Raw genomic sequence first — 57,251 nt, forward strand, 5'->3', positions numbered from 1 at the left:
GTACGAGGTCACGTAAACCGTTAGCGCTATCGCACCCCACACCATTGGCTTTAGCTGAGAGTTTTTCATGATATGACTACTGGCTCCCTTCCTCAGCGAACCACCGGAATCACAACCTTCTCTGGCACTCGGGACTCCCCGCTTGGTACCGGCAACTTGACCGCCTCTGCGCTCCACACGCCATCTTCATTGCAGCTGAATTCCCGGAAGGTTCCCTCCTTCACCAGTGTGTAGACCGCCCCATTCCCGCTGCTGAAAATGTCCTTCAAATCTGGACATGTCGTCATGGTGCCAAAACCCTTGTAATCGACAATACCTACCAGCACGATCATGATTTCCTTCCCTCCAATATGCAGGGAGGATTCCATGGTATTGGCCACCTCATAATTCTCCGCCAGATGTGCCGTCGCCGTGGGCTTCTCCCGCACTGCCAAAGGAGCCACGCCCTTGGCCCCACGCCAGTCCCGCATGACGGCCTCGCTGGCATCAATGTAGCCGCAATAGCGGCCCCCTCCCTGCTCACTCCAGTCCTCATTGAACTTCAACCCCAGCGCATCCTGATCCACCTTGAAATCCTTGTTGTAGATGAGCGCCACCACCCCGTTGGTCTGCGTCAACTGACCCGCGCCGTCATCCTCGATCAATTGATAGGTGGGTGCAGGATTGGAGGCAAAGCGCCAGTACGCCTCCGTCAACGCCTGGCGCAATTCTCGGGTGATCCCATCCACCACCAACGACGTGTAGCCGATGTTTCCGCAGGCAAAAAAGTCACCATCGAACCGGTCATAGGAAAACTCGAACGCAGCTTCTTCCGATTTCATCCACTTCTCCATCAGCTCCCGGGTCAGGGTGACGGAGAAAAACGCATCTCCCGGCAGGAAGTAGTTGTTGTGAGCCGATACCGGCAACACGACAAGACCGACCATAGCAAGAATCACCAGGATGGGGCGCATAGGGATCGCAGTGGAAAAGTTGAGCAGGAACAAGCTCGACCATCCCTCGTGCTCCTGTCAAACACCTCTTCGAACAACTCACCGGTGGCCCCATTCTCAAAACCTTTGCACTTCGGAATCCGGCAACCCACCTTTTACCGTTCGCCATTCACCACTTACCGATGGCGGGACCGCTCTCTCCCCCGAATGATCTCCGCTTCCTGATGGATGTTCAGCAGCGAAATCGCCGTGGCGCGGAACAAACACGCGCTGCCCCAGATCAACCCGCCAAAGCCTACAAAACCCAACCCCAGGCCCACCAGCACCAAGCCCTTCAACCAAAATCCCTGCTGCAAGGATGCCAGCACCACCCCCAGCAGCGTGATGAAAGTAGCACCGGCAAATGCCGCCAGCGCCAGATAGATGGAAAACAAGGCCCGCATGAGCAGAGCCGCCTGAGCCTCCGCGCGATCCACCTGTTGCAACAGCAACACTCCCGCCTCATCCGACTCTACGCCCTTCTCCGACTTCGCCAGAAACTGCGCCATCCGCTCCCGCGTCCGCAACAGCCGGTTGATCGTGCTCTGCGCCAGCATGCTCGTCGCATTCGTCAGCAACGCTGGTGCCACAATGAACGTCAGCACCGCAAAGGGACTTTGGGTCAAAGGAACGGCAGCAGAGGCGTCCATGAGATAGAGGATGAATTGTTTAACCACGGAGAAAAACCAAACTTCAAATACCAAACCTCAATGCCCCTCTTCCCCATCTTGTTAATCTTTCCAAAATCTTGTTAATCCTGTCTACCCCTCTTCCCCCCGGATCCCAACCTCGTACACATGCTTCAGCAAGTCATCAGGATCCGCATACACCCGGTACGCGCCTGACTTCTCCAGTTCCTCCTGTCCATAGCCACCGGCCAGCAGGCCCACTCCCAACGCTCCCGCACGACGCGCCGCGAGCATGTCCCAGATGCTGTCTCCTACTACGATGCACTTCGTGATGTCCGCGCCCAGTTTGGCTGCCGCGGCGAGAAACAGATCTGGATTCGGTTTCGCATAGGAAACCTGATCACGCGTCACGATCGGCACGTGTTTGGGCACCTCCAGCATCTCCAGCACCGGACCGGCACTCTCGATCTTGCCGCTGGTGGCGATGGCCCAAGGCACGTCCCACTGGGTAAGCGCCTCCAGGAGCTTCTTTGCCCCCGGCAGTGGCTTCACCTGCGAGCGCTGGCGTGCATAGCTCTCTGCATGGCGACGCTGCACGCGCTGCGCCACCTCGGGCAACAATTCCAGCCCTGTCTCCTGTATGAGCGCATTGACAAACAAGCCCCCGCTCATCCCGATGCGCCGGTGAATGCGCCAGACGGAAAGCTCAATCCCCTCCGACTCCAACGCCTCCCGCCAGGCCAGCACGTGCTGATACACACTGTCCACCAGCGTGCCGTCGAGATCGAAGAGAAAGGAAGGAGGGGAAACAGAGAGAGGGGACATGGGGGGGAGAGAGTGAAAAGTTGAGAGTAAAAAGTGATAAGTAATGAGCTTCCCGAAACAGCGGCGAGCCATCTCGGGCGTTCCTAATTCATCATTCCGAATTCCTCATTTCATCAACGGCCGACCATACCCATCCAGGCCTCAGGGTAGCGGGTGCCGGCAGCCGCATTCTGAGGTGCTATTTCATCGATCCGCGCCAGATCCTGTGCGGTGAGCTGCACTTCCAGGGCTTTGAGATTGTCTTCCAGGTAGGTGCGACGTTTGGTGCCGAAGATGGGCACAATGTCTTCACCTTGCGCCAGCACCCAGGCCAGGGCCAGTTGGGAGGGCGTGCAGCCCTTGTCAGCGGCCATCTGCTCGATCTGCGACACGAGGGCCCGGTTGCGCTCAAAGTTCTCTCCCTGAAACCGCGGAGAATGCCGCCGATAGTCATCAGGTTCGAAGTCCTCAAACCGCTTGATCTGCCCGGTCAAAAAGCCGCGCCCCAGCGGGCTGTACGGCACAAAGCCAATGCCCAGATCCCGGCAGACACCCAGCAGTTCATCTTCCGGATCACGTGACCAAAGGGAGTACTCTGTCTGAAGCGCGGCAATGGGATGCACCGACTGCGCACGGCGCACGGTGTCCGGCCCGGCTTCTGACAGGCCCAGATACCGCACCTTGCCCTCTTTTACCAGTTCCGCCATCGCCCCCACCGTATCTTCGATCGGCGTGTCGGGATCCACGCGATGCTGATAGTAGAGGTCGATCACCTCCACCCCCAGGCGAACTAGACTCGCCTCACACGAGGCCTTCACGTACTCCGGCCGGCCATTTACCCCACGCTTGGTGGGATCGTTGGGATCGCGCACGATGCCAAACTTCGTGGCCAGCACCACTTGGTCCCGACGATCCTTGATCGCCTCACCCACCAGTTTTTCATTGGTCCAGGGGCCATACATGTCTGCCGTGTCCAGGAGCGTCACGCCGAGGTCGAGCGCCCGGTGAATCGTGGCGAGGGATTCCGCATCGTCCCGCTGCCCGTAGAAGTCGGACATGCCCATACATCCCAGTCCCAGCGCGGAAACGCGCAGCCCGTTCTTGCCCAGTTCACGTGTGATCATAAGGAGGTCGCTTGCCACTCTGTAGAGTTGATCGTCCAGGCAGGGGCCGGTGTTTCCCGCCCCCTGCAATCTGGCCGGGAAATAGGATACGTTTGCTCCACGGGTTCTGGTTGGCCCATCCTTGGGAAGGATGCATGCCCCGCCAACAATCCGGGCCTCTCGTACCCCGTCTTCTGGGCAGGGCGATCAGGGCATCAGCGGCGCATACGCCCACAGCCTCAGTCCTTTGGGCAGAGCACGCCTTACCGGTGCGGCCCCCTTGGCCTCACCCTCCACCAGCTGCGCCCGTTCCAGGCGCACCTGCTGGCGTTCTTGTTCTGTCATGAGGTTTACTTTTGTCGTCTCTGTCTTCATAATTCGTTCAAAGCTTGTTTCGACACCTCGGCCTATACGCTCAACTGCTGCGACGCCTGGACCTGAGGTGTCATTTCATCGATCCTCCGCGTGCGCAACGCTGCCGCCAACGCCACGGCACACGCGCTGGTGAGCACCACCAGCCCCAGCGCACCGCGCAGGCCGATGCCTTCCGCCACAAATCCAATCAGGGGCGGACCCAACAAAAATCCTCCGTAACCCAGCGTTGTCACCGTCGCCAGCGCCAGCCCCGGGGACATCTCCTTCACCCTCCCGGCAGCGCTAAAGACTTGAGGAATCACGGTGGCAAACCCAGCCCCTACGGCTGCAAAGCCCAGCACCGCGGCGTACGGATGAGCCGTGATGAGCGCCAGCAGCAAGCCGGCTGCGGCCAGGACGCCGCTGCCGCGCACGAGGCGCTCCGGCCCCAGACGCAAGGTCAAAGAGTCTCCGGTGAAGCGCCCCAACATCATCGCCAGGGAGAAAGCCGCGTACCCGGCCGAGGCCAGCCCATCGCCGGCGCCAGTGACCTGCTTGAGGAACAGACCGCTCCAGTCAGCCATCGCCCCCTCCCCCATCATGATGCAAAAGGCCAGCAACCCCAGCGCAACAAGCCTCTGCAGATCCGCAGCGGGGATGGAAGCCAGACCGCTCTTCACGGACACGCTGGCCGGAAGCCTCTCGCCGTTCGAGGAAACTTCATCCATACCCCGGCGCCCCACCGCATCATCTGGCAGCAGGGGGCGAAGCGCAATCAACACGACCATCCCACCCAACAGGGCGGCCACCGTCAGGAAATGCGTCTCCACCGGCACCGCCAGCCAGGCCATCCCGGCACCCAACGCCGCACCCGCCAGACCACCAGCGCTGAACAGTGCGTGGAAGGATGACATGATGGGCCGGCGGTAGCGCCGCTCCACCAGCACGGCCTGGCCGTTCATGGCCACGTCCAGGCCACCATGACCAGCACCAAAAAGAAAGAGGCCCAGCTTCAGCCAGAGAACCCCGGGCGCAAAGGCCAGGCAGGGCAGCATGCCGGCATACACCACCGTCCAGAAGGCTGCCACCCGCCGGCTGCCCAATCGGGCAGAGGCCCAGCCAGACAGTGGCATGGCCACCAGCGCCCCCAGGGCCATGCCCAACAGGGCCACTCCCAGAGCTCCATGCGTCAGTTCATGACGCTCCTGCACCATGGGAATACGGGACACCCAGGTGCCAAACAGCATGCCATTCAGCAGGAAGAGCCATGATACCGCCCGCCGGGCCGCCACGGCAGCGGGAGCTGGGGTTCTTTGTAATAACTCACTCATTGGGGGGCAGTCAGGAGAGAAAAGGAAAAGGGAACGGGGTCAGCCCAACAGCGCGAGATTCGCGGCGTCATGCCGCCCACCCATTGGATGAAAGCTCACCCAGTCCGTGTGGATCTTGTCCCAGTCTTGCAAGGCCATGCCGTGGCTGGCAAAGAGTGCCCGGATCTGCGTGGAGTTCCACAGCAGCACCTCCTCCAGGATCGGCACCAGCACACTCAGGGCATTGTCACTGATCACCGTGCGCTGCGCGATACGCCCCACCGCCTTCGTTTCCGAGACGGCAATCGTATGCCCGTCCCGGCTGTTCACGTGGTGCATCACATAGAGGTCAGAACTGCCGTCACCCATGTAAATGGTACGGTCAGGACTCACGCGCAGGGCGGCCTCGATGCCTTCCAGCACCGTCACTTTGCCGTAACCTGCAGGGGTGCGGGTCACGTTGGCGATCTCTCCGGTGGCGGGGTCAAAGTCGAACTCCGTGCCGAACACCCTCTCCGGAGGCACAATGCCCTCCAAAGCCGAGCGCACCACCTCAGCCGGTCCGGCGGAGATCACGTAGAAGGGGAACTCATAACCCGGCAACCCGAGGGCCAGCACCCTGCTCAACAGATCCACCTGGTGCTTCAGCCGCACTTTCTTGCCCGCAGCCACCAGATGCTCACGCCGCACTCCTCGGAAGGCAGGATCATGCCGCAGCAGATACGCCAGCTCCGCCCCCTGCTGCACGAGGTGGGTCCTCGACAGTCCTGCCACCTTCTCTTCAAAGCCTGGTACGCCCAGCAGTTCTGCCAGCACGTAGCCCGAGTCATTGAAACTCAATGTCTTGTCAAAGTCGCTCGCGACCAGAAAGCGTCGCTCGCTGGAGGTCTCAAATTCATTGGTCCTCATGGTCGTCTCCTTTCGTGTCGTCATAGATTGATATTTGGTTATAACAGCTCTTGCCAAGCTGTCTTAGCTCCTGCTAAAGAAAGCACGCTCCAGACCCTCCGCAACACCACCACGCCTTGCGAAGTCTTTCAAAGAGGCCGAACCTTCTCCCTAGAAGCGGTGTCCCCTTCTCATCTTGACGTTTCCAAGTTGATATAACAACTTTAACTCACCCGATCATCCCGTCACCGAACTCCTGTCCGCCACCCACCGCCCCCGCTCCTTTTGAAAGTCTCCAAACACCGCCAGATCCACGACGCCCTGCGCCAGGAGATTCTGCACGGCAAATACCAGCCGGGTCAGAAGATCCCTAGCGAGGCCGCGCTCGTCACACGATTTGGAGCCTCGCGCATCACCGTGGGCCGGGCGGTGCGCGATTTGAATCGCTCCGGGCTGGTGGAACGTCGCGCTGGCTCTGGCACCTATGTCCGCCGTCTGCCTACCGAAACGGGCGTGCCGGAGCAAGGCCTCACCTTTGGCCTGCTCATTCCGGACCGAGGACGCACAGAGATCTTTGAGCCGATGTGCCAGGGCATGGCAGAGTCACCGCAGGCCCTGGGCCATGCTCTGCTCTGGTCCAGCTCCCTCTCGCGGGATCCCTCGCTCTCCCGCGCCGCTCAAGCATGGGAGATCTGCCAGCGCTACCTCGGCCGCCGGGTGAGCGGCGTCTTCTTCGCCCCGCTGGAAGCCGCCTACGATGAGGACCAAATGAACCACCGCATCGTCACCGCCCTGGATCAGGCTGGCATCCCCGTGGTGCTGCTGGACCGTGACTTTCTGCCCTACCCCAAACGCAGCCGACACGATTTGGTGGGCATCGACAACCGCCGCACCGGGTTCGCCGCCACCCAGCACTTGGTGGAACTTGGCTGCCGCCGCATCGCCTTCGTCACCTACCCGGAACCCGCAGCCACCATTGACGAACGCATCGCTGGCTACAGAGAAGCCCTCTACACGAACAGCCTGCCCGTGGTCCCGGCATACGTGCAACGCCTTGACCCTGCCTCACAGGAACAGGTTCAGGGCCTGCTGCACAGCGCCACGCCCGATGGCATCGTTTGCGCCAATGACCGCACTGCCGGCCAGCTCATGCACAGCCTCATGCAACTCGGCCACCGCGTTCCCCAGGACATTCGCATTGTGGGCATAGATGACATCGCCTACGCCAGTCTCCTGCCCGTCCCCCTCACCACCCTGCATCAACCTGCCCGGGAGATCGGCCAGGCCGCCATGAGCACCATGCTCGAGCGTCTGGCCCGCCCCGAAATGCCTGTGCGGGACATCTTGCTGGAATGTCCGTTGATCGTGCGGAAATCGTGTGGCGGACTTAGTGCTTAGTACGGCGCAGGGCGAAAGTCTTCGAAAGTTGCCCCCCTCGCTCGCTCTCCTGCAAACGATTCCCTTCTGTCCACCGCACTCCTTCCTGCGCCATGATTGAGACACCTTTCAAATCCGACTGGGCCACCCTCAAGCGCCGCCTGCAGGATCTGCATCCCGACCTCAAGGAAGACGACGCCCTGCCGCCTTCCGGCACGCATTCGGAGGAAGTCGTGTGGCACATTCAACGGCGCCTCGGCACCAACATCGAAGAAGCCCAGGCGCTCTTCGATGAAGCCAACCAGACCGACGGCCCCTGCCCCGCGCAGTGAGGCCCGCCCCGAGGGCGTCTCAGCATCTTCGTCGTTGTCGGCCAGTTCTCCGCTTCACCATCCACGTGTGAATGCGATGTGACCCCAGAGAGAGCCATAGCCCGACCCCAAATATGATCGTGGGGGTCAAAAGCGCCGTTCCCACACTCTAAGGCAACACATCCTCACGCTGGACTCCGAACGTCATAGGAGGGCAAAAGATCCGGATGACTTGAGCCACCGCCCAAAGCACGGCAAAAACACCCGCGAGGAAAAGGAAGGTCTCGTTGGCGCTGAGTGGTGCATCATCAGACCCCGGAGCCTGCCGTTTGCCGCACGCATGCGAGGAGATTTTTGGGGCCAGATTCCAAACTAAGATCGTCCCTATCACATACATGACAATTCCAACCAAGATGGCGGCAATCGATCAGACCAAGATTCCTTCGTAAACCTCATCTTCCCAAATCGAAATGGCGAGCGAAAGCCATGGAATACCTCCAAGGTCTCGAATGCCAAACAACAGAAAAACCACCGCGGCAGCTCTCAACAACGCAGTGAGAAAACTCGACGCGGCTTCCCAGTTCCCATCTACATTTTCAGATGAGCATAACGGCTGGGGAGGCAAAGGCGGAGGGTCTTGATTCATCGCAACAAGCCGCCAATATATCATTTACCTAGTGCATGTCAAAACCTCAAAAATTAGCCCCGAAACTTGCACACCTACCCATCTTGTTAATCTTCAAAAATCTTGTTAATCCTGTCTGAATACCGTCTCAATCGCCTGATCCAGCGCCTCCACGCGGACAGGCTTGGTCAGGTGCAAGGAAAAACCTGACTCATGGCTGTGGGCCACATCCTGCTCCATGCCATAGCCGCTGAGCGCGATCCCCCGCAGCTCTGGCTGGAGTGACTTCAGGTGGCGCATCACTTCATAGCCCGAGCCATCCGGCAGACCGATGTCGGAGATCACGAGATCAAAGGCCCCCTCATTCCCCAGGAGACGGGCCTCCTCCACGCTGCACGCAGCGGATACTTCATACCCGCGCCGCCGCAACAACACCCCGAGCGCAGCCCGCGTGGCGTCATGATCTTCCACCAGCAAGATGCGCCGCCATACCGCCGGAGAGATGGGGCCCCCAGTCTGCTTGGCCGCAGCCACCTCACCCTCATCCCCGCCATTGTTTTCGCCGTCAGCAGAGGCCGCCGCCTTCACGAGAGGCAGCGTGATCACAAACGTCGTCCCGTGGCCGCGTCCCTCGCTCATCGCCTGAATGCGCCCCTCATGCAGCTCCACCAGCATGCGCGTGATGGTCAACCCCAACCCCAGTCCGCCATAGCGATGCGAACCGCCCTGCATGGCATGCTCCCCCTGGGCGAAGGCCTCGAACACCCGCTGCTGCTCCTCCAGGGTCATGCCCATGCCATTGTCGCTGACACGGATCATTACCATGCCCGGCTCCGGCCCAAGCGCGGTGGACACCACGATGGCCCCGTACTCCGGCGTGAACTTCACTGCATTTTTGAGCAGGTTCCAGAACACCTGCTGGAGCCGGACCTTGTCGCCCCAAACCAACCGGGAGGTCGCATGGAGAGCCAGCGTCAGCACCAGACTCTTCTCCTCCGCATCCTGGCGCACCGTGTCCAACGCATCACGCAGCACCAGGTGGACATCCACGTTTTGGAGATCCATGGCCAGCTTCCCACGGGTGATGCGCGTCAGGTCCAGGAGATCATCAATGAGACGCGCCTCCAGATCGACGTTCTTGCGGATGGTATCAAAGTCCGCCTGCACCGATTCCGGCACCTCCGGATTGGAAGCCCCCTCACTCGCCAGCAGCAGCACCGGACTGAGGGGTGTACGCAACTCATGCGAGAGGCGGGCGAGGAAATCATCCTTGGCCCGCACCGCTTCCAGTGCCTGATCACGCGCCTGCTCCAGATCCAGCTCGGATTGCTTTCGGTTCGTGACATCCGTCTGCACCAGCACAAAGCCAGTCACATCCCCCTGGTCCGGCAGCCACTCTGGCATGAAGACGGCGTGGATCCATCGGCTGCCCAGTTCATCGTGGGTGGAGGGTGAATGGATCTGCATTTCAAACTCCACCAGCTCTCCTGCCAGCGCGGCTTCGATACAGCCGCGGGCAGCCTCATACGCAGCCTCCCCCATCACCTCACGCATGGGGCGTCCCAACAGTTGCGGCACCTCCAGCTCGTACTGCGCCGCATAGGGCCGGTTGGCAAACTTGTAGCACTGGTGCCGGTCCACCTGCGCCAGATACACTGGGGCATGGTCCGTCACGAGCCGCAACTGCTGCTCGCTCGCCATCAGCGCATCCTCGGCATGGCGGCTCTCCGTGATGTCCTGGGTGATGCTCAGCGTCCCGGAGAGACGCTCCTGGGAGTCCCGCAGCCCCACCACGCTGTTTCGCACCCACACCTCCACTCCGTCCGCCCGCACAAACCGGTTCTCCATGATGAAGGCCGGCCCCTCTCCCGCCAGAGCCCCGTGCGCATCCACATAGTGCAACCGGTCGTCCGGATGGGTGATTTCATGAACCTGCTGCCCCAGCAGCTCTTCCCGGGTGCGCCCCGTGATCTCGCAGTACGCGTCATTCACCATCACATACCGCCCCTCCAGATCGGTCTGGGCAATGCCGGATCCCGCCTGCTGGAACACGGCCGTAAGGTGCGCTTCGCTGCGGCGCAGAGCCTCCTCTGTCTTCTTCAGTTCAGAGATGTCCAGGTTGATCCCCACCCACTGCTGGAGCCGCCCGGCCTCATCTCTCACCGGCACACCGCGTGCCAGCACGGGATGCCAGGCACCATCCAACCCACGGAAGCGTTGCTCACTCTCCCAGAACGTGGTGTCCGGTCCCGCCACACACCGTCGCCAGGCCAGCCGCACCGTCTGGACATCCTCCGGGTGCAAGGCCTTCATCCATCCATCGCCGGCAAACTCCGCCTGCGTCATGCCCACCAGCTTGAGCAGGGAATCACTCGCATACTGGTTGCGCCCCGCTGCATCGCAAATCCAGATGCCAAAGTTCATCGACTCCCCGATCGCCCGGTACAAACGCTCACTGCGGCGCAGCTCCGCCTCATCCAGCTTCTTCTGGGTGATGTCCCGTGCGATCTTGGACGCCCCCACGATCACCCCCTGCTCATTGCGGATGGGCGAGACCGTGAGGGACACATCCACATGCGTGCCGTCCTTCCGCCGTCGCACGGTTTCATAGTGCTCCAGCCGGCTGCCAGCACGCAGCTTGTCGAGGATGACGTGTTCTTCATTGAACCGGTCATCTGGAATCAGCGTCATGATCGGCCGCCCCACGATCTCCCGCGCCTGGTAGCCAAAGAGGCGCTCCGCCCCTTTGTTCCAGCTCAGGATGCGTCCCGCCAGGTCCTTGCTGATGATGGCGTCATCAGAGGACTCCACAATGGCCGCCAGGCGGCTGAGGGCATGCTCTGCGTTTGTGCGCTCCGTCACATCCCGCGCCACACTCAGGAAGCGCGCCGCCCCGCCATCCCGGGCCGGGATCGGGGTCACCATCACGTCCCACCATTTGGGCGTGCCGGCAAAAGTGGGGCAGAAGCCACGGAATCTTCCCACCTGCCCTGCGTTGGCCTGCCGCAGCGCCGCCTGCGCCACCCGTTGAGAGGTCTCATCCTGCCACATGTCCAGCCAGGAGCGCCCGGCGGGAAGACTGGCCTCGTCCATCTCCAGCATGCGGATGCCGTTGGCACTTGTCCACTGAAGTCCTCCTTGCGGATCCATCACCATGATGCAGTCCGCCGTCGATGAAATAACGCTCTGCAGGAAGGCTTCACTCTGTGCCAGCGCCTTTTGCGTCCGCCGCTCGTCGCTCACATCCAGCGCCACATTGATGAGCCCACGGCACCTCCCGCGGGCGTCATGCAGCGGATCGGAAGACAGCGCCACCCAGCGCCGCGTACCATCCGGTCGCTCCACCACCACCTCCGCCCCGCGGGCCGGCCTGGCCTCCCGCAGTGCCGCCACCATGGGGCTCTGGTCATGCGGGATGAACTGCCCGTCCAGCGACCACATGCGGTAGCTCCCGCACCACCGCACCCGGCTCAGGTCTGGAGCCCGGCCCCACAGCTCGCGCGCCGCATCGTTGTAGAAGGTCAGCCAGCCGTCCTCGTTGAGCGTGTAGCACGCAATCGGCAGCAGGGAGAGCAGTTTCCGGTGCCGCTGCTCGCTCCCCTCCAGATCCTCCTCAGCCTGTTTGCGACCCGTGATGTCAATGATCACCCCGGGAAACCGCTCCGGCTTTCCGGTCGAATCCCGCTGCACCCGGCCGCGGGCCGTCACCCACCTTACCTGCCCCTTGGGTGAGACCACGCGGTAGTCCTGTTCAAAGTTCCCGGTCGGATCCGAGATCGCAACGTCCATGGCCCGTCGCACCCTCGCCACATCATCCCGGTGGATCATTTCCATGAACCTCTCCACGGGCGGGCCATCCTTGTCCCGCTCGTCCACGAAGAAAAGCCTCGCCATGTTCTCATCTGCAGTCACCTGGTCATTGCGGATGTCCCAGTTCCACGTCCCAATCTCCGCGGCGAAGAGCGTCGTCTCCAGCCTCAGCCGGGTCTCACGCAACAGTTCCTCCGCCCGTTTGCGTTCGGTGATGTCCAGCACAGTGCCGTGCATGCGCTCCGGCTCCCCTTGCGGGCTGAAAGCGGTCTGCCCATGACACTCAATCCACCGCACCTCTCCGGAGGGGGTCAGCGCGCGCAGTTCACCGTTGAACCTCCCGTCTCCCGCATGCGCCCGGTTCACCTCCGCCGCCACCCGCACCCGGTCCACGGGATGCACATGCCCCAGGAAGCCTTCGAACGTGCCGTCGAAGCCCCCTGGCTCCACGCCAAAGATGCGGTGCGTCAGCTCCGACCACCCCACTGTGCCCGCAGCCAGGTTCCAGTCCCAAACCCCCACCTTCCCCGCCTCCACCGCCAGGCGTGTTCTTTCCTCGCTCTCCCGGAGCTGCGTGGCGGACTCCCGCCGCACCCTGTCCAGCTCAAGCAGGGATTCCGCCCGCTCGCGTTCCATTTCAAACGCACCCGCTGTGGCCAACCCGGCGCTGATCTGCCCCGCCACCAGTTCGAGGAATCCACGATACGGCCCGTCCAGCGGCCGGCACGGATTCACCCCCGCCACCAGAAAGCCCGTGGGCGGCTCCTCCTGGCCATGAGGAAACAACGGCAGCATCACTGCGGCACGCGGGGTGCTGTACGGCCCCGTCGGCAAGTCCTGCAGATGTTCCAGCGACACCTCCACCGGCTCGCCCTCAGCCAGGATCCTTGCCACCGGCCAGGGGCCTGCGCCGGAATCGTCGTCCGTTCCACACGAGAGCACCGCCGGCGCCAGCTCTCCCCCTTGATGCACGCCGGTCTGGCTTCTCAGCACCGCCTGCCCGGACGCCCCATGATCATGATTGTCAAAGAGGTAGACCAGGCTGAAGGGCAAATCCACACGGTGCCGTTGCAGGCAGCCTCCGACCTCCTCCATCAGTGCCTCACTGCAACTGGCCACGGCCAGGCTCTCCGCCAGATCCTGGAGCACTGCCAGGCGGCGCTCCCCGATCACCCGTTCGGTCTCCTCTGTCACCACACACAACATCCCGCCCACGCCCCCGCCATCGTCCGGCACCGGGCTGTAGGAAAAGGTGTGGTAGGTCTCCTCCGGATACCCGTTGCGCTCCAGAAAAAGCAGCAGGCATTCATCCCACGTCGCCCGCCCTGTCTGCAGCACCGATTCAGATCTTGGCCCGGCGTCATCCCACACCTCCGCCCATACTTCAGAGGCTGGCCTCCCCAGCACCCAGTCTTTCTTCAGCCCCAGCGTTGGCAGATAGGCATCATTGCAAAAGAAGTAGAGTTCCGGTCCCCAGCCCAACCACATGTCATACCGCGAGGTCAGCAGAATGCTCACCGTTGTGCGCAAACTCTGTGGCCATCCCTCAGGCGGCCCCAGCGGGTGCTCCGCCCAATCAAACTCCGCCATCCGCCGCGCCATCTCACCGCCTGCCTCCGGCCATTGAAACGCTGAAACCTGGGGGGAAATCGTTGGCAAGGAGGTCATGCTCAGGCTGTAGCTATCGAGTTAGGGATAAAGTTCGAATCGGAAGCCGCCATCGTTTCGGCTGGGTGATTCTATAAAGCCATCCCGACAAGGAAAAGCCCTCGTTGCGGCGCATGGCACTTATTGATGAGGCGCTGCTCTATTGCCCTAAAATCAAGGCTTCCAGCGATACGCACTCCCTCGTTTTTCATACTTCGATGGATAAAGGCGCATCATTTAATCGGGTCTCGTTAAAACGATTCATTAATTTCTGAAAGTGAGCAATTTCCAACATCCCCTGTCGAACTTCATCGTCACTGCTCCCTATCACCGCCATTCGCGGTGTGGCGTTGGCGACAACTCTATCCTCACAAAGGTGTATGCGGCGTCCAATCCTCCCTCCATTGGCGATATAGCATTGACTCCTTGCAGCCTGACAATGAACTCCGTCGAAGAATCCATCCGCATCGAACGACCGGTCAAAGTGGTGTACGACCAGTGGACCCAGTTTGAAGACTTCCCGCATTTCATGGAAGGGGTCAAAGAAGTCCGGCAGATCGATGACAGCCACCTTCACTGGGAAGTGGAGATGGGTGGATTCATCAAGACTTGGGAGGCAGAGATCATCGAGCAAGTGCCCGATCAATTTATCGCCTGGCAAAGCACCGAAGGCCCCCGCAGCACAGGGCGCGTGACGTTTGAGTCCTTGGCCGATGATGCCACCATGGTCACCCTGCGCATGGCATACGCCCCAGAAGGCGTGGTGGAGAACCTCGGAGCCCTTCTCGGCCTCGTTTCCCTCCGCATCGCCCGCGACCTCCAATGCTTCAAGGATTTCATCGAAGCGCGTGGCACCCCACCCAAGGCCTGGCGCGGTGAGATTCACGCACCGGAGATCATTCCCCACGCCACCGTTGCCAGTGTTTCCCCACGCTCTCCCGGCGCGGAGAAGATGCCGGTGACGAGCGTGGTGCGGTGAGCAGGTAGCTCGATGGTTCAGTGAGCCGGCGTTAGATGCGCCAGATGGAACACCTCTGAAGGAGTAGCGGCCGCCTGGATGGCCTTCCGTAGAGAAGTTCACTGCCAGACACTGGCTTTCACGGGATTACCTGCGCGTCCCCCGCAACTCCCCACGCCCTCGCCCAAAATCTCGATTGACAGACTCCACACAAAGTGTTCATATGAACACATGAAATCCAATCCCCAACCCGCCTCCCAAGAATTGGTTTACATCGTCAGCAGCGTCCCAGAGCGCCAGGAGTGGGTGTTGCTTCACGAAGGAACAGAACGCCACTTCCCCGATCGCGGGCAGGGCAAGATCCCCGGCTTGGTGGATGCCATCCGCCACTGTTTCTGGAGCGGTGAAGGACAGGACCGCCCCTCCCTCCTGCTCATCCAGCACGGCGGGCAGCAGTTCCGCCTGCGGTTCCACGCCGATCTCCCGATGATGGTGGCGGACGACGGTCCTTCGCCTGCTGCCGCCTCCACCTTCGATTTCCGAAGGGAAACCAGCTCGGATCCTCTCCCCGCACTGGCCCACCTTTGTGCCATGGGCTAAAGAGGAGTCGCCCCTGGCACCGTCAAAGACCGGTTGCCCGCCGTACTCTCTCATCAATGGCTCAGCCCCGGATCGTCATGCACGTGGATATGGACGCGTTCTTCGCGTCCATCGAGCAGCGTGATCATCCAGAGTTCCAGGGCAAGCCCGTCATTGTCGGTTCCCCGCCAGATCAACGCGGGGTAGTCTGCGCGGCCAGCTATGAAGCCCGCGCCTTCAAAGTGCACTCAGCCATGCCCTCCCGCACCGCAGGAAAACTCTGCCCGCAGGGCATCTTCGTCCGCCCCCGCATGCACGTGTACCGTGCAGAGTCGGCAAAGATCATGCAGGTCCTGCAGCTCTTCAGCGCCTGTATCGAGCAGGTATCGGTAGACGAAGCCTACCTTGACGTCAGCCCTTCCTTCCAGGACTACGACGACCAGGACACTGCGCTGGAGGCCGCCGAGGCCATGGCCCGCGAGATCAAAGCCCGCATCAAGCAGGAGGTGCAACTCACCGCCACCGTGGGCCTCGGTTCCAACAAGTTCCTCGCCAAGCTGGGCAGCGGCTTTCAGAAGCCCGACGGTCTCACCCTCATCCGGGAGCGCGACAAGATCGCATTCCTCCGTCCCTTGCCTGTCGGAGCCATCCACGGTGTCGGTCCTGTCACTGCCAAGGAACTCAACGAGCGCGGTTTCATGACCGTGGGGGACCTCCAGGAGACCACGATCCCGCTGAATGACATCCTCGGCTCATGGTCCGCGACTCTAAAACAGCGTGCCCTTGGCACCGATGACCGCCCCGTTGACCCCACCGACGAGCGGAAGAGCATCAGTTCCGAGAACACTTTCCTCAACGACACGGACGATCGTCCCACGCTCCGTACCGCCCTCAAAGAACTGGCGCTCGACGTTGCCCAGACCTTGGAGAAGGAAGGCGTCGGAGCCCTCACCATCCAGGTCAAAGTCCGCTACAGCGACTTCACCACTCTCACCCGGCAACTCCGCGTGGATGATCCGCTCACACAGACCGACGAGATCTACCGGCTCGCCTGCCACCTCCTGGCGCGCCATCAGCTGGTCAAGTCCCCACTTCGGCTCATTGGTATCGGCGTCTCCACCCTCGTCCCTCCCGTCCGCACGCAGTTGCGCCTACCGCTTTGATCCGTGACACAGGCATCCTGCAGCAGGGTCAGGCGCCATTCCAAACTCCACCCTCCTCATTCCCTCATCCCGGGCAAAAGCAGGTCCCCACCCTTTCCACGGTACCGCTTCAGAAACTCCTCAGGTGGCACGCGATCCAGAGGCGCATCCGCATAGCCGATGCCTGGATACACCGAGAGACTCTCCCTCACTTCGAAGTGAAGATGCGCCAAGTACCTTCCGTTGGCCGTGCCCACCGTGCCGAGCTGTTTACCCCGGGGCAGCACTGCATCGCACTGGGTCAGGATCTCATCCAGATGCGCATAGATGGTTTGATACACACGATATCCCATTGGCGCAGAGGCATCTGGCACCTGATGCGCAAGGATCACCATGTTCCCCCACCCTGGTCCCACCCAGCCCGCATAGATCACCTTCCCCACACCGCTGGCATAGACGGGATCTCCCAAATCCGAGTTCCATCCACCGATACCGTTGAGATCATCGCCCAAATGGCGGTTCACGCGAAATCGCTGAGCATTGTAAGTGAAGGCACCGCTTTCCGTGCCCATCGGCGCATCAAAGCGAACAGCCGTCGGCAGCGCCGCCACCTCTGCTGGTGACAGCCGGATAAACGCAGCGTCCAATGGCTTGCTGGGGGCCGTATTTTCCGGATGACAGGCCGTCGCTGCCAGAGCGAAGGCGCACGCCATCCAGGTCGCCCTCAGGGGCCGCCCACCCGGCTTGCCTTTTCGGGCAGAACGCTTATAGAGATCTAGAATCAACATCAATTCACGCTCCATCCAGAGCAAACTGCCGTCAAACCCGGATGCATCTAGGGTTGACGATTCCATTCCGCATGAGAACAATGGATAAGAAATGACCGAGGCCATCCGACAGACCCTGGAATCCTTCCTTGCCAGCAAGGGACTTCGCCGCACCAAGCAACGCGATGTCATCATCGAGGCTGCCTTTGGCACGCAGGAACACTTCAACGCGGAAGATCTGCACGCCATGTCGCGCCGCATCGACCGCACCATCTCTCGCGCTACCGTTTACCGCACCCTCAGTCTGCTGGTGGATTGCGGCCTGTTGCGCGAGGTAGACCTCGGCCGCGATCAGACTTACTACGACCCCAACTTCCTGGACAAACCGGAACACAACCACCTTATCTGCGTGGACTGTGACCGGGTCGTTGAATTTGAGGACGACCACATTGCGGTGATGGAAGACTGCATCACTCGTCGTCTCGGTTTCACCCCGGCTTCCAAGACCATCCGCATCGTCGCCAAGTGCGATCAACTCGGCCGCACTGGCCACTGCGCCTTCCGCGATCAAGAGAGAGCCGGACACGGCTCCCATGGCCTGAGCCACGCCCACGCGCACTGAGGGCCACCCGCTTCGCGGAAGACAGAAGACTTGAGATTCGAGGCGAACTGCCAGGCAGTTCGCCTTTTTTGTGCCCGCGCAGCAGGATTCTGGAACTACAGTGAGCTTCACCGCCCTGGCGAATCCAGTAGCAAGAAATGGTCTGCGGACCACTACCGAAGCCCCCGGCACGCAAGCTGTACTACTCAGGCGTCGAAAGGTTCTAGACGTTCACACGAGGTGCAACAGCGCTTTGCCACCTCCGTGATTTCCTTCAATCCCTCACCAGCACTTGGCGCTCACCACAAGCAGCTCTTCCGGCGTCATCGCTGTCTCAACCAGCGCAGCGCCTCAACTCTCTCCCCCTCCTCTTTTCACCATTGTCTCGCTCCAACGCTCCCGGTACAATCAACACTAATTCTTCAAAATAAACGCATCAGCAGCACGCTCCTTCCTCCGGGCATCCCAATAATTGCCGCACTGCTCATTCCAACATCCACCACCCACCCATCATGTCTCCCTACCTGGCTGAACTTGTCGGAACTGCCCTCCTCATCCTGTTTGGAAACGGCGTCGTGGCCAACGTGGTCCTGACCAAGTCCAAGGGCAATGGCGGTGGCTGGATCGTTATCACTGCGGGATGGGGCCTGGGGGTCATGCTCGCCGCCTATGCGGTGGGAAAGCTCAGCGGGGCCCATCTGAATCCCGCAGTCACCATTGCCCTCGCTGCCATTGGCAAGTTCAAGGCGGCCGACGTTCCCGGCTATCTCATCGCCCAGCTCCTCGGTGCCTTCCTTGGGGCCACGCTTACCTGGCTGGCCTATCTGCCCCACTGGGGCGCTACAAAGGACGCTCCCACCAAGCTGGGAGTCTTCTGCACCATCCCCGCCATCCGGAACCGCCTCTCCAACTTGATCTGCGAGATCATCGGCACCGCCGTCCTCGTCTTTGGTGCCCTTGCCATCCCCAGCAGCACGAACCTCGTTGATAACGGCTGGGCCACTGGCTTCGGCCCCATGCTCGTCGGCCTCCTCGTTTTCGCCATTGGCCTCTCTCTCGGCGGTCCCACGGGCTATGCCATCAACCCCGCCCGCGACCTCGGCCCCCGTCTCGCCCACGCCCTCCTGCCTATTGCTGGCAAAGGCTCCTCCGACTGGGGTTATGCCATCGTACCCATCGTTGGTCCCATCATCGGCGGCCTCGCGGGCGCCTTCCTCCACCGCGCCCTCTATGCCTGAGAGACTGGCGATCCTCTTTCACAATTCATCATTCCTAATTCCCAATTTATCATTTGTATGCCCTACATCATGTCCTTCGATGCCGGCACGACCAGCGTGCGGTCCATCCTCTTCGACCACGACGGAAAAATCTGTTCCGTCGCTCAGAAGGAAATCCGGCAGATCTTCCCCAAGCCCGGCTGGGTGGAGCACGATCCCCAGGAGATCTGGTTCTCCCAGATGGCGGTCGCTGTCGAGGCTTTGGGACGTGCCCGCATCCGCCCCAGTGACGTCGCCGGCATCGGCATCACCAACCAACGTGAAACCACAGTGGTCTGGGACAAGGAAACTGGTGAGAACATCTACAACGCCATTGTCTGGCAGGACCGCCGTACCGCCTCCATGTGCGACCAGCTTCGGGCCGCCGGGCATGACAAGGTGATCCAGAAGAAGACCGGCCTCATCCTCGATGCCTACTTCTCCGCCACAAAAGTAGCCTGGATCCTTGAGAACGTCCCCGGTGCGCGCGCCAAGGCCGAGGCCGGCAGGCTCGCCTTCGGCACCGTGGACTCCTGGCTCATCTGGAAGCTCACCAGCGGCAAGAACATCCACGTCACCGATCCGAGCAATGCCTCACGCACCATGCTCTACAACATCCACACGGGTGACTGGGACAAGGACCTGCTCAAGCTCTTCAAGATCCCTGCCAGCATGCTGCCAGAGGTACGCAGCTCCAGTGAAGTGTACGGGGAAGTCAGCACCTCCCTCGGCCTCGCTCACGTGCCTGTTGCCGGCATCGCGGGTGACCAGCAGGCCGCCCTCTTCGGTCAGATGTGTGTGAAGCCAGGTCTGGCCAAGAACACTTACGGCACCGGTTGTTTCATGCTCCAGAACATCGGCACCAAGCCTGTCGCCTCCAAACAACGCCTCCTCACCACGGTGGCCTGGCAGCTCGGCAGCAAAGGCAAGCTCGAGTACGCCCTGGAAGGCAGCGTCTTCATCGGCGGCGCGGTCGTGCAATGGCTCCGCGACGGCCTCCAGCTGGTCCGCTCGGCCCAGGAGGTCGATCTCCTCGCCGCCTCCGTCCCGGACAGCGGGGGTGTTTTCCTCGTACCCGCCTTCGCCGGGCTCGGCGCCCCGCACTGGGATGCCTACGCCCGCGGCACCATCGTCGGCCTCACCCGCGACACCTCCGCCGCCCACATCGCCCGTGCCGCGCTTGAAGGTGTTGCCTTCCAGGTGGCCGACCTGCTCGACGCCATGCACGCCGACACCGGCAAGAAACTCCCCGAGCTCCGCGTGGACGGCGGCGCCTCCCGCAGCGAGCCTCTCATGCAGTTCCAGGCCGACATCCTAGGCGTACCCGTCATTCGCCCCGCCGTGGTCGAAACCACCGCTCTCGGAGCCGCCTACCTCGCCGGCCTCGCTGTCGGTTATTGGAAAAACACCGCCGAAATCTCCACCCAGTGGCAGGTGGACAAGACCTTCGAACCTAAAATGCCCAAAGCCCGCGTCCAGGAGCTCCGCAGCCGCTGGAACGAAGCCCTTGGTCGCGCCAAGGAATGGGAACCGCATGAAGCGAAAGGAGCAGCAGGGAAAAAACGCGCAGCACGGAAAGCCGGTAAGAAGTGAGGGGCTAGAGGTAAGCAGTGGACGCAAGTGCAAGGTAGTAATACACCGCCGTCATCCTAATAGCAGCTTGGGGGAGCACAGGCCGCTGGCCTGCTTTTCCCGGCAGCCCGACGGGTCAGCCCACACACCTTTCGTGAACTCCACGCTCCTCTCATGAATCCCTCACCCTCGCCACCGCCTGCCGACATCCCTGTCCTCCCTGGACACTACCGGCGCACCTTTGGGTACTTCCTACCATGCTGGCTCGGCATGGCCGCAGGCATCGGTGTCTTCGGCCTCGGCCTCAAATGGAACTCCATCATCGTCCAGATCATCGGCGGCGTCATCGCCTTCGTCGCGTTCCTGTGGATGTTCCGAACCTTCGCCCGCGCCAACTCGGCGCCCTGCCCGAGTTGCTCAACTCCCATGTCCCAAGGTTGGGATGCGAAGAAGAATCAATCGGATGGCGTCTTCGTATGTCCCGATTGTAAGAGCCGCTGGCGCACCCGTGCCGTCTGGGGATTTGAGTGACTGATCGGCACCTTGTCTGCTCTACGCAGCCCCCATTCCACGACGCAGTGGAGCGCGCATCTTGCGTGCCACCTTCTGTATCCTGCAGAAGGCCCGCTCTCGCGACAGATCTCCAATCACCCCACCATTCGCGTTCCCGCAATCCAGCCCTACAATGGTGACACCACCCATCCACCCCATGCAATCCTTCACTCCCGAGCACATGGCTGCCATGGTCGCGGCGCATCAAGCCCTCCAGGAAAAAAACAACCGGATGAGCGACTATGATGCCGGAATCGATGCAAAACTGAAGGATGCCCTTGGTCTGCAGTGGCACTTCGCATCCGAGGAGCAGATACATGAAATTCTCAGCCCATGCCAGCAGGACTGGAGAATGCTTCGCTACTTCTATGAAACTCTTTCCAACGACGGCGACTTCTTCCGCCGCGTTTCCATGATTTACAACCATCCCGAGGCATTCCGCGCCATCGGAGCATTCAAAACACTGGAGGCCGCCGGGGCGCTGAGAGAATACTACGGCCAACAACGGGCGCTTGGCACTCCCGACGAACAGGAGGCCTATTGGGAGCAGACCCGCGAACAGCGCAAACCCATTGAGCGGCAGGCTGACAGCGTCCTCGAACTGGCCGATCTCTTGATCAGCTTTGCCGAGGCCAATCCCGATGAATTCGCATCGATTCCTGCTGGTGATCCCTTTGAACACCTTACAGAGCATCTGGCGGCCATGAAACAACGCATCATCGACGCGAGATCTCACACAGACTAGTGACCCGCAGCCGCACAGGTCACGACGACACTCCTGCTCCTCACCAGCCGAAACCCATCCGGCAGCGCCATGATCGTGCCCCACCACTCGCCTCATCATTCTCGGGTGCGTGCCCTCCACCTTGCACGAGATCGTCGAGTACCGTCCCAGCGACATCGAATGGAAAGTCACCGCCGGCATCTGGGCCCTGGAGCTTATCATTTATACCTTGTTCATCAAGATCGCAGCCGGTATCCTTTTAGACAGAACCAAAATGCAGGCCCAGCCGGAACCTGCTCCTCCCATTCAAAACGCAACTACGCCCTCTCATCCCGCGTAACCTCTAAAACCGCGCTCAGCCGGGCCGGCTAAACCAGGCTCTTGCGGCCTCAACCCCAGTTGTCCTCACCTTCGCCAGAACGAATCACTGAGTTCCGTGCCCGAAGCAACGACGGAGTCGTCATGGGGGACGCGGAAATACCTGCGCCCGGCGAGCAAAGAGCCCAGCAGATCATCGAAATGATCGATGCCGCCTTTTCACGGGTGACACTCGGGAATGGTATTGGATTGCACCAAGCCCAAGGTCTGGATGACTATGCAGACGAAAGGACCTGCGCTGCATTGCGTGCCAAGGATGAAAAAGCCGACTGGCATCGGATTGACCGCAACACGCTGAACGCCTGCCACAGCAGCCTCAGCTTCTTTGACGGGGAAGGCATGCGGTTCCATCTACCCGCATTTCTGATCGCCTCCCTTCTTCAGGACGAAGACTACGGCACTATCTACAGACTTACCGACCTCTCATCACATAACCTGGAAAAGTTCAAGCTGCTTGACCTCGCCCAACGGGAATCAGTCCGCTGTTACATTCACCACCTCACCAACAGCCCTGACTGCCGGATCAAACAGAAAGAAGCGGTCCAAGCCCTCGCCTATTGGTCCCTTCCAGCCCCCTGACTTTCCACTCCGTCGAAACTTCTCAACCAGGCGCTTGCGCCGTCTCAACCAGCGTAGCGTCTCAACAGCCGCGCAGCGGCATCTCAACTCCCCTTCCCCCTCCTCCTATGAATCGCTCCGAAATGCTCAAGTCGGTCCAGGGTCATCAAGGCATCTGGGACATTGTCGTCATCGGCGGCGGAGCCACCGGGGTGGGCGTGGCGGTGGACGCGGCCACCCGGGGCTACAGCGTGCTCCTGCTTGAGCAGCACGACTTGGGCAAGGGCACCTCCAGCCGCAGCACCAAGCTGGTGCATGGCGGCGTGCGCTATCTTGAGCAAGGCAATGTCGCGCTTGTGATGGAGGCGCTCAAGGAGCGCGGCATGCTCCGGCAAAACGCCCCGCACCTCGTCACCGAGCTGCCTTTTGTCGTCCCCAGTTATTCCTGGTGGGAGGGTCCCTTCTACGGCATCGGACTGAAGCTCTACCAGATGCTCTCCGGCAAGTACGGCTTTGGCCCCTCCCAGTTCATTTCCAAGGAGGAAACCCTGCGCCGACTTCCCAATGTGAAGACCGAAGGCCTCGTGGGCGGGGTGGTATATTACGACGGACAGTTCGATGACTCACGCCTGCTCATCAACATGGCCGCCACCGCCGCCACCCAGGGCGCGGTGCTGCTGAACTATGCTCCAGTCACCGGTTTGAGGAAAGGACCCGACAACCTGGTTCACGGTGTCACCTGGCAGGATCTCGAGTCCGGCCAGACCTTTGAGGCCGATGCCCATGTGGTCATCAACGCCACCGGCCCTTTCACCGATGCCGTGCGGAAGCTCGCTGACACCAACATCACGCCCATGATCGCCCCCAGCCAGGGTGCCCACATCGTGCTGGACCGATCCTTCCTCCCCGGCGACACCGCCATCATGGTGCCACACACCAGCGATGGCCGCGTCATGTTCGCCATCCCCTGGCACGGCCACACTCTGGTGGGCACCACCGACACGGCCATCGACCACGCCCCGCTGGAGCCGGTGCCCATGGACCAGGAGATCGAGTTCATGCTGGCTACGGCCGCCCTCTATCTGGACAAGAAACCCACCCGGGCAGACATCCTGAGTGCCTTCGCCGGCATCCGCCCCCTGGCCAAGGTGGGCGATGGTAAAAACACCGCCTCCCTTTCCCGGGACCACACCATTCACATCGACCAGAGCGGCCTGCTCAGTATCGCCGGCGGGAAGTGGACCACCTACCGCAACATGGCCCAGGACTGCGTGGACCAGGCCGCCACCTTGGGCAACCTGCCCGACAAGCCCTGCGTCACCAAGACCCTCAACATCCACGGCTACCACACCCACACCGCCGATCTGGGCCCGCTGGGGGTGTACGGCACCGACGCCCACGAGATTCAGGCCCTTATTACGGAGGATCCGTCCTTGGGCGAGCCACTCGATCCCGCCCTCCCCTACACCGCCGCAGAGGTCATCTGGGCCGCGCGTCGGGAGATGGCCCGCACCGTGGAGGACATCCTCTCCCGCAGGACCCGCGCCCTTCTACTAAATGCCCGCGCTGCCTTTCACATGGCACCGAAGGTGGCCACCCTGCTCGCCCGGGAACTGGGCCGCGATGCCGCCTGGGAAAAGTCACAAGTTGCTGATTTTGAATCCGTCGCCCGCGGCTACCTAGTCTCCACCGAGCCACCGACCGCTGCCTGACGCACAATACTTGCGTCACCGCCAACACCGTTCTATGTGGAGCGGTGGAAAACACGGACAGCGACTACAAGGTTAAGCTCGAAATCTTCGAAGGCCCTCTCGACCTCCTTCTCTATCTCATCAAGAAAGATGAGATCGACATCTATGATGTCAGCATCGAGCGCATCACCAGCCAGTACCTCGGCTATATCGAGACCTTCAAGGCTCTCAACATCGAACTCTCCGGCGAGTTCATCGTGATGGCGGCCAATCTGATGTACCTCAAGAGCCGCACCCTCCTGCCCAAGGACGTGCAGCCTCCTGATGAAGAAGCCGATGAGGAAGATCCCCGGTGGGAACTCATCCGCCAGCTTGTGGAGTACAAGAAGTTCAAAGACGCCGCCCAGTTCCTCCATATCCGTGACAGCTCGGGCGCGGAGTTCTTTGCGGCCAACCCCGAACTGCCCGACCTCAACGCTCCGGTGGAAGGCCTCCCGCAGATCGGCATTTTCGACCTCATTCGCGCCTTCCAGAAGGTGCTCAAGAAGTTCGAGGACGTACACACCCTCCGCGAAATCGTGGACGACCGGTGGACGGTCAGCGACAAGATCGACTACCTCCTCTCCGTCCTCCCTGTGGGCGGCAAGGTGCCCTTCATGAGCCTTTTCACCGAGGCCACCAGCCGCAGCGAGGTGATCATCACCTTCCTCGCCATGCTGGAGCTCATGAAGCTCAACTTCCTGAAGATCGAGCAAGAGCGCGTGCTGGGTGAGATCTTCGTTATCCGCCCTTCCGACAAAGTCTTCACCCAGGTGCCCATGGACACCTTCGACGGCACGGACTACACCAGCCAGCCGGCTTTGTCAGAGTAGCGCGAAGGACCTGCAGTCAGTCCGCGTCGTCGCACCTGACGTAAACCTCCACCATTTCCACTCCCAAAAAGCGGCACGCACAGCGTGCCGCTTTTTGCGTTCAGGCGGCTGCAGGCCTCAGCCCCATCACGCACTCGTAGCTGTGTTCGTGAGAACGCCGCGCCCTATGCCCAACTGACACCCGCACCGCGCGCGAGCAACTTTTTTCCATGCCGCACAAAACCCGGATTGATGTATTTTGTGCGCTGATGATATCGAGAATTGCAACAGCGGCGCCCAACGACTCCCGTCTCGTGCCAACCTCCTTTCTCCAGCCGATTTCGCATCGCTGTTTTTTCCTCGCGTGCATTCTCCCCTTTTTGCTGCTTGCCACATCCTGCCGCATGCTTCCTCCACTTTCTGCTGAAGCGGCAGCATTCCACGATACGATCCCATGGACGAAGGAACAAGTCGAAGGCCTCACCGTGGTTTCCCTGGATCCCCACCACTACGCCTACATGTCCTTCAGCAAAGGAGGCTACGTCGCCGTTACCGCTGGATCCGGTGGCAAGTTTACCAGCCCCCTCCTGGGATGGCGGCTCATTCGAGGTCGGCTGTTTTTCTTCGACCCGATTGGCAAAAAGCTCGGCAGTGAGCTGTACCTCGTATCACTCACAAATGAGATCCTTACCGTTAGGCGATCGGACGGCAGCCTCGCGACGTACAAAGTCCATCCCACCATAGCCAGCGAATAGAAAACCCACCTCCCATGACGGAAGAACACTTCTGGCTGATCATCCAAAAGAGTTTTGACGCCTGCTCAGGAAAGACTGACGAGCAAGCCGGAACGCTGGCAAAAGAGCTGCGAAAACTCCTCCCTGATGAGATCGCAGCGTTCGCTCATCACGTTGGGGTCTATCATCGCCAAGCCTACTCTTGGGAACTCTGGGGTGCTGCCTATCTCATCAACGGTGGATGTTCTGACGACGGCTTCGCAGACTTCAGGTCCTGGCTGATCAGTCGGGGCAAAGACTGGTATCAGCAGGCCTTGATCAACCCTGACTCACTGGCGGATTACCCCGGCCTGGAATTCCGAAGCGCTTCGTTCGAGGAGTTCGCCTACGTAGCCTCGCAGGTTCACGAGAAACTTGCAGGCGACCTGCCCGAATCCTGCCTCAGTCTGGACCCAGATGAACCCGTCGGAACCGCATGGCCGGAGGATGACGAGAAAATATTCCGGACCCGTTGGCCCAAACTGTTTGCCCAATTTCCCATCGCCGAAAAAGGCGCCGCACCTGCCCCTTGGTTCAAGAGAATAATCTCATTGGTCTTTCCTGGGAATCGCGACCGCCCGGATCGCCGCTAGCCCAGCCTCACCGCCCCCCAGCATGACACGTCAGGAGATTGCAGATCAACTCGATGAGTACACAAGGTGCCGCATTCACCGCAGCAACGCAGGGCGTGAGCTGGCGACCATCTTCGGCACCCTGCTGTTCCTCGCAGTTGTCGGCAGAGTAACTTTCACTCGCGATTTCACACGCGATCATCCCGTCCTCACCAAAACCCTTGCGATCTCGATGCTCGCAGTCCTCTTTGGCGTGCTGATCGGCGTCTCCATGCTGTCCTCACGTCGCCTGCGCAGACATCTCAGCGAACACCCCCTCCCACGCTGCCCGCATTGTGAGGCCAGTCTTGGCCCCTTCGACCGCCCCATACTGGCAAGTACAGGCGCATGTCCGCATTGTTGCCAACCGGCAGTGAGTGATCCCATTGAGGAAAATGATACCCGCCCGCCTGAGTTTGGCCCGCTCGTATCCAAGGAAGCATTCAAAACCCGTCTGAATCAATTCTTCAATCGCAACCGAGCCTGGCGATTGTCAGCAGCTCTCGGGGTGATTCTACTGACGGTAGCTTGCTGGTACGTCTTCGCCAGCACGGTCACTCTAGACTCACTTCCAGCAAAGTCCGCTGGCCTCGTCGCGCTCATCGCCAGCCTCGCCCCCTTGTCTCTCTTCGCGCTTATTGCCAAACACCACCGCCGCCTCCAGATCCGTGCGGGTCTGGCCTGCCCCCGCTGCCAGCAGCCATGGGATGGCCGAACTTTGGGAACCAGCACCTGCCCCGGATGTGAACTTCAAATCATCGATCGAAAATCCTATTTCCGCATCCAAGCGTCAGGATTCTCCAGTGAGGGAGAGTCGTCTCCATAACCAAACGGCCTCGCCCACACCGTCGCTTGTCACCTCTTCCGATACTCCGCTGACCTCCGGGTTCCCCGGGCATGGCTGCTGCTGACGCGGTCAGTCCATGAAACCCCTTTTGCCCCTCGCTCTTTTTTGGATTGGGCTTTTCTGTCCTGCCCTGAAGGGTGCCACCCTGTTGTTCAGCCACCAGGGCAGCACCAATCCCACCACCGAAGGCTGGTCGTCAGCCCTCACTGGTTCAGGCACAGGACAGGCCGTCACCTCCAGCTCCACCAATGCCTGGCAGGTCATGGAGCCCGGGGGAGGCAATGCCTTGACCTACAATCAGAACCTCACCAGCCCGCAGCTCACCCAGGCTCTCACCACCGGCTGGGAACTCTCTGCCTCCATCCAGTACGTGCCCCCCAATCCCCTTGGAGCGACAGCGCTATCCAACAACGCGTGGTGCACACTCCTCATCAATGAGGGCGTCGTGGTGAATGGCACCCAGAAGCGCACCCTGTACGGCCTGTACTTTGGCAACGATGCCTCCGGCAACACCCTGGTCCGCCTCTACTCCGCCGGCTCCACCTATACCGTCTCCTCCGGCTTTCACGACTACCGCATCGTCTACGATCCGGTGCTCGGCAATGCCTCCTTCTACATCGACGGCACCCTCACCGCCTCCGGGTATGAAGGCACGGAGATCGACAACACCGCCGTCTCCCGCGTGTACTGGGGAGACAACACCACCTCCTCCGTCACCCCGGGACGAGGAGCCAACTACGCCTACGTCGGCTTCTCCGTCGACACCGTGCCCGAGCCTTCGCGGGCCATGCTGGTCATACTCGCCTTCACCCTCATTTCCCTCCGCCGTGATCGCCGCCCCCGAGCTCTCCATCCTGTCAATCTTTCCAAATCTTGTTAATCCTGTCCTTCCATCGCCCTCCCAGCCCTGACCCCACAATTCCCGATTTACGCCCACGCGGTTCCCGACTAGACTCCCCTCATGTCCTCCGCCTACGGCGACTTCTCCACCACCACCACCATGCGCTGGCTGCCGGAGCCGCGGGTGGTGCCGCTTGTTCCGGCCATTGAGGAACGCGTCACCCAGTTTGCCGGGCTCATCCGCGCGGCCAATCTCCAGGAGTTTCTGGACCCCCTCATGACGCGGCTCATCCACGACTGTTTCCGCGATGCAGGAGCTCACGAGGGCGTGATCTGGCTCATGGACACCTCCGGCCGCAACCTCCTCTGCGCCCATCAGGAGGGCCCCGTCTCGGGACGCCTGCTCAGCTTTAGAATGCCTGTCGACAGTGGCGTCGCCGGCATGGTCCTCGCCACCCAACAGGCCTTTTGTGAAAACAACCTCAGTTCCAACCCGTCCGGTGCCAGCAAGCTGGACGAAGTGCTGGGCGTGATCGTCTGCAGCCGCATCCTCTCCCCGTTTTTCATCTCCGGCCAAATGCGTGGGCTCATCGCCTGCTACCGCACCAAGGCGAATCAGGAGGCACCGGAGCCACCTGCATTCGAACCCGATGCGATGGAGGAAGTCACCCTCCTCACCCGGTTGCTCGGTCGCCTGCTGGATCACAAACTTCTCTGCGCCGCGATCGGCGTGGATGAAAGCTAATCCCTCCCACGTCGATTATTCATCGTGGGTTCGTGGATCACACCAGAACAAGCCGCCGCCGCCATGAGCCGTGGTCGCGGCCATGGCATTCGCATTGCCGTGCTGGACTCCGGAGTGGAATGGAGCCACCCGGATCTTGCCAAGGTGCGCCGCGCCGATGACCTCGTCATCGTGGAGGAAGACGGCCGACTGGAGGCGGTGCCCGCCCCGGCGGGAGGCGAGGATGTCTTCGGCCACGGCACCGCCGTCGCAGGCATCCTGCACGAGATCGCGCCAGAGGCAGAGATCGGTAGTTTCCGCGTTCTGGATCTGCGCAATCAGTCCCAGAGTGAGATGATCTGCTTCGGTGCCCAGCTTGCCATCGAGCGTGGTTACCACATCCTGAACTGCAGCTTCGGTGCCCGGCTCAAGGCGCAGGTGCTCATGTTCAAATCCTGGGTGGACCGCGCCTACCTCAGCGGTCACCACGTCGTGGCCGCCTGCAACAACGAAGACTTCCGACGTGCAGAGTGGCCCGGAGATTTCACCTCAGTCATCACCGTCAACATGCTCGCCACGCCGGAGCGGGAGTGCCTCTTCCGCAACCAGCCAGGCACTCTGGTAGAATTCGCCGCCTTGGGCGTGAATGTGAACGTTCCATGGAAGGGCGGGATCCGTCGCGACGCCTCCGGCAGCAGCTTCGCCGCGCCCCGGGCCGCCGCCCTGCTCGCACGTATGCTTTCCATCTTCCCCCATCTGTCTCCCCTGCAGGCGAAGGGACTGCTTCACCAGATCGCCAGCGGCCTCCCTCCGCGCAAACGACTTCAACTTCCAACTGCCCTGTCACAGACAATTTCTGGTTGACATGCACTCTACAACAGTGCGTAGGGCAAAGTTCCTGCTCTCACCTGCGTACTTCTGCCATTCTCACCCCTACCGTCATGTCCGCCGTTGCTACCACCGCCACCTCTCTCTCGATCCTCGTTCCGGCCGCGCTGCTGCCGGGTGAAGGAGAGGATTTGTCCTTTAATGCTTTCGACACGACCGCTCCCGCAGCGGGTCAGCTGTTCAAGGTCTTCCAGCACTTCGCCGCCCCCCGCGCTGGCGAGTTCCTGCTCGACAACGGCGATGTCCAGTTCAACGGCGAGCTGCATGAAGAAAGCAGCCTGCAGTTGATTCAGGTCTCCAGCGATGAGGAATCGGGTGAGCCCCACATCAATGTTCGCCCCGCCATGAGCCACTTCGACTGGGCTGGAGTCATGCAGGAAGTTTCCGACGCCCTGCTGGACGAGCACTTCCTCGGCACACCTGAGGAACTGGCCCGCGTCTTCACCGAAGCTGTCCGCGAGATGGCCGGCATCGCCGCCCTCGGCTTTGCAGGTGAGGCCGTCCCCCTGCTCACTTTGCGCCAGCATCCTGAGACTCAGGGCGTGGGCGTTTCCTTCCTGGGCATCTGGCTTGCCGACAGCCGCACCATGGCAGAAATGCGCTCCTCCCTGCCCGGACAGTCCTGGCATGACGGTGCCGCCGCCGGCCAGAACCACTACATCCTGCTCGACGCCGCTGAGGTGGAAGGCCGCGGCCTCAAGGAAGCCCTGCTCAGCGCCGCCATGCTCGCCCTCGTCTTCGGCGGGGCCTCCGCCAAGGCGGATGACGGCGTCAGCGTCGGCCGCCCCACCGGTGGCAAGTTCACCTCCTTCTTTCAGCGCGACACCCGTGCTGGCGACAAGCTGGAAGTAAAGACCCAAAAGCTCGTGCAGGACGCCCCCCGCTACTATCGGGACGTGCTGGACCGCGAACACTCGGATCTCCGCATCGTGGTCAACATTGGTGCTCAGCGCGCTTTCCTCGTGAAGGACGGCCAGATCGCCTTTGAGACCCCCATTTCCACCGGCCGCGGTCCCCGCATGACCCCGCGTGGCACCTTCAAGATCACCGAGAAAATCCGCAAAGGAAAGATCTCCACCATCTACAAGTGCCCCCTTCCCGGCTGGATGCGCGTGGGTGAAATGCCCATCGGCATGCACGAAGGTGAACTCCCCGGCTATCCCGCCTCCCACGGCTGCATCCGCATGCCCTTGGAAAGCGCCCACTTCATCTTCGACCGCGCCCCCGTCGGCACCACGGTCCAAATCGTGGATTCCTGGTCGCCCCCGGTCGCCGGCTCCACCGCCCCTCTTGTGGCGACAGCGAATTGAGCCCGAGCTACCAAGTCTCGCTAAGTTTCCCCCACAGCCCCTTCCACCCGGAAGGGGCTTTTCGTTTCCCTCCTGAAAGGCGGGCGACACCAGACCCCAGACCTGAACCAACACGACCTTGCAAACCTTTGCCTCATACCCAGCCACCCCTCCCCCTCATTCCGTAAATTCTGTTAATTCCGTCTAAAACGCCCCGGTGTCTTCCAACGGAGCCCCTCTCCCCATCTTGTTAATCTCCTCCAGAATCTTGTTAATCCTGTCTCTAAAATCGTCTCTTGGTCCCAGCGAAATCAAAACTTGAACTTTGTCCTTCGCTCCCCACATTCACCGTTCCCCTCACCTCGCGCATCGCATGGACCTTACCCGGATCGTTGAAGCCCTGCTTTTCGCCACACAAGAGCCTCTCTCTGTTGTGGAGATGGGCCGTGCCATCCGGGAAACCGCGCGCGAGGCCAAGGAGTTCGCCCAGGAAAACAACGTCGAGGTGGACGAGGAAAAGGCTGCCATGGAGGCGGCCACGGACGACCAAGTGCGAGAAGCCTTGGACAAGCTGGTCGCCCACTACGAGCAGGATGGCCGATCCTTCACGGTCATCGAGCGCACTGCTGGCTGGCGACTTTGCGCTCGCGGCGAGTTCGGCGAGTGGTGCCGCGCCCTCTACCCCAGCAAGAAGCCAGCCCGGCTCAGCGCTCCCGCTTTGGAGACCCTGGCCATCATCGCGTACCGCCAGCCCATCACCAAGTCCGCCATCGAAGCCGTCCGCGGAGTCTCAGTGGACGCCATGGTGCAGCAGCTGCTGGATCGCAACCTGCTCAAGGTTGACGGTCGCGCCGATCTCCCCGGACGCCCCCTGCTTTTCTCCACCACCGATCTGTTCCTCGATCACTTCGGCATCCGCCACTTGGACGACCTCCCCAACGCCGCCGAACTCCGCCGCGTCAAGCTCCCCACCCCCGAGGAGACCGTCGAAAGCCCCAGCCCAGAACTGGCCGAGGCCAAGGAAAAAGAGAAAAAGGCCGAGAACGCCATGGAGCTGGGGCTGTAAGAGGCCTGCTTCGCAGAAGTTTTCAGTTTCAAGTTTTCAGCGGAGGCCGTCGCCACCCCACAGTGCCGTGGACGCTACCAAGCACCAATGCCTCCGTAAGCTGAAGCACGTTCTCCGTGGGGCGTCGGCTCCAACACCTTGACCACTGACGCACTGCCCACTGACGCACCGGCCACCCCCTCTCAGCCCTGAGAAGAACCCCACGGGAGCAACCCATCCCACCCCGACATCACCCTAAACAGGCCTGCTGATCCACACTTGTTTCAGCTTCATGCATTTTCTGCTTTCCTCCCTGCAAAGCCTTGCTCTTAATCGTGGCGGATTTTCCGCACACGATGACACTAGAAGAGGTACGCACACACATTGACCACGTAGATCAACAGCTGCTGAGGTTGTTGAACGAACGGGCCGATCTCGTGCACCACGTGGGCGAGATCAAACGCAAGGAAGGCCTGGAAATCTACGCCCCCGACCGTGAAGAGCGTCTTTTGCGCAAGCTGGTCGAGTCCAACAAGGAGCACAAAGGCCGCCTGCCGGAGAAGTCCATCCGGGCGATTTATCGCGAAATCATCTCTGCCGCCCTGGCATTGGAGCAAGATCTGCGCATCCCCTTTCTTGGCCCCGCGGGCTCTTGGACCCATCAGGCCGCGATCAGCCGATTTGGGAACAGCGTGCTCTATCTCCCAGAAGCCAGCACAGAAGACGTCTTTGAGCGCGTCGCCACGCAAGAGGCCGACTACGGGGTGCTCCCCATCGAACACTCCACGGAAGGTGCCGTATATCACACGCTGGACCACTTGGTAGAATCTCCGTTGCAGATCTACGCCCAGTTCCTCTGGCGTACGGAGACCGTCCTCATGTCAAACGGCCCACGCGATACGGTGGACTACATCTACGGCCACCCGCAGGTGATTTCCCAGTGCCGCAAGTGGCTTGCCGTAAACTTCCCCGACGCCGAACTTCGCGAAGCCCCCTCCACCAGCCAGGCTGCGGCCTTTGCCTGTGAGCACCCGCACTCCGCTGCTCTGGGCACCGCACTCGGAGCCGAGTTGCAAGGGCTGAAGATCATCGCCACATCAATCGATGACAGCGCCTCCCAGGCCCGCTTCATCATTCTAGGACGGCGTCCAGCCCCCCCTACCGGCAACGATCACACCCTCCTCATGGTCACGGCCCGAGATCGCGTCGGCACCCTGCTGGAGATCCTTGAGGCCTTCGTCAAACAAGGCATCAACGTCCGCCAGATCGAGAACCGCCCCGTTCCTTCCGATGAGTCCGCCGCCCAGAGCCACGTCCGCTTCTTCCTTGAGGTGACCGGGCATTGCAACGACGACAACCTCAAGACCGCCCTCGATGAGGTGGTCAGCGATGGCGATGCCATCAAGATTCTCGGCAGCTACCCCGCCTCCAACTGGGCGGAATGACACCGGCTTCCATCCGGTGCGTGCTACCGGCGTCCCGCCGGTTCAGTTTAGTTCTCAGCGGGGTCACAAGTCCCCGCACCTTCACTCCGCCGCCAGAACAATTTCCGGATGACGGTGTGGAGGGTCTGACAGGTTTACGGCATTTCCCGCGTCATCCCTCCGCTCTCAGAACCGAACGGCACGTCCGGACTACACCTGCAGCCACGCTGCGGCGCAGTCCGATGGTCCCCATCGGCTCATGGCGCCGAAGGAACACGCGACCAAACGCCACAGCACGTCCACGACATCTCCAGTATCAACTCTCCACAGCCCTATCCCCCATTATTTCCACCCACTAGCAATCTACCAAGACCCGCTCAAGCGTCTTGATTGCCTGCGTCACGCTCCCGTTCCATGAGGTCACCGTGGGATACACCTGAGCGGTGTTGGAAAGAAACACCCGGCCTGCCACCAACTCCTCCGGAGGACGGCGGGCGTTGTATCCGGTGGTGTACAAGGGCTCCACAAAGGGGGCACGGAACACCTGACGACGCTCCAGATCCTGGTCCCGAAGATCAGGGAAAAGCTTCTTCAAGGCCACCCACCATTCGATCGAAAGCAGGTCTTCGTCTTCGCGAAAACGGGGATCCTCCCGGTGCATATACTTCGTGAGGTACACCACATGACGGGCTCCACGCTCAGTCTCCTCTGTGAGATTGGAGGTCTCAATCACCCCATCGAAGGGATAAGTGGACTCCGGGGTGGCCACCCAGTAGTGCGGGCTCAGGGGACGCCGCAGAAACAGCAGACAATTCGTCACCCCCTGATAGTCAATGTTCATGTCCAACGGCGGCAACGCCCGGCGAAGGTTCGCGCCCAATGTGCGGTCAATGCCCTGCCACGGGGTGGTAATCACCACCTGGTCGTACACCGCCTCACCGCGGGAGGTTACCACCAGCGGCCGGTCGGACCGGTCCAGATCCAGCATGACCATTCGCTCACGGAGACGCACCGCGCCGCCCAGAGAAGTGATGCGCTTCCCGATTATTTCCGCGATCCTCCGGTAACCTCCGCGGATGTACCCCTTCACCTCTCCCTTTTTATCCCCTTTCTCGCGATTGAACCGCGACCAGAACCACAATGCAGGCACCGCTTCATAGCGATCACCAAACTTGGCCTGCAACATCGGCTTCCAGAATACCTCAAAGGCTTTGCGGCCCGAGAGTTTGGTTAGCCATTCCACGGCTGTGATGTCATCCAAACCTTCACTGGAGATGCGTCGTCCCTGCAAACCCGTCAGACCAACACGGATGCGATCCGCAAAACCCAAAGGCGCGAACTTAAGCAGGTCCAGTGCCTTGTTGAGGGGGAAAATTGTCGCCCCACTGGCATAACCAAAGGTGGTGGGCTTCCAGTAAACCTCGTCGCGCAATCCAAGATCCGCGAGAAGCTCCAGCAGCGGCCCATCCGTCGGCAGCATGCAGTGGTAAAATTTTTCGAAGGTGCGTCCGTCGTAGTCGCAGGTGCCACCAAGGCCACCAAGCTGCTCAGTAGCCTCAATCAGAGTGACTTGCCGGCCAGCCTCCGCCAGTCGCAGCGCACAGGCCAGCCCTGCGATGCCGCCACCAATGACGGCCACGGTCCGGGGCTGTACACCTTTGTTGTCGAGTTGTGGGCTTGAACCGGCTGCTGCCGGCGCGGCTGTTGCATTCGCCACGGGTTCAGGGAAAGAAAATTGCGTCACAGGATGCCTCGTTAGTATTGGAGGCACTGAAGCACAAACTCAAACATCCGCCACCATCAACAACAAAGAACGTTGCCACGCACCGGCAGGCACCTGCATCCAGAAGCGTCCCACAACAGAACCATACTGCCTGAGCGTCCGCATGATGCGCAGCTTGCTCACCCCCTGCTTCTCGTCATAGCGCAGTGTGTAAGGAATCTCTTTAGCAGGCGCTCCAACCGTGCGCAGCTTCGCCAGTATCTCCAACATGCAGGCAAAGCCGCTGACCTCCACGAGGCGGTCGCCGTATTTTTCCACAAGTGCCCGAATGGCCTCCGGACTGTATGCTCGAAAGCCTGTCGAATAATCGCGCACACCCTTGTACGGCAACACCAGCTTCATGGCCAGGAAGCAACCCCAGCTCAACATCCGTCGGTGCCACGGCACCCCCTGAACCTGGCTGCCAGGCCGGAATCGTGAAGCGATCACCAACCCCATCGACTCCTGCTCCAGCACTGCCACCATCTCCGCGATGTAGCAGGGGTCATGAGAATTGTCCGCATCCATGGTCACCACCACGCCACCCAGATCAGCCGCGACGGAGAGACCCGTCTGCATGGCCCGCCCCAGCCCTTGATTTACCGTATGTTGCACCAGGCGTACAGGCATGCGCCCGGCTGCAGCCTCCGCAATCTCCGCCGTGCGATCCTTTGAGCCATCATCCACGACAATGATCTCATACTGCCGGTCCAAGGCATCCAGCGACACCTGCAGCCGGTCGAGCAAACGCGGCAGGTCCTTCTCCTCATTGTAGGCCGGCAGGACCACCCGGATGGGAGTGGAAGTCTGGGTGGAGGAGTTCACCGTGTGGGAGTAGGGTTTCAAGGTGGGCAAGGGGGGGGGTTGTGAGAAAGAAATGATGCGCTTCCAGATCGAAGGATGACAGCCGCAACACTGGCCCCTGATCAGGCACTGAAAGAGGCCGTTACCGGCACCTCTTCGGCAAAGAGCGGACGCAGCGCCTCCGCAGGCAGGTGCGCCTGCGCGTGATCCGCCACCGTCCCCGTCTGCCAATAGCACGTCAGGGATTGCAGCGTGAGGTCCACCATCGCCATCTTTCGGTCGGCAGGCATCCGCATGGCGGGGAAGAAGTCCATCTCAGGAACATCGTTCGCATCCAGAAAGTCCGTGGGATGCAGGAGCAGGGAGGGACCCACCCCGGCCACCCGGCAGAGCCCCACTGCCGTCTGCCAGTACAGCCCGGCCAAAGCCTCTGATTGCTGTGCAAGGAATAGCAAATAGCTCAGATGCATGGGCACCCTCGCAAGTGGCATGGTCGTCACCGGCACTTCCATGAAGTCCCCCTCAATGGCATGGGGACGCAGCTTGCGAAACGCCCCCGCCACGCCGCCATAGAGACTGGAGCGCTTTTTCTTTTCCTCCGCAGACAGCTTTGAGAAAAAGTAGAAGTACAACCGCGCCACCGGCCCTAGAAAGGTGGGCAGAGACGAGGCATCGTACTTGTACCCACGATGGAAAAGCACCTCCTTCATCAAGGCCGACATGCAGAAGCCCGGGCCGCGGAAACCAATCGGCATCTGCCCGGTCGCATCCTGGATGGCCGCTTCACTGCGTGAGAAGTCCCGGTGCAACTCATGCCGCGAGAATCCGGACAGTGAGACGTCATGATCAAAGGAGTGGTTGGCAATCTCATGCCCAGCGTCCGCGATGGAGCGCAGCGCCGACCAGTTCTCCACCCGGGAGGCATCCCGCCCCACGATGAAAAACGTCGCCTTGATCCCCGCCCGTTCCAGCCTCTGCAAAATGCGCGGCGTCACCTGGTCCAGATAAGAGGGAAATGTCTCCCACCCCGGCTCCCCCTGCGTCTTCAAGTAGCACCACAGGTTGTCCAGATCGATCGAGACGCTCGCAGGCTGCAAAGACATGGCGCAGGCAGTTTGAGTTGAGGAAAAGGTTGGGAGGGACCGATCAGGCAGCGAGACGCAGCTCCTGCACGGCGCGCACCAGGCGCTGGTTCAAGATGTCCACAATGTGACGGGAGCTGTGCCCGTCGCCAAAGACGCTGTGGCAATGGCTGGCGCGAACAAACCACTCCATGTCCGTCATCGCTGCCTCCAGCATCTGGTGAAGATTCGCCGGACATTCACCCGCCAGACGGGCGGCCCCGGCTTCGACCGCCTCCGGCCGCTCGGTGTTGTTGCGCAGCACCAGCATGGGTTTGCCCAGTGCCGTCACCTCTTCCTGAATCCCACCCGAGTCGGAGACAATGAGCCAGGCATGGGAAAGCAGGTGCACAAAATCCGCATAGCCCACCGGCTGGGTGAGCACGATGCCGTCATGCCCGGCCAGCTCCGCCATCGCCGCCTCACGCACATTTGGGTTTGGGTGCACAGGAAAGACCACGCACACTTCCGGATGCGCCGTGGCAAAGCGGCGGATCGCCCGCAGGTGCCCGCGCATAGTGCTGCCAAAGTTCTCCCGCCGATGGGTGGTGACCAGCACCATCTTGCGTTGTCCCACCCGGTTCAGGATGTCCACCATTTCTCCCTTGGGCCGGCTCATCACCAGCGTCTGCCGCAGGGAGTCCACCACCGGGTTGCCCGTGATGTAGATCTGCTCTGCGGGCACCCCTTCACGCAACAGGGTGCGAGCATTGTTGTCCGTGGCGGCGAAGTGGAAGGTCGCCATGCGGGAGATCATCTGGCGGTTCATCTCCTCCGGGAAAGGGTTCATGGGATTGCCAGAGCGCAGCCCTGCCTCCACGTGACCGATCGGAATACGATGGTTGAACGCCGCCATCGCCCCCATCAGCGCCGTGGAGGTATCTCCTTGTACCAGCACCACATCGGGACGCTCCTTCGTCAGCACCTCATCCACTCCAGCGAGAATGCGTGCGCCCAGGCGATTGAGGGACTGCCCAGGCTCCATCGTGGCCAAATCATACTTGGGCCTCACCTGAAAGTGTCCCAGTAGAGGGGTCAGCAGATCAGAATGCTGCCCGGTGTTCACCACACAAGCCTCCATCCCCACGCGCTCCACCTCACGGACCACAGGACCCAGCTTAATAAGCTCCGGCCTTGTTCCAAATACGATAGCCACTTTTGCGAGCGTTCTCACAGGAGCAATATATGGCAGCCATGAAACGCAAAAGCAATAACTTTCGTAAAAATGCACTTAGTTCATAAAGAATATTTGCAGCGCTTAAATAATATAACTTTACCTGAGGCCCTATTCTTGGTCGCTTACCAGCTCATCGTGAGCATGATATATGCATTTATAATCACATAGAATAACCATAACCACAGCTAATAGTCCCCACCTAGATCACCGAACCTGATGGTCCATACGGTGAAAAGTCATCTGGAACAGCGTTTCACCCGGGCGACGCCCGTCCGTTCCAATAATTTCCATAATTGGATAACTCTAGCTAGCCACTTGCTCGCCCCCAACCCTACTTGGTCATCCATCCTGAGCATCTCAGTGAATCATCCCCTAATCCGCGACCCAGTCGGCGAGGTTAGGCTCCTCCCACGGACGGGGTCTCTGCGGCGTACGCAAGATGCCCCCGCCCTACGAGTCATTGGCAGACCCGGAACGCGTTACCTCCAAAGCCCTCTGTAGCCGCTCACCAGTGACACTGCGATCGGCATACTGGGTCGCGAAGTAGCTGATGCGTGATGCCAGATGCTGGAGCGACAGCCACCCCAGCCCCCGATAATCTTCCAGCTCGATCTCATCGAGCATCACCAGCCGCTCGAAACTCACAAAAGAGGCCTCGCACTGCACCAGCAGGTACAAAGCCCCGTCGTTGTCACGCAGGAGGTTCCATCTGCCTTGACTCAGGTGGTGCGGCTGGGGAATGATCGTGATGGGCGTCATCCCTGTTCCCTTCGTTTCACAGTAGAAGCGAGCGCTTGTCTCACCCGGCAATCCCTGCCCCGGCATCACAGGATCTGACTCCGAATCTCGGCCACCTCAGCGGGTCCCAGTTGCAATCCGACCTTCCAGCCAGAGTTGAGCACCAGCCCCATGTCAGGAGGCAGCGACCGAATGACGGCGACCGCGCTCAAGGTTTTGAGGCAGCGGTATTGCGGGTGTCGCTGACGATGCAGATCCGCACGGGTGGTGGTGGTGAACAGGGCCAGCAGCGTCTCGTTGTGGGGCCCGTACTGTAGGAAAGGGCGGTGCAAAAGATTTCTCTGAGCGGGGTCGAACTCTGTGTCCAGGATCTTCACTTGGGACTGGAGGAAGCCATTGATCACTTCTTCGTAGGTCGCGTGCCCCCGCTTGGCATTCCAGAGGAGTTGCTCCAGTTCCGTCTCAGGAACCAGCTCTTGATTGAGATGAAAGACATTCTCTCCCTGGCGTGCCGGAGGAGGATCTGCAACAGGAGCAGCCACTGGCAAAGGGGGGAGCGGTGGAGGTACGGCTTTCGCGGGTACTGGGGTCTTTTTCTTGAAGAATCCGAACATAGGGTTGATCGACGCCTTCGTGACACGCTCCTGGCATTCTTGTCAATCGATCCCGTGCCGCCATCACCTCGGGCCTCGTGGCAACTCCGGCCAGCCTCCTATCCTTCACCGCTGTCCCAGATCCAAGATCCCCTTTCCAGCTCACAGAACTTGAGAAGCCATTGCGCGGTGTCTCGCATGCCCGGATCCGAGTCCTCAAGATACCTCACATAGGTCTTCTTCCCCTCCCTGACAGCGTTTGCGACCGTAGGTGTTCCTGCGTCCCTTCCTTCAGGCTCCCCGGCCTTGGCACAGCACTGCAGGAACCGCATCAACTCATGTTTCATTGGCTTGCCAAGGCCATCGGCACGACTTGCCAGATTGGGACAGCCCAAGGCCTCGATGACAAACGGAATGACGTATGGCGTGGCGGAATAGAGCGTGGACTGGTGAAACACACTGCTCCAGAGGAAATGACCGATGGCCTCCGTCCGATCATCCTCGCTCTCTGAATCAAGAGCGCGAATCCAAGTCGGTGCATCGGTCGCCACTCCATACGCATGGTGCAGACTCGCCCACGGTATCTGGTCCAGGTCTTCAAACATAGGTATCCCTCCTGTAGAGGCCACTTCTGGATCTCAGGCCTTCTGTCTTTCGTCTTCTCGTCTTTTGTCTCCGGCGAAGCCGACCGGCCTCAGCCTCACCTCCACATTCCGCCATAGCACCGCGCTCACCACCACCCATTCGAGCGGCGTCACCACCATGGCATAGCGGATCAACGCCGGCGGCAACGTACTCCCCCCCAGATACACCAGGGCCACCAGCCCCAGCAGAGGGATCTCCGCAGACACCGATGTGGGTCGCATCAGCCAGACCACACTGGCCGCCAGCAACAGCAGCAGGAGTGGTGCGTTAAATGCCACCATGACGCCGCGAGAGATTTCCTCTGTCATGAAAGCCCTTGGAAATCCGAAGGCCATGCGGCACACGTTGCAGAGCCAGTTGTACGCGAGGCGCTGCGGAGGCACCGTACGCAAATTCTCTTTGGCCTTCTCCGTAAAGGCCGCTTCGCGCTCCAGTACCGGGAGCTTCATCACCCGCTCATAGAAGGCCCGGTGATTAGGGGCCAGGTCCGGATGATTCAGAGCATCGTACTCACAGTACCAAAAGCCGTTTTCCCCGGGGTTTGAGCTCGTCACCCAGTACAACAGCTCTCCACTGTTGGTGGACCAGCACCATGTCTTGCCGGTCTTGGCCTTCGTGTAGGCAAGATAGGGCAGGCACAGGGTCAGCCCCAGTCCCATGATCAGGGCAGTACGCCCTACAGGGCGGCGCAGCTTCTTCACAAAGGGCAGCGCCAGCAGTGTCAGGATCAGCATGACCGTGGTGACGTGGCCAAACATCACCCGGGTCATCACCATGGCCAGCAGTGCCACCGCTGCCAGCAAGCAATGCCAGAACACCCGCGTCTCCGCCCGCTGCGCCCGGCAGAACGTCCAGACAAAAGCCGCCACGCAGAACATCATGAATGCCTCGCACATGAGGAAGGGCCCCAACCTCATCAAACTGGGTTGCAACACGGTCCACAGAGCCCCTGCCACAGCCCAGGGAATGTTGGCATAATGGCGGATGGTGGCAAACAACAACACCCCGCACAACCCGATCCACACCGCATTCATGGCCCGTGCCCAGTAGAGGGGCAGCCCCGCCTTCACAAACGGAGCCAGTACAAGAGGGTACCCTGGTCCATTCACAAAGTCCGGGTTGTCATCGGTCACCAGATAGCCCGCACAGATCCGCTTGGCACAATCCAGATAGCGCTCCTCATCCAGGGTCAGAATGTCCGGATGAAAGGCCACCGCGCGGGCAACGTAAACGGCCAGACAGACGGCCATGATGACCGCTGGCCAGATCCAGGCACGCTTTTTGGCAGGGAGGCTCTCCATGTGCCATTGTTGCGCAACAAACCAAAAGCGCAACGCGCCTACGACTTTGGCTCAGCCGCTGGAAGCTGCCGCAGCCGATACCAGGCCGCCTCCACCGGGAAGAACTGGGAGTAGTAAAGCCGGTCATACTTGTAGTGCCCCAGCACGGCGCGGATGGCATCGCGATGCGCCGTAACCACAGCGGTGTCAGGGCACAGAGTCACCACCCAGGCGGCGTAACACGGTTCGCGGACAAACGAATGCTCCTGATACCGCTGGGGCGAGAGCTTGCCCAGTTCCTTCACCTGAAGAATCGCCACATCCACCGCCTCCTGCTCGGAGTGCTGAGGTCTCCACCACTGGTTCAGCACCCGCCAATCATGGTGAAACTTCTGAGGGGCGTCCACTTTGAACTTCGCATGCATCTCCAGGCCAGGTGCCGCCACGGCGGCGCTGGCGGCCAGTCCACGCGCATAGGCCGCCTTCACTTCCGGATCCTGCTCCAGCTCCCACAGCCCGCGCAAGACCGTCACCCCACTGGCCCCGGTCCAGCTTTGGCGGTGCTTCTCATTGTCAAAGTGCATGCCCGCCTCGCAGAGCTGCAAACGGGTCCACGCGGGATTGCCACCGCTCTCCCGCAGCAGCTTCTGGTACAGCGCATCCCATTTCGCCTTGCCAGTGAGGTGGTGCATCACCTTGCAGAGGAAGAGCAGACGAGGTGCCCCTTCCCAAGTGAAGGGCGAATAGTCACCGCGGAAAGGTGACGGCGCAGGAGGATTGCACGGCATGAGCCAGCCGGTTGCTTCCAGAGCCGTGGCGACCTCCTCCATCTTCCCGATGATCTGCTGCCGCTCCGCAGCTTCCGGGATGCCGCTGTCCGCATAGCGCCACAACCCATAAAACCAGGGGGAGGTTTGATCGTTCGACCCCATGGGATAAGGCGTCTTTCCGTCGGAAGCCACCCCTCTGCCGATGAACCCCGGAACCTTGCTCACGGAGGCCAGGAGCATCAACCCCTGAGACACCTTCCGGGCCTTCACCCTGTCCTCCTCGGTCTTGGACTGCTGCCACCGGAGGCAGGCCGCCTCCATATAGGAGCCATTGAACATCGCGCCGTTCTCGATCGGCGTCCACCAGGCCAGAGCATTGGGCTTGCCCTCCCGGCACTCCTCAGGCGTGGGGCGGTCGTACTTCCCGTCCAGTTCCGTGGAGTCCAGCAGCAGATGGTACGGATCCATGAAACGACGCCAGACCTCGGCGTGGGCCTTTTCGACATTCGCGGCCACCGGGTCAGCCGCACCGTCCGCATGAACTTTGGCACCTAGAAACACCCCCGCCCCGAGAAGAGGGATCACCAATGAGGAAAGACGAAAAATCGACATTCCAACCCCTACGAGACGAGATGCGCGCAACTCGCAGCCCATTCGCAAAACAAAACCCCGATCCTTTTCACAGGCATCACTGAAAACTGAAAACTTGAAACTGAAAACTTCCGCCTCCAACCGTACCCTCCCCGCATGAGCATCATCCCTCACCGACTTCTCCCCCTCGCCCTGGCCACGGCCATCGCCGCAGGCTTCTCCACCGCTGCCATGGCTGCGGACCGGCCCACCCTCAAGCTCTGGCCCCAAGGAGCGCCTGAGAAAGAGGGCTTCAAGATGGATGCGGAAAAGGAAATCCCGCCCAAAAATGAGAGCGACGTCAAACGCGTGACCAACGTCACAGAGCCCACCATCACGGTCTACAGCCCGGAAAAGCCCAACGGCACCGCCGTCATCGTCTGCCCTGGTGGCGGCTACGGCATCCTCGCCATCGAGCACGAAGGCAGCCAAGTCTGTGAATGGCTCAACACCATGGGCGTCACCGGCGTCCTGCTCAAGTACCGCGTGCCCAAGCGCAGCGAGACCGACCCCAGCAAAGAACCGATTCAGGACGCCCAGCGCGCCATGGGCCTCGTCAAGAAACACGCCGCAGAGTGGGGCATCAAGCCTGACAAGATCGGCATCCTCGGCTTCTCCGCCGGCGGCCATCTCTGCGTCATGTCCACCCTGCACCCCAATGAGCGCACCTACACGCAGGATCCTGCTCTGGACGTGGCCGACGCCACCCCGGCGTTTTCCATCCCGGTCTACCCCGCCTACCTCACTGAGAAAGGAAACGACTTCCAGCTCAAGCCCGAGATCAAAGTCGGTCCCCAAGCTCCGCCCATCTGCCTTGTCCATGCCCATGACGACCGCATCACCCCTGCAGGCAGCGCCCTGGTCTATCTGGAGTACAAAAAGGCCAACCTCAGCGCCGAACTCCACATCTTCAGCAAGGGCGGCCACGGCTACGGCATGAAAAAATCCGGCAACCCCGTGAACGACTGGCCCCAGCGCGTGGGCGAATGGCTCAAAGCCAACGACTGGGCGAATTGAGGTGGTCCCGCCCAAAAGTTTGGCCTGATTGAAGGGTCATCCACCGAGTTGACTCGTGACAGGGGGTGATCTGACATGGTATCCTTGCCAGATCACCCCTTTCTGTGTCATGAAAGCGGCCCTGACCTATGCGATGCTTGTGGTTGCAGCGATGGTGACCCTCATTCCCGCTGCCGAACCTCCGCGACCAAGACCTTCCCCTCCCCCTACTGGAGAGGGTCGGGGCAGTGAATTTCGCGTCATCGCCCCGCCTCTGCCCGCCGGCACCTATCACGCATTCACAGCCCATGGGGTGAGGCTGTCAGGCATCATTGCCTCCCCTGGCGACACCTCATTCAGCAAAATGCCGACCATCCCGGCAGGGCCTCGCCCTCCTCATGCCGTACCGGGAATTCGTACGCAGAATCCAGGACTGCGGTTCGAACGGCGGTAGCCCCTTCAGCCCGCTGGATTGGGATCGTTCCAGTCTGCCTGAGGTGACCATAGAGGTGTGTCACTCCATGCGTCACGAAAGCGTGCCTGAAGTGAAATACCTAGACTCTCCTTTCGTTAACCCGCCATGCCTTCGCGCCCCCTCATTTCGTCCTGCCTGAAACTGGCTTCAGCCTTTGTCGCGCTGCTTCTGGCATCGCCTTCATTCGCTGCCGAGAAAAACATCGTCTTCTTCATCGCCGATGACATGAGCCCGGAGCTGGGCTGCTATGGAAGCAAGGCCATCAAGACACCGAACATCGACGCCCTTGCTGCCGATGGCACCCTCTTCACGAACGCCTACGCCACCACGGCCAGCTGCAGCGCCAGCCGCTCTGTCGTCATGACGGGATTGCACAATCACGCCAACGGCCAGTATGGGCACCAGCACGACACCGGCCACTTCTCCTGCTACCCCAACGTCGTCTCCCTGGCCCTGCCGCAGGTCATGAAGGCAGCGGGCTACCGCACGGGCATCTTTGGCAAGCACCATGTCGCCCCCACCGAGATCTTCACCTACGACGTGATGGTGGCGGAGAAGGGACGTAATACCCGCGAACTGATGGAGAATGCCCGTGAGTTTATCACGGCCAAAGACGACAAACCCTTTATCGCCTACATCGCCAGTGCTGACCCTCATCGTGGCGGACCGCAGCTGGACATTGAGGGCAGTCCCAATGCCTTCGGCAACAAGCCCAACCGCGGCAGCATCCCGGGGATCACCGAAGTGTTTTACGATTCCCAAGACGTGATTGTTCCCCACTTCCTGCCCGACACCGTCGAGAGCCGCGCTGAACTCGCTCAGTACTACCAAAGCGTCTCCCGGGTGGACTTCGGCATCGGCCACCTGGTGAAGCTGCTCAAAGACGCGGGATTGTATGACAAGACGATGATCATCATCACGTCTGACCACGGCATGGCTTTCCCAGGTGGCAAGACCACCGTCTATGAGCCCGGACTCAGGGTTCCCCTCATTGTCCGGAATCCCTACGTACAACAGCGCGGGATCAAGAACGCCGCGCTCGTCAACCATACCGATCTCACCCCGACCATGCTCGACTTTGCAGGCGGTCTGGATCGGGAGAAAAACGCCCCCATCAAACCTGTTGATGCCGACGCCTTCTGGAAAGAACGCGGCATCTCCAAGTATGAGAACCGCGGCAAACGCTACCCCGCCTATCACGGCAAGTCCTGGCTCAACATCCTGGGTCAGGAGAATGATCCCACCCGCACAGAGATCTTTGCCTCCCACACCTTCCACGAGGTGCAGATGTACTACCCCATGCGAGTGGTACGGGACCAGAAGTACAAGCTCATCTGGAACATCGCCCACCCCCTGCCCTTCCCCTTTTCAACCGACCTCTGGGCAGCCTCCACCTGGCAGGCCCAGCTCAAGAAAGGCGAAAACGCCCCCTACGGCCAGAAGACCGTCGGACAATACATCCATCGCCCCGCGTTCGAACTGTATGACATGCAGTACGACGCGGACGAAACCAAGAACCTCGCCACCGACCCCGCCTTCGCCAAGACTCTCGAAGAATACAAAGCCCGCCTGAAGAAGTTTCAGGAAACCATGGGCGACCCCTGGGCACAGAAGTGGGAATACGAGTAAAAGACACCAGACTGCCAGACACCAGACATCAGACATCAGACTTGAGATCAGGGGCGAAGTGGGAATCCACAACCGCAAGCTGAGGCCTGCACTCAAGGGAACATCCCGTCCAACACCTTGCCTACTGACGCACTGACGCACTGGTTTACTGAATTACTGGACCTTCCGTCCTGGCACCATCCCACCGCCTTGCTGGATGATCAGCCCTGTAGCAGGACCTTCCTTCGCACCATCAGGGCGAAGGAACATCACTTGCGCCCGGACGGCTTTGCACATGAAGCGCCCATCGTCGCCCTTCACCGGATAGTAGGAAAACTCCTGCTGCCCTTTCACCCGACCTCTCAAGTCGCCGCTCTTGTTGTCCACGCGGAAGTGAATCTGGCCAAACGGCAACTCATAACTGCCAGCCACGGCGTCCAGCGCCTCACGCGAGAGCTTGCCGGTCTCGGGTTCGTCAAAGCGCTCGCCTTCCAAAATTGTGCCACGCTGAAGCAGCTTCACCTGACTCACCACGCCCTTTTCATCACGCCGGAAGGCGAACGTGGCATCCACACCATCATTGCGAAATTCATCCACCCCAAGGTAACGCACTGCCAACCACGACTGTGCCGCGAGCTTGCTTTCGAGCCGGCCATCTTTCGCGCGAAACCTCATCACCCCCAGTCCGCCAAAATCAAACGGTGCCGCGTAGTCCGTGAGATGCACGCCCTCAGGCACAGGCAGTTCGCGGAAACAGGGCTGCGCCGCCATCTCTCGCCAGAGGTGCTGCCGGGCCACCACCCCGGCAAGGGCGCTGGGGTTCTGACCTCCGATTGATTCCAGAGTATTGGAAAACACCACCACAGTGAAGTTCTGCGCGGGATACCTGATCAGGATCGAAGAGAAGCCGGGCAACCCACCGGTGTGCAGGATCTTGGGCAGTCCCCGCTCCTCATCCGCAACCCAACCGTAGCCGTACTTTGCCGCCAGTCCGGTCATCTCCGCGCCGACCTCATCTTTGGGTGCCGTGGGACGATGCGCCATTCTTAGAGACTCGGGCGACAGAACCTTCCCGTTGAAGACCGCTTCGTTCCATCGGTAGAGATCCCCCACGGTGGAGAAGAACTCCCCTGCGCCACCGGCTTGAGACATGTGCCAATCCAAAGCCCGTCGCCAGCCCGCCTTTCCGCCCTCACCTCTGGCATACCCCAGGGCCTCGCCTCGCAAGGCAAGCTCGGGCCGATGCACCCCAGTAGAATACATGTGTGCAGAACGAAACACCCGCCGCTCCAGAAGGTCATCGTACTTTTCGCCCGATGCTTGCTTCACAATCTCGGCCAGCAAGACATACCCCGAATTGCAGTAGGCATAGCGAGTGCCCGGCTCCGACTCCAGACTCATGTCACGGAAGCTGGCGATGACCTGCTCAGGCGTCCGCGGTCCGGTGACCTGTTCAGAAAATGTGGGAAACGAGGTGAAGTTGCGGATGCCTGAGCGATGAGACAAGAGATGGGCCAGAGTGATCTTGTCCCCATCCAGAAAGCCTGGGAAATACTTGGTCAGAGGATCCGAGAGGCTCAACAAGCCGTCTTGCTGACAAAGCAGCACTGCCGTGGCCGTGAACTGCTTGGTCACCGACCCAATACGAAACACTGTGTCCGGGGTGATGGGCACTCCTTTTTCCAGGTCCGCCAACCCGTAGCCTTTGGCGTAGAGCACTTTCCCATCTCTCGCCGCCAGCAGGGCAAACCCAGGTCCGTTCTTCTTCACGGCCTGGACCAGCACACGGTCCACAATCTCCTCGGGATCAGGAAAAGGCCGCTGCACATCCGCTCCCGCCTTCGCCAGCAAGTCAATTGCATCCCGCCTGCCGTGGTAAGACGCAATCTGCCAGGCTGTCACGCCCAACCGATCCTCCAGTTCATCGACCTGCTGGCCTTCCGCGAGCAACCGTTCGAGCGTGGTCAGATCGCCAATGCGAGCAGCTTCGTGAATCTCCTTTGCCAACAATGGCATCGAGACCATGGCGAGCCAGAGCGCAACCGTGAGACGGGGCCATTTCATTGCCCCATGGTAAAAGCATCACCCTGCAATTGTCACGCCTTGATCTGATTCGCCTTTCGCCGCGAAACCTTTGCCATCTCAACTGATCCCCTTTACCCCTTCCGCACCATCCTTTTACCAAGAATCCACATGCCCACTCCAATCATCGTGGTGACCAAGGCAGAAAGCGCGAGGATCCCAACCGGCACGAAAAAGGCTGGAGACATTTCGACCGGTGTGGCCATCCGGCCGCCCTCGTCCAGCACCACGGTCACCTTCTGGCCGATCTCGTAGCCCGATTCGGCCGTGACCACATTAGAAGAGATGGTTTTTAGCGGATCACCATCCCGACGGAAGTGCGCACGGTAGCCGTCCTTTCCATCTGACTCGGCGCGACCAAATCCCACCACCGTGACCTGCACTTTTGGCTCGGTCCAAAGCGACCACTGCCAGATGCCAAACCCAATCACCCCAAGCCACGACAGAGCAGAAACCAGAACAATGATCCTGGAGTTTCGAAGCAACGTTTCGCGGTCGAACATGGCAGAAATCGATCTGCGCCAAGAATACAGACGCCAGGCAAGGGATGTCAATTTTTCACGGATCACGTTGCAGAACGAAAGGCATGGTCGATTGGGTCAACACCTCGCCGCAATGTTGTGAGACGCCCTACTCCACCATGGCCACCTCTGATACCCTGCTCCGTTGGCGCATCCCCCTCACCCTTCTCGTCTGCGCGATCAGCATCTTCGCGTTTCTACGGCGGCCTGACACCACGCCAGTGGACTTTGCCGTGGAGCTTCGACTCTCCAGCACATCGGTGAGCCCTGGCCAGGTGGTGGTGCCAGAGCTGGAGTTGCGAAATGCAGGCACCAACGCCGCCCGACATCGTGAAACCACCATTCGCCTCTACATCAATGGCGAACGCTGGCTGGAGGAACCGCTGCATCTGCCAGAGCCGGGCAGAACAGAAACCCTGACTCGAGGTGCCGGCTGGAGCGCTCCTGCGCCGGGCAGCTACGAGTTCAGGCTGGTTGTCGATGAAGCAAAACGGCTCCACGACACGAATCGTGGAAACAACTCTGTGACACAGACGGTGACGGTCACCGCACCAGGTCAGTAGTCGGACTTCATCTTCAACGGTTCTTGCTCGGTGCCGATTGCCAATCGGCGACACAGCAGACTGCCAGTCTGCGCCCCCCAGATCTTTGTGCCGTTGTGCCTTCGTGTGAGGATAGAATCTCCCCACCGGGGCAAGATGCCGGCCCCACTCACAGCCGGGACGGCTGTGCCCCTTCAACCCGGCAAAGCCGCCTGCCTCACCAATCTCGCGGCATAAAACCCATCATAGCCCTCCCGATCCGGCCGGAGGCTGAGTTCCTCCTCCAGCGTCCATTCGTCACCATGGGCGGCGAGGAAGGTTTGCACCTGCCGGTCATTCTCGCTGGGGAACAGGCTACAGGTCGCATATACCATTTTCCCACCGGGCTTCACCATGCGGGAGTGGCTCACGAGAATCTCCTGCTGGAGTTTTTGGAGACGCTCCAGCTCCTCCTCGCTCAGTTTCCACTTCGCATCGGGGTTGCGGCGGATCACCCCCAGACCGCTACAAGGCACGTCCAGCAGCACGCGATCCGCCTTGTCCGCGAGACGCTTGATGGCCTTGGTGTCTTCAATAAGACGAGGCTCCACATTGCTCACGCCATTGCGGCGGGCACGACGGCGCATTTCGTCCAGCTTCCACTGATGCACATCCATGGCCACCAGGGAACCCTTGTTCTGCATGAGGGCGGCCAGATGAAGCGTCTTGCCGCCAGCCCCTGCACAGGCATCCACGACCCGTTGACCAGGGGCCACCTCCAGAAACGGCGCGATTTTTTGGGAAGCGGCGTCCTGCACTTCAAACAGGCCGTCCTTGAACGCCTGGGTGGTGAACACGTTCTTGCGCACGCTCAATCGCAGCGCATCGGGCAACCCCTTCACACGATGGGATTCCACGCCCTCGCCTTCGAGCCGGGCTTGCAGCTCTACGGGGGTGATTCGCAGCGTATTGGCACGCAGAAAGACGTCGGCGGGCTCATTGAGCGCCTTCATCAGTTCCGGCCACTCTTTGCCAAACTCCTTGGAGCCACGGTCCTGGAGCCAGTCGGGGATCGAGAAGCGGATGGCAGGCAGGACGTCCGCGTCATACCTGGACTTGACGGTGGCATTCCAAGAGCCCCGACATTCGGCAAAGGGCGGTGCCTCACCATGCTCCACCATCCAGTAGGCGGCCCACACCCGCCAAACCTTGCCGTCGTTGAGCAGTTCCACCTTGTTGTACTCCGAATCCGGCAACCCGGCAAGGTACCAGTACCAGCGCCACCAGCGGACGAGTTCGTAGGACGTCTCCGCAAAAAAGCGTCGATCCCGCGCGCCCCACTTCGGATGCGCCTTCATCATCCGCTCGATGGCCTTGTCCGCATGCACCCCCCGCGCAAAGATTTCCGCCAGGGTGGCGATGATTTGTTCGATGAGGTGACGATGGAGTTTCACAGGGCAGGAACCGCGGACCTGACGTGGCCGCGAACCGCCCACCAAAGCGCAAAATCCCCCTTTGCGCCAGTTTCTTCTTGTCCCGACATCCTCCTCCCGCCCTGCGGCTCGACATTTTCCCATTCCACGCTAGTCTGCGCGCCCTATGTTAGACATCCGCCTCTTCCGTGAGAAACCCGACTACGTCAAAGAACGCCTCAGCACCCGTGGTGCCGGCCTTTCCTCGATGGTGGATGAGGTGACCTCCCTGGACGAGCAGCGCCGCGAAGCTGAAACGGAACGCCAGAAGCTGCAGGGCGACCGCAACCGGATCAGCAAAGAGATCGGCATCGCCAAGAAAAAGGGCGAGGACACCAGCGCCATTGAGGCCCAGGTCCGGGGTATCGGCGACCGCATCGAGCAGATCGGTCGTGACGCCGATGCGCTGGATGTCAAGCAGCGCGACCTCATGCTGGGCATCCCCAACCTTCCGCACGACGCCTGTCCCATCGGTGAAAGCGCCGAGCAGAATCCCGAGGTGAAAGTCTGGGGCGAGAAGCCCTCCTATGACTTCGCCCCCAAAGACCACGTCGCCCTCGGGGCCCAGCATGGCATGCTCGATTTCGAGGCCGGTGCCAAGATCACCGGCAGCGCCTTTGTGGTGTACCGCGGTGCAGGTGCCCGGCTGGAACGCGCCCTCATCAACTTCCTGCTCGACCTCCACACCACCAGCCACGGTTACACCGAGGTGAACACCCCGTTCGTGGTGAAGGCCGACGCCCTCGTCGGCACCACCCAGCTCCCGAAGTTCGCCGACCAAGTATACCACTGCCAGGAGGACGACCTCTACCTCGTCCCCACCGCCGAGGTGCCGGTCACAAACCTCCATCGTGAGGAGATCGTGAAGCTGGAGTCGCTGCCCATCCAGTACGCCGCCTACACCCCTTGCTTCCGCCGTGAGGCAGGCAGCGCCGGCCTGGGGACCCGCGGACTCATCCGCATGCACCAGTTCGACAAGGTGGAACTCGTGAAGATCACCACCCCGGAGACCTCCATGGAGGAACTGGAAAAACTCACCGCCAATGCGGAAGTCGTCCTCCAGACCCTCGGGCTGCACTACCGCATCATTGAGCTCTGTACCGGTGACGTGGGTTTTGGCTCGAGCAAGACCTACGACATCGAAGTTTGGGCCCCCGGCCAGGGGACCTACCTGGAAGTATCCAGCTGCAGCAATTTCGGCGAATTCCAAGCGCGCCGCATGAATCTGCGCTACAAGGATGAGAATGGCAAAAACCGATTCTGCCACACGCTCAACGGATCCGGCACCGCGCTCGCGCGCCTCTTCGTCGCCCTCGTCGAAACGTACCAGCAAGCAGACGGCAGCATCGCCATCCCTGCCCCGCTCCAACGCTACTTCGGCACGGAAAAAATCGGCTAAGCCCCAGGCCGCCCCTGCCATTTCCCCGCCGGCGCGCGCACACGCGTCGGCGGCCCTCACCCGGCTGGAACGCAAGGCTCGTACCACTCTGCGCAGCCTTCAGGGGCGGCAGTCGGAGCTTTCCCTCGATGCCCCCCAGTTGGTGGGCGTCTCCGGCGGACGAGATTCGGTAGCGTTGCTGCATTTCCTCCTGCTCTTGGGTTACAGGAAACTCATCGTCTGCCATCTGAACCACCAGTTGCGCGGAGCAGAGTCGAATGGTGATGCCCAGTTTGTGCGGGATCTCGCCATCGCCCACGGATTGAGGCATGAGGAGATCACCATGGACATCACTGCCGAGGCGGCCCGCACGAAGGCCTCCCTCGAAACAGCCGGTCGCGACGCCCGGCGAGCCTTCTTTGAGCAAGCCGCCGCCCGTCACGATTGCCGCAATGTCTTCCTGGCACACCATGCGGACGACGACGTGGAAACGATCCTGCATCACCTCTTCCGCGGCAGTGGTCTGCGCGGCATCCGAGGCATGGATCCCATCTCCAACTCCCCCGGTGGACTTCTGATCACACGACCCTTCTTGGAAATCACCCGGGAGGACATCGACACCTACATCACCACATACGGCCTCACATTTCGGGAGGACTCCACCAACGCGGGATCGAGTCTGGGAGCCCCCACCCGCAACCGGATCCGCCACCGCGTGCTCCCTTTCTTGAAGGAGATGTTCCAGCGCGAAGTGGCCGGCACGCTCCAGCGCTTTGCCCGGTTGGCCGGCCGCGATGAAGACTACCTGCAAGCCGCCACCAGCGCGTTTCTCACGGAACACCAACTCCTTCAGGCAGACCGCAGCCTCACCGTCAATACGGCACTGAAAGCCGCCCACCCCGCGCTCCAGAGCCGCATTCTCCGGTGGTGGCTGCGCGAAGTCCATGCGGTGCCCAATATCGGCAATGCCGAGATCGAGAGCGCCCTCGAACTCCTCAGCTCTCCCCGCGTGTCCCGAGTCAATCTCCCCAGCCAGCTCCGCCTCCGCCGTAAGGCAGGACGGCTGTTCCTGGAGAAAGCATAGAGATGGGAAGCTGATGCGTGGGTTTAGGAATTAACCACAGAGGCACAGAGAACGCAGAGGAATGACTTTTTAGACAGAATTCAGATTCAAGCGCCCAATCAAGGTCAGCTCCTTCATTCAGAAGCTGAACCCTGGCTCCGTGAATTCTGTTAATTCTGTCTGAACCTCAGTTTCAGTCTCTGTGGTTGAATCTTCATTCCCAACCACGTTGCACGTCCTCTTCTTCTAGGAGAACCAGCTCATCACCGTCTCTTCGACGAAGACGAAAAGACTGTCCACCCGCATCGCCATGTCACGGAGCGTGTAGCTGTTCACCGCATCCAGGGTGTGATTTGCCCCCTTTGGCGTGTGAACCATAAAGCGGGCCACAACCACAACGATGGCGATTTTCAGCAGGAGTTTCATGATGCCTTGGACGGGGGTGTTCGCAGGTCAACCCATAATAATGGTAATTATGGTAATTGCAACCATAAAGACGTGCTACCCCTCTGGTTGATGGCAAGCTGACGTAAGCGCTGCGTTGAATCCTTTATCACTAGAGTCATAATGACTCTACATGGCCGTGATCCAAAATAACCCATAAGAGACCTTTTGTCTCTCTATTTTGGGGGAGCGACCGTTTCCTATCAAAACCGAATCGACGCATTACCTACTCATCATCAGCATAATACAACCGATCCAATGAAGGTGGCACGAGGCTTGCAACAATAGGACCCGTAATCATCACCCGACCAAGACAACTCTTGGGTCCAACAAAACAAACACCATGAAACTTACCCGTTACAATCATCCTGCCTCCAACCTCGAAACTTGGTTCAGTCATCCATTTGACAACCTGCCAGCCCTGGCTCGAGTGTTCGATTGGGACAGCGCTTTCGGTGGAGCCGTGACCGGCCGCCTTGCCACGGACATCCACGAGGACAAGGACAACTACTACGCCACCTTCGAAATCCCCGGCGTGAAGAAAGAGGATGTGAAGGTCGAATTCAACGACCGCCTTCTTACCGTCACCGTCGTGCGCAAAGAGAAGAATGGCGAAAGCGAATCCAGCTTCACTTCCACTCGTTCCGTCTCCGTGCCAGACAGCGTCAAGTACGACGCCATCGCAGCCAAGGTGGAAGACGGCATCCTGACCGTCACTCTGCCAAAAGCTGAGGCGCACAAACCGCGAGCCATCGAGGTGCAGTGATCTCGCTTGTTCGCTGAAAAAGATCCCCATCCGCTGGCCGGGCGCCGCCCTTGAGCCCCGGCCGCGGCAAGTCACCAAAAGTACCTACTCTACCTGCCTTTCTAAAAAACCCCCACTTTCCTTCCAACCCCATACGACCATGACCACTTGCACTCCTGATAGCGCCTGCGCCACCGCCTCCACCAACACGACCACTCAGGCGCAGAACTTCGTGAAACCCCGCTACTCCGTCAACAGCGCCAAAGATGCCTACCAGGTCCGGGTGGACCTTCCCGGCACCGCCAAAGACAGCGTCCATGTCAAACTTGACCAAGGGATACTCACCCTCAGCGCGCAGCGCAAACCTGTCGCCCAGGAAGCCTGGAAGTCCCTTCATCGGGAACTTGGCAGCTATGGCTACAAGCTCCAGCTGAAGGTCACAGCCAAGGTGGATGAGGCTGCACTCTCCGCCAAGCTGGAGGACGGCGTACTTACCTTGAACCTTCCTGTCAAGGAAGCCGCCAAACCACGCGTCATCGCGGTGCAATAACCCCTCTGCGACCAACCGGCCTGTGAAAGGGCATCCATAGAAAAACAAACCCCCGGCCTGCGATGCCGCCCCGGCGCGTCGCAGGCTTTTTTTCGTGTTCGTGACACCGGCTTCCAGCCGGTGCGGGTTACCGGCGTCCCGCCGGTTCAGCCAACCATCCTGCAAAATGGGAAGCCAAAACCAATCACCCTTCACCCACCACGTCCAACACCTGATCCTGCGCAGCAGGATTTTGGGACTGCGGTGAGCATCACCGCTTTGGCTACGCCTTGTGACAATCTTGAACCTGATGTCGCCGCCGAAGCCGAATAAGGCCGCCCGCTCCGCCAGAGCGCTTCGCTAGTTTGGCCGACACAGACCTCCCAAAAGCGGCGATTCTCGCCGCACTCCGAAAGATGCTTCGCATCCAGGTGCGGGCCACTATTGGGCTCGTGAACCTCGCCTTGGCCTCCGATATCCCGTGAGCCATTTTCCTCTGCGACATTCCCCTCTTCCCCTCCCCCCGCCATTTCCCAAGAAGAAACTCGCCCGCCCTCCAGTATTCCAAATACTCACCCGCGCTTCTCTCATGATTCCCACCAGCCACTTAACCCGCCGGGCATTCGCGATCTGCTCCATCCTTGGAACCGCCAACCTGGCCCTCAGCCTTTCTCTGCCCACCGCAATCCAGGCCGCCGATTCACCCGCACCGGCCAAAAAGTGGTACAAAGGCAACACCCACACTCACAGCCTCTGGAGTGACGGCAACGACTTCCCGGAGATGATCACGGACTGGTACCAGAAACAGGGGTACAACTTTCTGGCCATCTCTGACCACAACGTGCTTCAGGCCAAAGAGGTCTGGGTCGCCGAGGAACTGGTGAAAAAGCGCCAGACAGCTCCTGGCAGCACGCCTGCTCTGGACAAATACCTGGCCCGCTTTGGCACCCCTTGGGTGGAGACCCGCGAAAAAGACGGGGCCAAAGAGATTCGACTCAAGAAGCTCGAGGAATACCGCCCTAAATTTGAGCGCCCCGGCGAGTTCCTCCTTATCCAGGCTGAAGAACTGAGCGCCAACTATGCGATGGAGCTCAAAAAGCGCGTTCCCATCCACATCAATGCGATCAACATCCAGGAAGCCATCCTGCCTCCCGCTGGCACCAGCATCCAGGACGTGATGCGCAAGAGCCTGCAAGCCATTCACGAACAGGGCCGGGCTACCGGCCGCCCTGTGCTGGCTCATGTGAACCACCCCAACTTCCGCTGGGCACTCACCCCGGAAGACCTCGCCGCAGTGCTGGAGGAGAACTTCTTCGAAATCTTCAACGGTCACCCCATGATCAACTACTTGGGCGACGCCACCCGCCCAGGGCAAGAAACCATCTGGGATGTGGCCAACACCCTACGTATCACCCAGTTCAACGCACCCCCACTCTACGGCGTGGGCACGGATGACGCCCACCATTACCATGGCGAAGACAGCGCCCCCGGACGCGGGTGGGTCATGGTGCGCAGCGAGTCACTCAATCCAGACAAACTCATCGCCGCCATGCGGGCCGGCGACTTCTATGCCTCCAGCGGTGTCACGCTTGAGGACGTCAGCTTCAAGGGCGGCATCCTCAAGGTTCAAGTCCAGCCGCAGGAAGGCGTCACCTACACCATCAAATTCGTCGGCACCCCCATTGGGTTCGATAAAACAACCACCACGGTCAAGACACCTCCGGACGACTTCCGCCCCGAGCGCATTGTCTATTCTGCCGACGTGGGCAAGACCTTCGCCACCGTAAACGGGCCCGTGGCCGAATACCGGCTGAAAGGCGACGAACTCTACGTTCGCGCCATCATCACCTCCAATCTTCCTCATCCCCGCCCCACCTTCGAAGGTCAGACCGAAATGGCCTGGACCCAGCCCGTAGGTTGGCAGTCGCGGTTGAAGGAAACCAAGTAGCCCCCTCGGGTTGGCCACTCCAACCCGAGACCCCATCTTGTTAATCCTTC

The 57,251-nt window shown here is 60.5% G+C and carries 55 protein-coding genes (1 of these 55 only partly in view); 31 read left to right on the forward strand and 24 right to left on the reverse strand.

What is annotated here, in order from left to right:
• The 8 genes from BV034_RS24555 to BV034_RS24585 all read right to left on the reverse strand — a co-directional run.
• Positions 1-69, reverse strand: the 5' portion of a protein-coding gene (locus tag BV034_RS24555; protein ID WP_265593420.1) for a hypothetical protein. The gene continues 261 nt to the left of window position 1, outside the view; only the first 69 of its 330 coding nucleotides appear in the window; the start codon lies at positions 67-69; the stop codon falls past the left edge of the window.
• Positions 70-92: 23 nt separating this feature from the next.
• Positions 93-953: a hypothetical protein gene (locus BV034_RS24560; protein ID WP_265593421.1), complete on the reverse strand. Its 861-nt coding sequence runs from the start codon at positions 951-953 to the stop codon at positions 93-95.
• Positions 954-1,108: 155 nt separating this feature from the next.
• Positions 1,109-1,648, reverse strand: coding sequence for a DUF2721 domain-containing protein (locus BV034_RS24565; protein ID WP_265593422.1), 540 nt, complete (start codon positions 1,646-1,648; stop codon positions 1,109-1,111).
• Positions 1,649-1,732: 84 nt separating this feature from the next.
• Positions 1,733-2,425, reverse strand: coding sequence for an HAD family hydrolase (locus BV034_RS24570; protein WP_050029610.1), 693 nt, complete (start codon positions 2,423-2,425; stop codon positions 1,733-1,735).
• Between the two features lie 113 nt (positions 2,426-2,538).
• On the reverse strand, positions 2,539-3,528 hold the full coding sequence (locus BV034_RS24575; RefSeq protein ID WP_050029662.1) for an aldo/keto reductase: 990 nt from the start codon (positions 3,526-3,528) through the stop codon (positions 2,539-2,541).
• Positions 3,529-3,714: 186 nt separating this feature from the next.
• Positions 3,715-3,852, reverse strand: a complete 138-nt coding sequence (locus tag BV034_RS36390) for a hypothetical protein (RefSeq protein WP_265593423.1) — start codon at positions 3,850-3,852, stop codon at positions 3,715-3,717.
• A 62-nt stretch (positions 3,853-3,914) separates the two neighbouring features.
• On the reverse strand, positions 3,915-5,192 hold the full coding sequence (locus BV034_RS24580; protein ID WP_081888078.1) for an MFS transporter: 1,278 nt from the start codon (positions 5,190-5,192) through the stop codon (positions 3,915-3,917).
• A 39-nt stretch (positions 5,193-5,231) separates the two neighbouring features.
• Positions 5,232-6,104, reverse strand: coding sequence for a haloacid dehalogenase-like hydrolase (locus BV034_RS24585; RefSeq protein WP_050029612.1), 873 nt, complete (start codon positions 6,102-6,104; stop codon positions 5,232-5,234).
• Positions 6,105-6,344: 240 nt separating this feature from the next.
• Between BV034_RS24585 and BV034_RS24590 the strand changes: the two genes are divergently transcribed.
• A complete protein-coding gene (locus BV034_RS24590) occupies positions 6,345-7,457 on the forward strand; it encodes a GntR family transcriptional regulator (protein WP_063768890.1) in 1,113 nt (370 codons plus the stop codon).
• Positions 7,458-7,549: 92 nt separating this feature from the next.
• On the forward strand, positions 7,550-7,768 hold the full coding sequence (locus tag BV034_RS24595; protein ID WP_050029613.1) for a hypothetical protein: 219 nt from the start codon (positions 7,550-7,552) through the stop codon (positions 7,766-7,768).
• A 730-nt stretch (positions 7,769-8,498) separates the two neighbouring features.
• Here BV034_RS24595 and BV034_RS24605 read toward each other — a convergent pair.
• A complete protein-coding gene (locus BV034_RS24605; protein WP_081888079.1) occupies positions 8,499-13,850 on the reverse strand; it encodes a PAS domain S-box protein in 5,352 nt (1,783 codons plus the stop codon).
• Between the two features lie 418 nt (positions 13,851-14,268).
• On the opposite strand from BV034_RS24605, the gene BV034_RS24610 reads away from it, so the two are divergent.
• The 3 genes from BV034_RS24610 (at position 14,269) to dinB (ending at position 16,529) form a co-directional block, all read left to right on the forward strand.
• Positions 14,269-14,808 (forward strand): SRPBCC family protein, encoded by a 540-nt coding sequence (locus BV034_RS24610; RefSeq protein ID WP_050029616.1) that lies wholly within the window; start codon positions 14,269-14,271, stop codon positions 14,806-14,808.
• 210 nt (positions 14,809-15,018) lie between these two features.
• Positions 15,019-15,387 carry a hypothetical protein gene (locus BV034_RS24615; protein ID WP_050029617.1) on the forward strand — a complete coding sequence of 123 codons (369 nt, stop codon included), beginning with the start codon at positions 15,019-15,021 and terminating at the stop codon, positions 15,385-15,387.
• Between the two features lie 56 nt (positions 15,388-15,443).
• A complete protein-coding gene (dinB, locus tag BV034_RS24620) occupies positions 15,444-16,529 on the forward strand; it encodes a DNA polymerase IV (RefSeq protein WP_050029618.1) in 1,086 nt (361 codons plus the stop codon).
• Positions 16,530-16,585: 56 nt separating this feature from the next.
• On the opposite strand, the gene BV034_RS24625 is transcribed toward dinB, so the two are convergent.
• Positions 16,586-17,362: a M23 family metallopeptidase gene (locus BV034_RS24625; RefSeq protein WP_265593425.1), complete on the reverse strand. Its 777-nt coding sequence runs from the start codon at positions 17,360-17,362 to the stop codon at positions 16,586-16,588.
• A gap of 25 nt (positions 17,363-17,387) precedes the next feature.
• On the opposite strand from BV034_RS24625, the gene BV034_RS24630 reads away from it, so the two are divergent.
• The 11 genes from BV034_RS24630 (at position 17,388) to BV034_RS24680 (ending at position 26,824) form a co-directional block, all read left to right on the forward strand.
• Entirely contained in the window at positions 17,388-17,897 is a 510-nt protein-coding gene (locus tag BV034_RS24630; protein WP_050029620.1) for a transcriptional repressor, read from the forward strand.
• Positions 17,898-18,388: 491 nt separating this feature from the next.
• Positions 18,389-19,114 (forward strand): MIP/aquaporin family protein, encoded by a 726-nt coding sequence (locus tag BV034_RS24635; RefSeq protein WP_050029621.1) that lies wholly within the window; start codon positions 18,389-18,391, stop codon positions 19,112-19,114.
• Between the two features lie 57 nt (positions 19,115-19,171).
• Entirely contained in the window at positions 19,172-20,725 is a 1,554-nt protein-coding gene (glpK, locus tag BV034_RS24640) for a glycerol kinase GlpK (RefSeq protein ID WP_050029622.1), read from the forward strand.
• Positions 20,726-20,878: 153 nt separating this feature from the next.
• Entirely contained in the window at positions 20,879-21,235 is a 357-nt protein-coding gene (locus BV034_RS24645) for a hypothetical protein (RefSeq protein ID WP_265593426.1), read from the forward strand.
• Between the two features lie 178 nt (positions 21,236-21,413).
• Entirely contained in the window at positions 21,414-22,001 is a 588-nt protein-coding gene (locus BV034_RS24650; RefSeq protein WP_265593427.1) for a hypothetical protein, read from the forward strand.
• Positions 22,002-22,110: 109 nt separating this feature from the next.
• Entirely contained in the window at positions 22,111-22,320 is a 210-nt protein-coding gene (locus tag BV034_RS24655) for a hypothetical protein (RefSeq protein WP_081888080.1), read from the forward strand.
• A gap of 59 nt (positions 22,321-22,379) precedes the next feature.
• A complete protein-coding gene (locus BV034_RS24660; RefSeq protein WP_063768891.1) occupies positions 22,380-22,937 on the forward strand; it encodes a DUF6714 family protein in 558 nt (185 codons plus the stop codon).
• A gap of 107 nt (positions 22,938-23,044) precedes the next feature.
• A complete protein-coding gene (locus BV034_RS24665; protein ID WP_050029627.1) occupies positions 23,045-24,628 on the forward strand; it encodes a glycerol-3-phosphate dehydrogenase/oxidase in 1,584 nt (527 codons plus the stop codon).
• 44 nt (positions 24,629-24,672) lie between these two features.
• Entirely contained in the window at positions 24,673-25,479 is an 807-nt protein-coding gene (locus BV034_RS24670; RefSeq protein ID WP_050029628.1) for a segregation/condensation protein A, read from the forward strand.
• 383 nt (positions 25,480-25,862) lie between these two features.
• A complete protein-coding gene (locus BV034_RS24675) occupies positions 25,863-26,213 on the forward strand; it encodes a hypothetical protein (RefSeq protein ID WP_050029629.1) in 351 nt (116 codons plus the stop codon).
• A 14-nt stretch (positions 26,214-26,227) separates the two neighbouring features.
• The gene (locus BV034_RS24680; RefSeq protein ID WP_050029630.1) at positions 26,228-26,824 is read left to right on the forward strand and encodes a DUF4240 domain-containing protein; all 597 of its coding nucleotides are present in this window, start codon (positions 26,228-26,230) and stop codon (positions 26,822-26,824) included.
• 583 nt (positions 26,825-27,407) lie between these two features.
• Here BV034_RS24680 and BV034_RS24690 read toward each other — a convergent pair.
• Positions 27,408-27,596, reverse strand: coding sequence for a hypothetical protein (locus BV034_RS24690; protein WP_265593428.1), 189 nt, complete (start codon positions 27,594-27,596; stop codon positions 27,408-27,410).
• Positions 27,597-27,765: 169 nt separating this feature from the next.
• On the opposite strand from BV034_RS24690, the gene BV034_RS36395 reads away from it, so the two are divergent.
• The 6 genes from BV034_RS36395 (at position 27,766) to pheA (ending at position 33,920) form a co-directional block, all read left to right on the forward strand.
• Positions 27,766-28,569, forward strand: coding sequence for a hypothetical protein (locus BV034_RS36395; RefSeq protein WP_050029633.1), 804 nt, complete (start codon positions 27,766-27,768; stop codon positions 28,567-28,569).
• Positions 28,570-28,650: 81 nt separating this feature from the next.
• Positions 28,651-29,274, forward strand: coding sequence for a GAF domain-containing protein (locus tag BV034_RS24700; protein ID WP_050029634.1), 624 nt, complete (start codon positions 28,651-28,653; stop codon positions 29,272-29,274).
• A 63-nt stretch (positions 29,275-29,337) separates the two neighbouring features.
• On the forward strand, positions 29,338-30,117 hold the full coding sequence (locus BV034_RS24705; RefSeq protein ID WP_265593429.1) for a S8 family serine peptidase: 780 nt from the start codon (positions 29,338-29,340) through the stop codon (positions 30,115-30,117).
• A 77-nt stretch (positions 30,118-30,194) separates the two neighbouring features.
• On the forward strand, positions 30,195-31,451 hold the full coding sequence (locus BV034_RS24710; RefSeq protein WP_050029636.1) for a L,D-transpeptidase: 1,257 nt from the start codon (positions 30,195-30,197) through the stop codon (positions 31,449-31,451).
• A gap of 352 nt (positions 31,452-31,803) precedes the next feature.
• Complete coding sequence (gene scpB / locus BV034_RS24715; protein ID WP_050029637.1) at positions 31,804-32,496, forward strand: SMC-Scp complex subunit ScpB; 693 nt, start codon at positions 31,804-31,806, stop codon at positions 32,494-32,496.
• A gap of 335 nt (positions 32,497-32,831) precedes the next feature.
• On the forward strand, positions 32,832-33,920 hold the full coding sequence (pheA, locus tag BV034_RS24720) for a chorismate mutase (RefSeq protein WP_009960305.1): 1,089 nt from the start codon (positions 32,832-32,834) through the stop codon (positions 33,918-33,920).
• A gap of 334 nt (positions 33,921-34,254) precedes the next feature.
• Here the strand turns inward: pheA and BV034_RS24725 are convergent, their stop codons facing one another.
• From BV034_RS24725 to BV034_RS24765, 9 genes are all read right to left on the reverse strand, one after another.
• The gene (locus BV034_RS24725; RefSeq protein ID WP_265593430.1) at positions 34,255-35,538 is read right to left on the reverse strand and encodes an FAD-dependent oxidoreductase; all 1,284 of its coding nucleotides are present in this window, start codon (positions 35,536-35,538) and stop codon (positions 34,255-34,257) included.
• A 144-nt stretch (positions 35,539-35,682) separates the two neighbouring features.
• On the reverse strand, positions 35,683-36,507 hold the full coding sequence (locus BV034_RS24730; protein WP_265593431.1) for a glycosyltransferase family 2 protein: 825 nt from the start codon (positions 36,505-36,507) through the stop codon (positions 35,683-35,685).
• A gap of 80 nt (positions 36,508-36,587) precedes the next feature.
• Positions 36,588-37,568, reverse strand: a complete 981-nt coding sequence (locus BV034_RS24735; RefSeq protein ID WP_050029640.1) for a polysaccharide deacetylase family protein — start codon at positions 37,566-37,568, stop codon at positions 36,588-36,590.
• Between the two features lie 43 nt (positions 37,569-37,611).
• Positions 37,612-38,742, reverse strand: coding sequence for a UDP-N-acetylglucosamine 2-epimerase (non-hydrolyzing) (wecB, locus tag BV034_RS24740; RefSeq protein ID WP_265593432.1), 1,131 nt, complete (start codon positions 38,740-38,742; stop codon positions 37,612-37,614).
• Between the two features lie 471 nt (positions 38,743-39,213).
• Entirely contained in the window at positions 39,214-39,522 is a 309-nt protein-coding gene (locus tag BV034_RS24745; protein ID WP_050029642.1) for a hypothetical protein, read from the reverse strand.
• Between the two features lie 65 nt (positions 39,523-39,587).
• Positions 39,588-40,043: an SseB family protein gene (locus BV034_RS24750; RefSeq protein ID WP_265593433.1), complete on the reverse strand. Its 456-nt coding sequence runs from the start codon at positions 40,041-40,043 to the stop codon at positions 39,588-39,590.
• A 170-nt stretch (positions 40,044-40,213) separates the two neighbouring features.
• A complete protein-coding gene (locus BV034_RS24755; protein WP_050029644.1) occupies positions 40,214-40,699 on the reverse strand; it encodes a hypothetical protein in 486 nt (161 codons plus the stop codon).
• A 33-nt stretch (positions 40,700-40,732) separates the two neighbouring features.
• Positions 40,733-42,040: a hypothetical protein gene (locus BV034_RS24760; RefSeq protein WP_050029645.1), complete on the reverse strand. Its 1,308-nt coding sequence runs from the start codon at positions 42,038-42,040 to the stop codon at positions 40,733-40,735.
• Positions 42,041-42,078: 38 nt separating this feature from the next.
• Positions 42,079-43,401, reverse strand: coding sequence for a hypothetical protein (locus BV034_RS24765; RefSeq protein ID WP_265593434.1), 1,323 nt, complete (start codon positions 43,399-43,401; stop codon positions 42,079-42,081).
• Between the two features lie 135 nt (positions 43,402-43,536).
• On the opposite strand from BV034_RS24765, the gene BV034_RS24770 reads away from it, so the two are divergent.
• The 3 genes from BV034_RS24770 to BV034_RS24780 all read left to right on the forward strand — a co-directional run bounded on the left by BV034_RS24770 (position 43,537) and on the right by BV034_RS24780 (position 46,519).
• Positions 43,537-44,436, forward strand: a complete 900-nt coding sequence (locus tag BV034_RS24770) for an alpha/beta hydrolase (RefSeq protein WP_050029647.1) — start codon at positions 43,537-43,539, stop codon at positions 44,434-44,436.
• Positions 44,437-44,545: 109 nt separating this feature from the next.
• Complete coding sequence (locus BV034_RS24775; RefSeq protein WP_050029648.1) at positions 44,546-44,869, forward strand: hypothetical protein; 324 nt, start codon at positions 44,546-44,548, stop codon at positions 44,867-44,869.
• A gap of 126 nt (positions 44,870-44,995) precedes the next feature.
• Entirely contained in the window at positions 44,996-46,519 is a 1,524-nt protein-coding gene (locus BV034_RS24780; protein WP_081888086.1) for a sulfatase, read from the forward strand.
• 153 nt (positions 46,520-46,672) lie between these two features.
• On the opposite strand, the gene BV034_RS24785 is transcribed toward BV034_RS24780, so the two are convergent.
• Both BV034_RS24785 and BV034_RS24790 read right to left on the reverse strand, forming a co-directional pair.
• Positions 46,673-48,562: a serine hydrolase gene (locus tag BV034_RS24785; protein WP_050029649.1), complete on the reverse strand. Its 1,890-nt coding sequence runs from the start codon at positions 48,560-48,562 to the stop codon at positions 46,673-46,675.
• A gap of 92 nt (positions 48,563-48,654) precedes the next feature.
• Positions 48,655-49,083, reverse strand: coding sequence for a hypothetical protein (locus BV034_RS24790; RefSeq protein ID WP_050029650.1), 429 nt, complete (start codon positions 49,081-49,083; stop codon positions 48,655-48,657).
• A gap of 137 nt (positions 49,084-49,220) precedes the next feature.
• Here BV034_RS24790 and BV034_RS24795 point away from each other — a divergent pair, with 137 nt between their 5' ends.
• Complete coding sequence (locus BV034_RS24795) at positions 49,221-49,664, forward strand: CARDB domain-containing protein (protein WP_265593435.1); 444 nt, start codon at positions 49,221-49,223, stop codon at positions 49,662-49,664.
• 173 nt (positions 49,665-49,837) lie between these two features.
• On the opposite strand, the gene BV034_RS24800 is transcribed toward BV034_RS24795, so the two are convergent.
• Entirely contained in the window at positions 49,838-51,076 is a 1,239-nt protein-coding gene (locus tag BV034_RS24800; RefSeq protein WP_050029652.1) for a methyltransferase domain-containing protein, read from the reverse strand.
• Between the two features lie 145 nt (positions 51,077-51,221).
• Between BV034_RS24800 and serS the strand changes: the two genes are divergently transcribed.
• Complete coding sequence (gene serS, locus BV034_RS24805; protein WP_050029653.1) at positions 51,222-52,493, forward strand: serine--tRNA ligase; 1,272 nt, start codon at positions 51,222-51,224, stop codon at positions 52,491-52,493.
• A 142-nt stretch (positions 52,494-52,635) separates the two neighbouring features.
• Positions 52,636-53,556: a tRNA lysidine(34) synthetase TilS gene (gene tilS / locus BV034_RS24810; RefSeq protein WP_265593436.1), complete on the forward strand. Its 921-nt coding sequence runs from the start codon at positions 52,636-52,638 to the stop codon at positions 53,554-53,556.
• 225 nt (positions 53,557-53,781) lie between these two features.
• On the opposite strand, the gene BV034_RS24815 is transcribed toward tilS, so the two are convergent.
• Complete coding sequence (locus BV034_RS24815; protein ID WP_050029655.1) at positions 53,782-53,961, reverse strand: hypothetical protein; 180 nt, start codon at positions 53,959-53,961, stop codon at positions 53,782-53,784.
• Positions 53,962-54,322: 361 nt separating this feature from the next.
• Between BV034_RS24815 and BV034_RS24820 the strand changes: the two genes are divergently transcribed.
• The 3 genes from BV034_RS24820 to BV034_RS24830 all read left to right on the forward strand — a co-directional run bounded on the left by BV034_RS24820 (position 54,323) and on the right by BV034_RS24830 (position 57,201).
• Positions 54,323-54,745 (forward strand): Hsp20/alpha crystallin family protein, encoded by a 423-nt coding sequence (locus tag BV034_RS24820; protein WP_050029656.1) that lies wholly within the window; start codon positions 54,323-54,325, stop codon positions 54,743-54,745.
• A 139-nt stretch (positions 54,746-54,884) separates the two neighbouring features.
• Positions 54,885-55,274: an Hsp20/alpha crystallin family protein gene (locus tag BV034_RS24825; protein ID WP_050029657.1), complete on the forward strand. Its 390-nt coding sequence runs from the start codon at positions 54,885-54,887 to the stop codon at positions 55,272-55,274.
• Between the two features lie 568 nt (positions 55,275-55,842).
• Positions 55,843-57,201: a hypothetical protein gene (locus BV034_RS24830; RefSeq protein ID WP_050029658.1), complete on the forward strand. Its 1,359-nt coding sequence runs from the start codon at positions 55,843-55,845 to the stop codon at positions 57,199-57,201.
• Positions 57,202-57,251: the final 50 nt, after the last annotated feature.

The organism is Verrucomicrobium sp. BvORR034, from assembly GCF_000739635.1.
Lineage (GTDB): Bacteria > Verrucomicrobiota > Verrucomicrobiia > Verrucomicrobiales > Verrucomicrobiaceae > Verrucomicrobium.

Bases quoted from the DNA above. Each gene is read 5' to 3' on its own strand.
- BV034_RS24560 (WP_265593421.1), bottom strand. From the start codon at position 953: ATGCGCCCCATCCTGGTGATTCTTGCTATGGTCGGTCTTGTCGTGTTG.
- BV034_RS24570 (WP_050029610.1), bottom strand. From the start codon at position 2,425: ATGTCCCCTCTCTCTGTTTCCCCTCCTTCCTTTCTCTTCGATCTCGAC.
- BV034_RS24575 (WP_050029662.1), bottom strand. From the start codon at position 3,528: ATGATCACACGTGAACTGGGCAAGAACGGGCTGCGCGTTTCCGCGCTG.
- BV034_RS36390 (WP_265593423.1), bottom strand. From the start codon at position 3,852: ATGACAGAACAAGAACGCCAGCAGGTGCGCCTGGAACGGGCGCAGCTG.
- BV034_RS24580 (WP_081888078.1), bottom strand. From the start codon at position 5,192: ATGAGTGAGTTATTACAAAGAACCCCAGCTCCCGCTGCCGTGGCGGCC.
- BV034_RS24585 (WP_050029612.1), bottom strand. From the start codon at position 6,104: ATGACGACACGAAAGGAGACGACCATGAGGACCAATGAATTTGAGACC.
- BV034_RS24595 (WP_050029613.1), top strand. From the start codon at position 7,550: ATGATTGAGACACCTTTCAAATCCGACTGGGCCACCCTCAAGCGCCGC.
- BV034_RS24605 (WP_081888079.1), bottom strand. From the start codon at position 13,850: ATGACCTCCTTGCCAACGATTTCCCCCCAGGTTTCAGCGTTTCAATGG.
- BV034_RS24610 (WP_050029616.1), top strand. From the start codon at position 14,269: ATGAACTCCGTCGAAGAATCCATCCGCATCGAACGACCGGTCAAAGTG.
- BV034_RS24615 (WP_050029617.1), top strand. From the start codon at position 15,019: ATGAAATCCAATCCCCAACCCGCCTCCCAAGAATTGGTTTACATCGTC.
- dinB (WP_050029618.1), top strand. From the start codon at position 15,444: ATGGCTCAGCCCCGGATCGTCATGCACGTGGATATGGACGCGTTCTTC.
- BV034_RS24625 (WP_265593425.1), bottom strand. From the start codon at position 17,362: ATGGAATCGTCAACCCTAGATGCATCCGGGTTTGACGGCAGTTTGCTC.
- BV034_RS24630 (WP_050029620.1), top strand. From the start codon at position 17,388: ATGACCGAGGCCATCCGACAGACCCTGGAATCCTTCCTTGCCAGCAAG.
- BV034_RS24635 (WP_050029621.1), top strand. From the start codon at position 18,389: ATGTCTCCCTACCTGGCTGAACTTGTCGGAACTGCCCTCCTCATCCTG.
- glpK (WP_050029622.1), top strand. From the start codon at position 19,172: ATGCCCTACATCATGTCCTTCGATGCCGGCACGACCAGCGTGCGGTCC.
- BV034_RS24645 (WP_265593426.1), top strand. From the start codon at position 20,879: ATGAATCCCTCACCCTCGCCACCGCCTGCCGACATCCCTGTCCTCCCT.
- BV034_RS24650 (WP_265593427.1), top strand. From the start codon at position 21,414: ATGCAATCCTTCACTCCCGAGCACATGGCTGCCATGGTCGCGGCGCAT.
- BV034_RS24665 (WP_050029627.1), top strand. From the start codon at position 23,045: ATGAATCGCTCCGAAATGCTCAAGTCGGTCCAGGGTCATCAAGGCATC.
- BV034_RS24675 (WP_050029629.1), top strand. From the start codon at position 25,863: ATGCTTCCTCCACTTTCTGCTGAAGCGGCAGCATTCCACGATACGATC.
- BV034_RS24680 (WP_050029630.1), top strand. From the start codon at position 26,228: ATGACGGAAGAACACTTCTGGCTGATCATCCAAAAGAGTTTTGACGCC.
- BV034_RS36395 (WP_050029633.1), top strand. From the start codon at position 27,766: ATGAAACCCCTTTTGCCCCTCGCTCTTTTTTGGATTGGGCTTTTCTGT.
- BV034_RS24700 (WP_050029634.1), top strand. From the start codon at position 28,651: ATGTCCTCCGCCTACGGCGACTTCTCCACCACCACCACCATGCGCTGG.
- BV034_RS24705 (WP_265593429.1), top strand. From the start codon at position 29,338: ATGAGCCGTGGTCGCGGCCATGGCATTCGCATTGCCGTGCTGGACTCC.
- BV034_RS24710 (WP_050029636.1), top strand. From the start codon at position 30,195: ATGTCCGCCGTTGCTACCACCGCCACCTCTCTCTCGATCCTCGTTCCG.
- scpB (WP_050029637.1), top strand. From the start codon at position 31,804: ATGGACCTTACCCGGATCGTTGAAGCCCTGCTTTTCGCCACACAAGAG.
- pheA (WP_009960305.1), top strand. From the start codon at position 32,832: ATGACACTAGAAGAGGTACGCACACACATTGACCACGTAGATCAACAG.
- BV034_RS24735 (WP_050029640.1), bottom strand. From the start codon at position 37,568: ATGTCTTTGCAGCCTGCGAGCGTCTCGATCGATCTGGACAACCTGTGG.
- BV034_RS24745 (WP_050029642.1), bottom strand. From the start codon at position 39,522: ATGACGCCCATCACGATCATTCCCCAGCCGCACCACCTGAGTCAAGGC.
- BV034_RS24755 (WP_050029644.1), bottom strand. From the start codon at position 40,699: ATGTTTGAAGACCTGGACCAGATACCGTGGGCGAGTCTGCACCATGCG.
- BV034_RS24760 (WP_050029645.1), bottom strand. From the start codon at position 42,040: ATGGAGAGCCTCCCTGCCAAAAAGCGTGCCTGGATCTGGCCAGCGGTC.
- BV034_RS24765 (WP_265593434.1), bottom strand. From the start codon at position 43,401: ATGTCGATTTTTCGTCTTTCCTCATTGGTGATCCCTCTTCTCGGGGCG.
- BV034_RS24770 (WP_050029647.1), top strand. From the start codon at position 43,537: ATGAGCATCATCCCTCACCGACTTCTCCCCCTCGCCCTGGCCACGGCC.
- BV034_RS24775 (WP_050029648.1), top strand. From the start codon at position 44,546: ATGAAAGCGGCCCTGACCTATGCGATGCTTGTGGTTGCAGCGATGGTG.
- BV034_RS24780 (WP_081888086.1), top strand. From the start codon at position 44,996: ATGCCTTCGCGCCCCCTCATTTCGTCCTGCCTGAAACTGGCTTCAGCC.
- BV034_RS24785 (WP_050029649.1), bottom strand. From the start codon at position 48,562: ATGAAATGGCCCCGTCTCACGGTTGCGCTCTGGCTCGCCATGGTCTCG.
- BV034_RS24790 (WP_050029650.1), bottom strand. From the start codon at position 49,083: ATGTTCGACCGCGAAACGTTGCTTCGAAACTCCAGGATCATTGTTCTG.
- BV034_RS24795 (WP_265593435.1), top strand. From the start codon at position 49,221: ATGGCCACCTCTGATACCCTGCTCCGTTGGCGCATCCCCCTCACCCTT.
- serS (WP_050029653.1), top strand. From the start codon at position 51,222: ATGTTAGACATCCGCCTCTTCCGTGAGAAACCCGACTACGTCAAAGAA.
- BV034_RS24815 (WP_050029655.1), bottom strand. From the start codon at position 53,961: ATGAAACTCCTGCTGAAAATCGCCATCGTTGTGGTTGTGGCCCGCTTT.
- BV034_RS24820 (WP_050029656.1), top strand. From the start codon at position 54,323: ATGAAACTTACCCGTTACAATCATCCTGCCTCCAACCTCGAAACTTGG.
- BV034_RS24825 (WP_050029657.1), top strand. From the start codon at position 54,885: ATGACCACTTGCACTCCTGATAGCGCCTGCGCCACCGCCTCCACCAAC.
- BV034_RS24830 (WP_050029658.1), top strand. From the start codon at position 55,843: ATGATTCCCACCAGCCACTTAACCCGCCGGGCATTCGCGATCTGCTCC.